This is a genomic window from Lederbergia panacisoli (assembly GCF_024626525.1).
GTDB lineage: Bacteria > Bacillota > Bacilli > Bacillales > Bacillaceae_C > Lederbergia > Lederbergia panacisoli.
Window position 1 is genome coordinate 1 of the sequence record NZ_JANJGU010000011.1, and the last position, 57671, is coordinate 57671.

General features: G+C 36.3%; 50 protein-coding genes, 1 pseudogene and 2 other annotated features (1 of these 53 running past the window's edge). Of the genes and pseudogenes, 45 read left to right on the plus strand and 6 right to left on the minus strand.

The window, feature by feature from the left end; genetic code table 11:
* Positions 1 to 507: 507 nt before the first annotated feature.
* From NQ185_RS14215 to NQ185_RS14230, 4 genes are all read left to right on the plus strand, one after another.
* Positions 508 to 828, plus strand: a complete 321-nt coding sequence (locus NQ185_RS14215) for a PadR family transcriptional regulator (protein WP_257582603.1) — start codon at positions 508 to 510, stop codon at positions 826 to 828.
* Positions 829 to 850: 22 nt separating this feature from the next.
* Positions 851 to 1189 (plus strand): DUF1048 domain-containing protein, encoded by a 339-nt coding sequence (locus tag NQ185_RS14220; RefSeq protein ID WP_257582605.1) that lies wholly within the window; start codon positions 851 to 853, stop codon positions 1187 to 1189.
* A 595-nt stretch (positions 1190 to 1784) separates the two neighbouring features.
* On the plus strand, positions 1785 to 4955 hold the full coding sequence (locus NQ185_RS14225; RefSeq protein WP_257582606.1) for an ATP-binding cassette domain-containing protein: 3171 nt from the start codon (positions 1785 to 1787) through the stop codon (positions 4953 to 4955).
* Positions 4956 to 5024: 69 nt separating this feature from the next.
* On the plus strand, positions 5025 to 5249 hold the full coding sequence (locus NQ185_RS14230) for a hexameric tyrosine-coordinated heme protein (protein WP_257582607.1): 225 nt from the start codon (positions 5025 to 5027) through the stop codon (positions 5247 to 5249).
* Positions 5250 to 5401: 152 nt separating this feature from the next.
* Here NQ185_RS14230 and NQ185_RS14235 read toward each other — a convergent pair whose 3' ends face one another.
* Together NQ185_RS14235 and NQ185_RS14240 are read right to left on the minus strand one after the other, a co-directional pair.
* A complete protein-coding gene (locus NQ185_RS14235) occupies positions 5402 to 5824 on the minus strand; it encodes a VOC family protein (protein ID WP_257582608.1) in 423 nt (140 codons plus the stop codon).
* Positions 5825 to 5972: 148 nt separating this feature from the next.
* Entirely contained in the window at positions 5973 to 7364 is a 1392-nt protein-coding gene (locus tag NQ185_RS14240) for an MATE family efflux transporter (protein ID WP_257582609.1), read from the minus strand.
* A 403-nt stretch (positions 7365 to 7767) separates the two neighbouring features.
* Here NQ185_RS14240 and NQ185_RS14245 point away from each other — a divergent pair, with 403 nt between their 5' ends.
* Positions 7768 to 8280, plus strand: coding sequence for a hypothetical protein (locus NQ185_RS14245; protein WP_257582610.1), 513 nt, complete (start codon positions 7768 to 7770; stop codon positions 8278 to 8280).
* Between the two features lie 411 nt (positions 8281 to 8691).
* Here the strand turns inward: NQ185_RS14245 and NQ185_RS14250 are convergent, their stop codons facing one another.
* Positions 8692 to 11577 carry a leucine-rich repeat protein gene (locus NQ185_RS14250; RefSeq protein WP_257582612.1) on the minus strand — a complete coding sequence of 962 codons (2886 nt, stop codon included), beginning with the start codon at positions 11575 to 11577 and terminating at the stop codon, positions 8692 to 8694.
* Positions 11578 to 12510: 933 nt separating this feature from the next.
* The gene (locus NQ185_RS14255) at positions 12511 to 12891 is read right to left on the minus strand and encodes a VOC family protein (RefSeq protein WP_257582613.1); all 381 of its coding nucleotides are present in this window, start codon (positions 12889 to 12891) and stop codon (positions 12511 to 12513) included.
* A gap of 143 nt (positions 12892 to 13034) precedes the next feature.
* Here NQ185_RS14255 and NQ185_RS20365 point away from each other — a divergent pair, with 143 nt between their 5' ends.
* Positions 13035 to 13160 carry a putative holin-like toxin gene (locus NQ185_RS20365; RefSeq protein WP_373370811.1) on the plus strand — a complete coding sequence of 42 codons (126 nt, stop codon included), beginning with the start codon at positions 13035 to 13037 and terminating at the stop codon, positions 13158 to 13160.
* Positions 13161 to 13329: 169 nt separating this feature from the next.
* On the opposite strand, the gene NQ185_RS14260 is transcribed toward NQ185_RS20365, so the two are convergent.
* Both NQ185_RS14260 and tnpB read right to left on the minus strand, forming a co-directional pair.
* Positions 13330 to 14709 carry an amidase gene (locus NQ185_RS14260; RefSeq protein WP_257582614.1) on the minus strand — a complete coding sequence of 460 codons (1380 nt, stop codon included), beginning with the start codon at positions 14707 to 14709 and terminating at the stop codon, positions 13330 to 13332.
* Between the two features lie 178 nt (positions 14710 to 14887).
* The gene (tnpB, locus tag NQ185_RS14265) at positions 14888 to 16051 is read right to left on the minus strand and encodes an IS200/IS605 family element RNA-guided endonuclease TnpB (RefSeq protein WP_257582615.1); all 1164 of its coding nucleotides are present in this window, start codon (positions 16049 to 16051) and stop codon (positions 14888 to 14890) included.
* 136 nt (positions 16052 to 16187) lie between these two features.
* On the opposite strand from tnpB, the gene NQ185_RS14270 reads away from it, so the two are divergent.
* The 39 genes and pseudogenes from NQ185_RS14270 to NQ185_RS14460 all read left to right on the plus strand — a co-directional run.
* Complete coding sequence (locus NQ185_RS14270; protein ID WP_257582616.1) at positions 16188 to 16799, plus strand: DedA family protein; 612 nt, start codon at positions 16188 to 16190, stop codon at positions 16797 to 16799.
* A gap of 9 nt (positions 16800 to 16808) precedes the next feature.
* Positions 16809 to 17090, plus strand: coding sequence for a DUF6509 family protein (locus NQ185_RS14275; protein ID WP_257582617.1), 282 nt, complete (start codon positions 16809 to 16811; stop codon positions 17088 to 17090).
* Positions 17091 to 17134: 44 nt separating this feature from the next.
* Positions 17135 to 17348, plus strand: a binding site (T-box leader).
* A 60-nt stretch (positions 17349 to 17408) separates the two neighbouring features.
* On the plus strand, positions 17409 to 18509 hold the full coding sequence (gene proB, locus NQ185_RS14280) for a glutamate 5-kinase (protein WP_257582618.1): 1101 nt from the start codon (positions 17409 to 17411) through the stop codon (positions 18507 to 18509).
* Between the two features lie 18 nt (positions 18510 to 18527).
* The gene (locus tag NQ185_RS14285; RefSeq protein ID WP_257582619.1) at positions 18528 to 19775 is read left to right on the plus strand and encodes a glutamate-5-semialdehyde dehydrogenase; all 1248 of its coding nucleotides are present in this window, start codon (positions 18528 to 18530) and stop codon (positions 19773 to 19775) included.
* 33 nt (positions 19776 to 19808) lie between these two features.
* Positions 19809 to 20882: a branched-chain amino acid aminotransferase gene (locus NQ185_RS14290; protein ID WP_257582620.1), complete on the plus strand. Its 1074-nt coding sequence runs from the start codon at positions 19809 to 19811 to the stop codon at positions 20880 to 20882.
* 123 nt (positions 20883 to 21005) lie between these two features.
* Positions 21006 to 21224, plus strand: a complete 219-nt coding sequence (locus tag NQ185_RS14295) for a cation:dicarboxylate symporter family transporter (protein ID WP_257582622.1) — start codon at positions 21006 to 21008, stop codon at positions 21222 to 21224.
* A gap of 11 nt (positions 21225 to 21235) precedes the next feature.
* The gene (locus NQ185_RS14300; protein WP_257582623.1) at positions 21236 to 22189 is read left to right on the plus strand and encodes a dicarboxylate/amino acid:cation symporter; all 954 of its coding nucleotides are present in this window, start codon (positions 21236 to 21238) and stop codon (positions 22187 to 22189) included.
* Positions 22182 to 22880, plus strand: coding sequence for a cysteate racemase (cuyB, locus tag NQ185_RS14305; protein ID WP_257582625.1), 699 nt, complete (start codon positions 22182 to 22184; stop codon positions 22878 to 22880). The genes NQ185_RS14300 and cuyB overlap by 8 nt, the downstream gene beginning before the upstream one ends.
* 26 nt (positions 22881 to 22906) lie before the next feature.
* Positions 22907 to 23446 (plus strand): DUF1572 family protein, encoded by a 540-nt coding sequence (locus NQ185_RS14310; protein ID WP_257582627.1) that lies wholly within the window; start codon positions 22907 to 22909, stop codon positions 23444 to 23446.
* A 124-nt stretch (positions 23447 to 23570) separates the two neighbouring features.
* Positions 23571 to 24593 carry an ROK family transcriptional regulator gene (locus NQ185_RS14315; protein ID WP_373370812.1) on the plus strand — a complete coding sequence of 341 codons (1023 nt, stop codon included), beginning with the start codon at positions 23571 to 23573 and terminating at the stop codon, positions 24591 to 24593.
* 14 nt (positions 24594 to 24607) lie between these two features.
* Positions 24608 to 25837, plus strand: coding sequence for an MFS transporter (locus NQ185_RS14320; RefSeq protein ID WP_257582628.1), 1230 nt, complete (start codon positions 24608 to 24610; stop codon positions 25835 to 25837).
* Between the two features lie 200 nt (positions 25838 to 26037).
* A pseudogene (gene lepB, locus NQ185_RS14325) lies at positions 26038 to 26568 on the plus strand (signal peptidase I).
* A gap of 121 nt (positions 26569 to 26689) precedes the next feature.
* Positions 26690 to 27550 carry a GNAT family N-acetyltransferase gene (locus NQ185_RS14330; protein WP_257582629.1) on the plus strand — a complete coding sequence of 287 codons (861 nt, stop codon included), beginning with the start codon at positions 26690 to 26692 and terminating at the stop codon, positions 27548 to 27550.
* A gap of 44 nt (positions 27551 to 27594) precedes the next feature.
* Positions 27595 to 28128 carry a hypothetical protein gene (locus tag NQ185_RS14335; RefSeq protein ID WP_257582630.1) on the plus strand — a complete coding sequence of 178 codons (534 nt, stop codon included), beginning with the start codon at positions 27595 to 27597 and terminating at the stop codon, positions 28126 to 28128.
* Between the two features lie 162 nt (positions 28129 to 28290).
* Positions 28291 to 29151 carry a dimethylarginine dimethylaminohydrolase family protein gene (locus tag NQ185_RS14340; protein WP_257582631.1) on the plus strand — a complete coding sequence of 287 codons (861 nt, stop codon included), beginning with the start codon at positions 28291 to 28293 and terminating at the stop codon, positions 29149 to 29151.
* Positions 29152 to 29433: 282 nt separating this feature from the next.
* Positions 29434 to 30816, plus strand: coding sequence for a sulfatase family protein (locus NQ185_RS14345; protein WP_257582632.1), 1383 nt, complete (start codon positions 29434 to 29436; stop codon positions 30814 to 30816).
* Between the two features lie 159 nt (positions 30817 to 30975).
* Positions 30976 to 31812: a sugar phosphate isomerase/epimerase family protein gene (locus tag NQ185_RS14350; protein WP_257582633.1), complete on the plus strand. Its 837-nt coding sequence runs from the start codon at positions 30976 to 30978 to the stop codon at positions 31810 to 31812.
* A gap of 296 nt (positions 31813 to 32108) precedes the next feature.
* Positions 32109 to 32474, plus strand: a complete 366-nt coding sequence (locus NQ185_RS14355; protein ID WP_257582634.1) for a sensory rhodopsin transducer — start codon at positions 32109 to 32111, stop codon at positions 32472 to 32474.
* A 19-nt stretch (positions 32475 to 32493) separates the two neighbouring features.
* Positions 32494 to 33516, plus strand: a complete 1023-nt coding sequence (locus NQ185_RS14360; protein WP_257582635.1) for a Gfo/Idh/MocA family protein — start codon at positions 32494 to 32496, stop codon at positions 33514 to 33516.
* Positions 33513 to 34337, plus strand: a complete 825-nt coding sequence (locus NQ185_RS14365) for a sugar phosphate isomerase/epimerase family protein (RefSeq protein WP_257582636.1) — start codon at positions 33513 to 33515, stop codon at positions 34335 to 34337. Before NQ185_RS14360 ends, NQ185_RS14365 begins: the two co-directional genes overlap by 4 nt.
* Before the next feature lie 5 nt (positions 34338 to 34342).
* A complete protein-coding gene (locus NQ185_RS14370) occupies positions 34343 to 35740 on the plus strand; it encodes a sulfatase family protein (RefSeq protein WP_257582637.1) in 1398 nt (465 codons plus the stop codon).
* An 88-nt stretch (positions 35741 to 35828) separates the two neighbouring features.
* The gene (locus NQ185_RS14375; protein ID WP_257582638.1) at positions 35829 to 36854 is read left to right on the plus strand and encodes a Gfo/Idh/MocA family protein; all 1026 of its coding nucleotides are present in this window, start codon (positions 35829 to 35831) and stop codon (positions 36852 to 36854) included.
* 102 nt (positions 36855 to 36956) lie between these two features.
* Positions 36957 to 37862, plus strand: a complete 906-nt coding sequence (locus NQ185_RS14380; RefSeq protein WP_257582639.1) for an AraC family transcriptional regulator — start codon at positions 36957 to 36959, stop codon at positions 37860 to 37862.
* Between the two features lie 22 nt (positions 37863 to 37884).
* Positions 37885 to 39075, plus strand: coding sequence for a sulfate adenylyltransferase (sat, locus tag NQ185_RS14385; protein ID WP_257582641.1), 1191 nt, complete (start codon positions 37885 to 37887; stop codon positions 39073 to 39075).
* Positions 39076 to 39108: 33 nt separating this feature from the next.
* Positions 39109 to 39714: an adenylyl-sulfate kinase gene (gene cysC / locus NQ185_RS14390; RefSeq protein ID WP_257582642.1), complete on the plus strand. Its 606-nt coding sequence runs from the start codon at positions 39109 to 39111 to the stop codon at positions 39712 to 39714.
* A gap of 217 nt (positions 39715 to 39931) precedes the next feature.
* Positions 39932 to 40444 carry a G/U mismatch-specific DNA glycosylase gene (mug, locus tag NQ185_RS14395; protein WP_257582643.1) on the plus strand — a complete coding sequence of 171 codons (513 nt, stop codon included), beginning with the start codon at positions 39932 to 39934 and terminating at the stop codon, positions 40442 to 40444.
* A gap of 109 nt (positions 40445 to 40553) precedes the next feature.
* Positions 40554 to 41588: a Delta(5) desaturase DesA gene (gene desA / locus NQ185_RS14400; RefSeq protein WP_257582644.1), complete on the plus strand. Its 1035-nt coding sequence runs from the start codon at positions 40554 to 40556 to the stop codon at positions 41586 to 41588.
* A gap of 68 nt (positions 41589 to 41656) precedes the next feature.
* Positions 41657 to 42772, plus strand: a complete 1116-nt coding sequence (locus tag NQ185_RS14405; protein ID WP_257582645.1) for a sensor histidine kinase — start codon at positions 41657 to 41659, stop codon at positions 42770 to 42772.
* A 13-nt stretch (positions 42773 to 42785) separates the two neighbouring features.
* Complete coding sequence (locus NQ185_RS14410; protein ID WP_257582646.1) at positions 42786 to 43385, plus strand: response regulator; 600 nt, start codon at positions 42786 to 42788, stop codon at positions 43383 to 43385.
* Positions 43386 to 43556: 171 nt separating this feature from the next.
* Positions 43557 to 45626, plus strand: a complete 2070-nt coding sequence (locus NQ185_RS14415) for a bifunctional aldolase/short-chain dehydrogenase (protein ID WP_257582647.1) — start codon at positions 43557 to 43559, stop codon at positions 45624 to 45626.
* Between the two features lie 19 nt (positions 45627 to 45645).
* Positions 45646 to 47106, plus strand: a complete 1461-nt coding sequence (rhaB, locus tag NQ185_RS14420; protein WP_257582648.1) for a rhamnulokinase — start codon at positions 45646 to 45648, stop codon at positions 47104 to 47106.
* Positions 47107 to 47591: 485 nt separating this feature from the next.
* Positions 47592 to 48842 carry an L-rhamnose isomerase gene (gene rhaA / locus NQ185_RS14425; RefSeq protein WP_257582649.1) on the plus strand — a complete coding sequence of 417 codons (1251 nt, stop codon included), beginning with the start codon at positions 47592 to 47594 and terminating at the stop codon, positions 48840 to 48842.
* 89 nt (positions 48843 to 48931) lie between these two features.
* The gene (locus tag NQ185_RS14430; RefSeq protein ID WP_257582650.1) at positions 48932 to 49735 is read left to right on the plus strand and encodes a DeoR/GlpR family DNA-binding transcription regulator; all 804 of its coding nucleotides are present in this window, start codon (positions 48932 to 48934) and stop codon (positions 49733 to 49735) included.
* A gap of 95 nt (positions 49736 to 49830) precedes the next feature.
* Positions 49831 to 50035: a binding site (T-box leader), on the plus strand.
* Between the two features lie 46 nt (positions 50036 to 50081).
* On the plus strand, positions 50082 to 51773 hold the full coding sequence (gene argS, locus NQ185_RS14435) for an arginine--tRNA ligase (protein WP_257582651.1): 1692 nt from the start codon (positions 50082 to 50084) through the stop codon (positions 51771 to 51773).
* Between the two features lie 159 nt (positions 51774 to 51932).
* Positions 51933 to 52850, plus strand: a complete 918-nt coding sequence (murB, locus tag NQ185_RS14440) for a UDP-N-acetylmuramate dehydrogenase (RefSeq protein ID WP_257582652.1) — start codon at positions 51933 to 51935, stop codon at positions 52848 to 52850.
* A 140-nt stretch (positions 52851 to 52990) separates the two neighbouring features.
* Positions 52991 to 54772: a hypothetical protein gene (locus NQ185_RS14445; protein WP_257582653.1), complete on the plus strand. Its 1782-nt coding sequence runs from the start codon at positions 52991 to 52993 to the stop codon at positions 54770 to 54772.
* A 63-nt stretch (positions 54773 to 54835) separates the two neighbouring features.
* Positions 54836 to 56116 (plus strand): hypothetical protein, encoded by a 1281-nt coding sequence (locus NQ185_RS14450; protein ID WP_257582654.1) that lies wholly within the window; start codon positions 54836 to 54838, stop codon positions 56114 to 56116.
* Positions 56117 to 56136: 20 nt separating this feature from the next.
* On the plus strand, positions 56137 to 57213 hold the full coding sequence (gene msrB, locus NQ185_RS14455; protein ID WP_257582655.1) for a peptide-methionine (R)-S-oxide reductase MsrB: 1077 nt from the start codon (positions 56137 to 56139) through the stop codon (positions 57211 to 57213).
* 143 nt (positions 57214 to 57356) lie between these two features.
* Positions 57357 to 57671, plus strand: partial view of a DUF7847 domain-containing protein gene (locus NQ185_RS14460; protein WP_257582656.1) — the start only. Its footprint extends 594 nt past the window's final position; the window shows 315 of its 909 coding nt (coding positions 1-315); its start codon is at positions 57357 to 57359; the stop codon falls past the right edge of the window.

Sequence of the window (57671 nt, forward strand, 5' to 3'; positions counted from 1 at the left end):
TATTGGCATGCACACTAATTATATAGAAGGTTTAGGTTGGTAAATAGTTTGGCAAACGGTGGTAAGTTTCTTGTCATTCGGTGGTAAATAATATGGCAGAGGTGGTAAATTCAAGTGGCAGTAATCAATTAGCCTAAAAGTTTCATCAATTCCAATCTGATTTTCTCCAATCCCAGCTTAAGTTCTCATCAATTCTAATATGAATTTCCACAATCACAATTAAACTTTCACCAATTCTAATCAAGCTTGCATTAATTTCTTCCAGACATCTCACTAAAACGTGCTGGTGGGCAGGCACAAAATTTCCAATTACATACTATCAAATTTGATGAAAATGCCTATTAAGCGCGTAATAATTGGGCTTTTTTGATGAATCTTTAATCTTGACAATCGACACTACTATGCGATACTATATACCGGTAATGAGTAGTACTAAATACTGGTATCACCAAATACTAGTAATACAGAGTACCGAAAATATTGTGAAATACAAATGAGGGAGTAAATTTGGAAAATATCACGGAAATGCTGAAAGGGGTTCTTGAAGGTTGTGTGCTTGAGATCATCGGCCGTGGCGAAACTTACGGCTATGAAATCACACAGCAGCTGAGGGAACTTGGCTTCACTGATGTAGTTGAAGGGACCGTTTATACGATTACAATAAGGCTAGAGAAAAACAATCTGGTGGAAATTGAGAAAAAGCCATCCACTATGGGACCGCCAAGAAAATTTTACAGACTAAACGCAGCGGGTAAAGAGCAACTTGAAGTTTTTTGGAAGAAGTGGGAATTTGTTTCAAGCAAAATTAACGAGCTCAAAACTAAATAAAATCAAAAGGAGGAGAAGTAATATGAGTATTTTTGATAAAATTATAGGAAGTCTGGATGACAAAAGGGAATGGAAAGCGATGGAGGCGCGTGTGATTGCACTTCCAAATGAGTACAGGAATGCTTACAACGCTATCAAAAAATATATGTGGATCTCTGGTGGTCTCTCCGACTGGAAGGACATCAGCCGTATCTTTGGCGGCATTCTTGACCTTTTCGAGGAAGGTGCAGCAAAAGGCAAGAAAGTTATTGACCTCACGGGTGAGGACGTAGCCGCTTTCTGCGACGAACTAGTGAAGGACTCGATAACTTGGAGGGACAAATATCGCTCGAAATTAAACGATACGATAGGTCGCGGCTAACGGCGAAATCCTGGTGGATTTTGGCCTAGCGCTGACAAGTAAATTTAATAGATAATTCCTACTGAATAGCTGGTAGCAAATAGGAATGCACCTTCACTATTCAGTTATATTTTCAACTTAGTAATAAGTACTGATTACCAGCAAGGCTAAGGAGTGAGAAATATTCAATTAAGCTCTGCTTGGCGCTCTACTTGATTAATATTCCGCTTAGTCTGAAGGCGGGCATCCTGCTCGCTTATCAGACTAAGCCTTCTAATTTCTGAATTACTCAAGCGACCTTGCTGTGCAGTTAATAAGGAGGAAAATGATGCTAACTGACAAACCGAAGAGATTTAAATAAAGTGTTTTGTTAATCAAAGAAAGATTTTTTAAGATCACGAATCATTTAACGAATTTCAGAAAGCGGAACCTTAGTTTTTTCTTAGTTTGCTAGTCTGATCTCCGTTTAGAAGATAATTATAACCATATTCATTGGAATAGGTGTGGTAGAATAAAACAAACAGCATTATGGAAAAAATAACAATTGACTTGGTATGTTTTATGTCTTTCCAGAACTCGAAAATCGTCATTTTAAAAGATTTGAAAGGATATCACAATGAAAATTAATCAATTAATAGCAAACAATATCAACAAATTATATGCTGAGCTTCCTGAAAATCAGTCGCTCGGAATTGCAGGTCTGTCTGGATCTGGTAAAACCACTTTTTGTCAAACAATTGGGGAAGAATCCAAGAAGCGGCTCGTTTCTTTATTGCCAAAGGCTGAATATCAGTATTTATTTTCAAATATTATGGAAACCAATTTCAGTGCAATCAAGATGGAAGAGATGCCTTTAGTACTTTTTCTTGGAAGATCATCCATTTCTTCCAATCCACGTTCAACTATTGGTACGCATACTGGCGTTTTTACAGAGATTCGTACAACACTCGCTGAAAAATACAATCTTTCTCCAGAAGTGTTTTCATTTAATAATGAATTAGGCTGGTGCCCAAAGTGTAAAGGCCGAGGTAGTAATAGTAATGTTGAATGTCCTAAGTGTAATGGAAGGCGTTATAACGAAGAAGTTGAACAATATACAATTGATTTACTTGGCAAGCTGCATAATATATCAGATATAAACAACTTAAGTATCGAAACGATTCTTTCACTTTCAGAAGAATTAAATATAAGCGAAGAAAAACAGCATATACTTAAAAACAATATCAATATGAATATCGGTTACTTAACATTAAATAGAATTATGGGTACATTGTCTGGGGGAGAACTAACCCGACTTTATCTAGCGGAATTCATGGCTGTAAGTGAAAATACTGTCATTATTATTGATGAGATATCAGTGGGTATTGATCACACAACCTTACATAAAATTTTGGAACAAGTAAAACAATTAGGCTATAAGAATCAAATTTGGCTTATTGATCATTCTGATACAGTGCTTGATACAACAGATACCCATGTATACTTTGGACCTGGGAGTGGTAAATATGGCGGAAAAATCGTAGATGAATCCCCGCGTCCAAAACCAGTATACTCAGAACATAATGAGGAAAAACCAACAGAATACTATCATTTTTATGATTTATATTGCCGTAACATTCAAATGGCCGAATTTAACATACCAAAAAATAGGCTTGTAACAATTACGGGAGAGTCTGGAAGTGGTAAATCAACACTTGTCAATGAATGTATAGCAAAAGATTTTCATAAGCGATACAAAAAAGATAAACTCGTTATGGTTGGACAGGATAGAAACCAATCCATTACGAGTCGGTCAACCGTTGCGACTTTTCTTGATATTAAAAAGAAAATCACAAAATATAGTGAGGAAATTGAAGATATTTTCGATCGTTCAATTGAAGATATTATTGATGAATTGCCAAATGAAGACATTGCTCATAAACGCTTGAGCCTCTTGATCAAACTTGGATTAGGGTATTTGACATTAAATAGAAAGACGCAAACCTTATCGACTGGTGAATTTCAATGTGTGCATTTAGTCTCGGAACTATTTGCAAATTCTAGAAATCCTCATACATTATTTATTTTTGACGAACCTTCAAAGGGTTTATCACAAAATATTTTAAATCAATTCATTGATAGTATTAGAGGTATTCTAAAAGATGAATCGGTTTCAATTTTGATGATTGAACATAATGCTTATATGATGGAGAGCTCCGATTTTATCATTGATTTTGGTGAAAGAAAGAATGAACCTGTCACGCAGCTTGATGTTGTCAGTCAATATGATTATTATGAGACTAAAAATAGTGAAGATATCGCACCGCCACCGCCTATAACGTCCACACTCAAATCACTAAATGGCATTACGTATTTAAAGGAAAATCATATCGACTATTTTAAAAACGCAGAAAATATCTATAAAGGCGGTATTTTAAAAAGCTTATCATCAATGGCCCGTTTAATTTATGGTGAATACGATTCTAAAAAAATTGCCCCTGTCATTGCCATTGATCTTGAAAGACATTTGTATAGTCAATATAGTTTTCTCTATGAGTTAGGTGGATTGATCAACCATATTGTGGCTGCACATCCTACTAATAAAGATACAAGAAGCTTCGATTTTTATAATCAAGAAAATCATTGTCCTTATTGTTCTGGTCGCCGGGTTATTGAAAAATTTGATATTGATGTTGTCATTCAAGACAAAACCGTGCCATTCTGGGATGGGCTGTTGCATCCAGATGTGATGGAGGTTTTAAAATACTATCAATATCCAAAATTGCAATTCCTGTTTGATGAGATTAAGAATGAGCTCGGTCAAGATATTAGTAAAAGCTATAATGAGTTGTCAGAAGCAGAAAGACATACATTTTTATACGGATTTTGGGAAACATCATTCTATGATAAAGAGGGTAAGACAAGAAGGACATGGCAAGGCTTTAATAACATAATTAAGATGTATATGTCCATTTCAAAATCGAGTATTAAAGAAAAGATAAAAGAATCAAAAGAGATGATCACATGTCCGATTTGTGAGGGATCAGTGCTTAACCACCATAAAAAGCTAATATTTGGTGATATGGATATTCGAGGGATTATACATCAGCCACTTGATCAAGTGATGAAAACAGTAGGGATGTTACCAGAACTTGTAAAACTGGAATCTATTGTCGGCGGCGATATGGTCTTAACGGAAGATGTCTCCCTGTTACCTAGGGAAACTCAAGTTGCACTGAAGATGTTTGAATTAGAACAAGCAAGTTTTACGGGATATGAAATGGTATTACAAAATGTCTTGCCATTCTGGGATAAAATTAAAAGCAATATTGAATCCATTAGCGTAAATAATCAAGTTACCATCTGTGATTTTCCAAATATCAATGAAACAAGAGAAGCGATTATAGATAAATATTTCACAAATGGGAAATACAAAAAACTAACATATGTTTACGAAGCATTTGGTTACAAAAAATTGGTTACGCAAATCAATAAAATTAGAAAGAGCCTTCCATGTCCGTTCTGTAAAGGAAAGAAAGTTATTACCGAAGATAATTTACATGATGGAGTTTTTAAATTAACGATACCTTGTGTAAGTTGTAATGAAACAGGCATCAATGATGAAGGCCTTAAGGAAATTGTTGAAGGCGTAAAAGTAAAAACATGGTTAACTGGAACAGCAAGTAATGTTGTTGATGAAAGCTTATATACAGATGCTGTGGCTGATATTCCTATATTCAATCGTATTCGAGAGTTGAATAAACAGGATATGATGGCGGTTTATCAATGTCTTGAGCAGAATAATTAAATATATTTGCCAGTTTATTGAAGGTTGGTATACATTGGAAGAAACAGTAAACTAAAGGAGATGTGTTTAATGAGCGATTGGCTTCCAAGCTTAAAGACGGAAACACCCCAACAAGGATTTGAACTAGCTCTTTTACTAGCTCGAAAAGGAGTCGCATATACTCAGCCTTCAGCAGATGTAAGAAAAAAATTAAGACCAGAATATGAGGAAAATGCGGACAGCCTGACGCTCGCCTCTCAGGTGGTAGCAATTCATTTTCAAACAGTGGCCGCAGCAAATGACTACTGGAAATAAAGAATATACATTTATATTGTAAGTGGTGAAGATCAAAAGCTTAGGCACTATTTATTTTTCAGTTAAAAATCCCTTGGGAATTTGGAAACCCTAATCATTAGGGTTTCCAAATCTTTTTTCAACTAACATCACGGGTGAAGATGAAAATACACTTATTCTGCAAATTCCCAGGCTGGATTCCAAACTACTTCCCACAGATGTCCGTCTGGGTCTTGGAAGTATCCAGAATATCCTCCCCAGAAGGTATCTTGTGCTGGAACTGCAATAATGGCACCAGCCATCCTTGCCTGCTCTATTACCTTATCAACTTCTTCTTTACTTCCAACATTATGGCCAATCGTAAATTCTGTTGGACTTTTTGGTGTCAGGTTTATGCTTGTATCATGTGCTATATCCTTACGATTCCAGATTGCGAGTTTTAAGCCTGACTGTAAATCAAAAAATGCAACAGCACCATGCTCAAATTCCTGTCCTACTATACCTTGTGTTGGCAGCCCAAGTCCATCCTTGTAGAATTTCAAAGACCTTTCCAAATCATCTACACCTAATGTTAAAACAGAAATTCTTGGTTTCATCTAATGCCTCCTGACAAGTTTATCCCATATATTTTATTATACTGGGACTATCAAATCGAGTGAAATGATTAAAAGTTAGCTAAATAGGAACTGCTAATAAAATTTTGAGCTAAAAGAAGGGATGATTCTATTCGAATCATCCCTTTTGCTAGTTTGCCTTTAGAATTGTTTCTTCCGTTTCATCCTCTACTGAATCAAACGACCTAATCCACCTAAATCGATTAACCTTCACAATCGCAACAAAACACTTCAAGATTTGATCTGATTTTAGGCAAATAAACGTAATCAATGGTGACAGTTCAAATACAAATGCACAAAGGGCTGAAGCAGGGAGGACGATCATCCACATGAAAATGGTATCATTGATCAATACAAATTTCGTATCTCCACCGCTTCGAACTATTCCAGTTAATGCAGGCATTTGGTATGCGGTTCCACATACTGTAATCGCTAGAACGGTCATGAATTGCAGAGAAAGTGCTTTCGCTTCATCAGATATAGTATAAAAGCCTAAGACAAAGTCTTTTGTAAAAAATAGAAGAACTCCAGTACATAATCCAATAAAGAGATACAATATTTGCAAAGTTTTTGCGTACGATTTAATTTTATTTACGTTGCCCTCGCCAATTGTTTTTCCAATAAGTACGGTCGTGGCACTAGCTGAAGCAAAAACTGCAACGGCCACAATTCCGAAAACGGTTGTCGCAATACTGTTTGCTGCAATCGCCGCAGCTCCCATATGTCCGAGAATAGCAGTCTGGACAGCCATAGCAAGACCCCAAATAAAGTTGGACATAATTATTGGAGAGCCGAGATTAATATATTGCTTAAATAGGGCGACCTCAAATTTGAAGAAATCATGCAGTTTTAAATAAATCTTTTGGTCAAAACGCTTCACGAAAATAATGATAATAACAAATTCAATGATTCTAGATGTTAAAGTAGCAATCGCAGCACCTTCCACCCCAAGACTTGGAAAGCCAAAATGTCCGTAGATCAGGATGTAATTCAAGCATACATTAATGATTAGCGTTGAAGAGGATAAAATAAATCCAATTTTTACAGTTTCTACACTTCGTAATATTGCAATGAGCATGCTAGTAATCGAAAAGAATAGATAAGAAAAGCAGATGATCTGCAAGTATTTTTTTCCTTCCGCTATGACGTTTGCATCTTTTGTAAACAATGAGAGAACGGCTTCAGGGAAGAAAAAAATAACAGCCCACATGATCAATCCAACCGAAATAGCAAGACTCATCCCAATGCTGGATATCTTCTTTATCGAAATGATGTTTTTAGCTCCCCAGTATCTCGAAGCCATTATGACAACACCTTCACCGACGCCCATGACGAGCATTTGCAGAACGAATTGAATCTGGTTGGCAAGAGCAACTCCAGATAGTGCGTATTCGCTATATCCTCCAATCATAAGATTGTCTGATAGGTTGATTCCGAACGTAATAATGTTTTGTAAACCAATAATGACTGTTAAGGTAAAGAATGTTTTGTAAAATGACTTTTCACGGACAAATAAGCTCATCAGATGGCAACCTTCTTCGTAATAAAATTATGTAAATTTGAGTCTCTGATTATTCTCAAAGCCAAAGGTTAGTAAATTCATACAATATTGAAATTTTAACAGATTCCTTCTAGAATACAATACTTATGGGTGGAAAAATAACCTTAACTGTCATAATAAGTAATTTATTTCGAATAAACAGGAATTTCTTGTAATACATAGAATTAATTTTAGTTGGTCATGAGGAAAAGTATCACGATTGGGGTTTTATTTACTCAGTCTTAATATGGGGAATATTCTTATAACCAATAGCAAAAAGGAGAGCAAATCACTTATAACTTTTAATTGTTTTCTCCATAATTGAGGAGAGAACTAATTAAAGTTATTCATGTTACGTAGCAAGATATTATACTTGGAGGCCATTATGTACGATCCAACTGTGTTTGATAATTTAAAAGTAGCTTTTGAAAATTATGTCTACGATCTTGATAATATCGATGGTATTATAACCATTCTAAACCGCGTCGATCGAATGGATTTTTCTGTTCTTGATAGGGAATTTTCTATTCAATTTTCCTTGGTTGACCAACCTGAAGTTACTGCAGAAATTGTTTTAAATGCTTGCTTACAGGATTTGGCAAGTGAGATATTGGAATGGGCAGGGGCGAATCCGGGGTGTTTCATTACATTGCGATATTATAAACGTATCAGTAATGTAGCGATTCAATGTAAAAACGTTAAGCAAGTAATAAAATCAATTTGGGAACATGACATCGAGTTAACCCAAACATTGAGTTTTGTATATGAAGAAGAATTAGGTTACTTGAATACAATAGAGGCTAGATTTAGACATAAAATTAACGAAGAAAATATGAATGAAATAGGGGAGTTTCTTGATCACGTGTTAAAAACGTTGGAGGAATTATCTGGGATTTGAAGTTTATCCAAGACGGAATGCTATATGAAATATGCATCTGATCCTCAAAATGGGCACTAATCGAACACCCGGAAAGAATAAACCCCCCCTAATTTTCAGGCTTTTATTAAATATAAATAATAAAAGTCTAAATAATAGGGGGATTTTGATGTACCAACAACTATATTGATAGTGTTGATTAATGTGAAAAATACTAATGAATTTTATAGTGTAATTGGGAAAAATATACTATTCAAGGTGAAGTAAATGAAAAATGCCTTACAACTTTCAACGAAATCTGAGGTATGACTTTTACTATTGTTATACTAATTATATATTTAGCCATAAATAAACACCCCAGAGGTTAGATTCTTCCTCTAACTTTTGGGGTGCAGTGCACGAAGTGTGGTTTTCTGTTCTCTAATGTCCCTTTTAAAAACTATCGATTTTAATCCATTCACCATTTACTAAATGATAAGTCCCTGCTCCTCCTAATTCATATGCATCTCTAAAAGCATTGTTTCTAGAACTTATTAAATCTTTCCCTATGGTTACACCTTCACCTATTGTGATACTTGTAAGTGGGTTATTTGAAAATGCACTATCTTCAATTGTTTTTACACCCTTCGGAATGGTGATACTCTGTAATTTATTACTTCCATAAGCATATGAACCAATACTTACAAGTTTGGTAGGTAACTTAATATTAGTTAGTTTATTCCCATAGAATGCTCTAGGATCTATTCTTTCAACGTTTGAAGAAATAATTACATTCGATAATTCATTCTTGTAAAATGCAGAATAACCAATGCTCTTTACAGAATCCGGGATCACAATATGTGTTAAATAGTTTTGGTAAAATACATAATCTTCTATTCTCGTTACTTCCTTTGGAATATTAACTGATACAAGCTCATTATTTTCAAATGCACCATCGTCGATTGTATTAACTGTTTCTGGAATTTCAACGCTAGTTAATCGATTATTGTTAAAGCTATTCTTACCAATTTTTTGGAGTCCAACAGCTAATTTTAAACTCCTAATATCATTACTTACAAATGCGCTATCGCCAATACTTTTAATATTATTGGGAATTTCTAAGTTTTGAATTGCATTATTAGCGAATACACCGTACTTAATCTCCGTTAAACCATTACCAATCTTAAGATTACTAATCTGATTCCTACTAAATGCACTACTACCAATTGATTTCACATGATTAGGAATCTCTAAAGACTTAATATTATTGTTATAAAACACGCTGTCCTCGATTACAGAAATTTGAACAGGAAATTCAAATTTTTCTATTGAATTATGGGCAAATGCATATTGCTCTATGCTTGTAATATTGGATGGCAGAGTTAACTCCGTTAAAAGATTATTTCGGAATGCAAACTCAGGGATTGCAGTTAAGCCTTTCCCTATCTGTAATTTATTTAACTGGTTATTTTCAAATGCGTAGGACCCTAAATACTCGACGTTATCTGGTAATTTTATTTCTGTAAGCCTATTTGACTTGAAAGCATTTCTGCCGATTAATTGCACAGTATCTGGTATTGTAACACTTTCAAGATTTTTATCATTAAATACATTGCCTGAAATAGCTGTTACTTTTCCGATGCCCTTTGACACCAAGTTACTATCAAATAGGATTCCATTGTAAGAACCATCCGCTAATTGATCTTTTTGAAAAACTATTGTTGGAATATCTATTTTAGAATTTGTACCAATATATCCGTTAATCCTTAAAAAGTCCGATATTACCAGGGTTTTTGATGCTGTTTTTAAAGAACCATCTGTCGTTTTGGCCATTACTTTCACGGTCCCTGCACTTTTAGCATACAAATACCCGTCTCTTCGATCGATAGAAGCTTTACCTGTAATGTTTTCAACAGACCATTCGATTTCTTTGTTGGTAGCATTACTAGGGGAAATGCCCGCAACCATTTGTATGACTTCATCCTTTTCAATAATATCATCAGGAGTTGGTGATTGAATTTTCAAACTTGTAATATGTTTTATGACAGTTACACTTCTAGATGCATAGCCTTCATTTCCAAAGTTATCATATACACGATATTGAAGGAAATATACTCCTGTTTTGTTACTATCAACCTTACCTTCTACAAGAATTTTGGACGTTAAATTTCCGGCTTGCTTATCATATGCTGTAACACCCGCTAAAACATTAAACTTGGTTCCTAATTCGATTGTAATATTCCTAACACCAGAAATTACGGGAGCTTCCGTATCTGGTTTTACCGTAATTTTTCGTTTGACCGTTGCTTTATTCTTCGCCTGATCTTCAACTGTATAGGTTAAAGTATAAGTTCCTGGTATGTATGTGTTTACTGTATTGATTATTTTTACTTTTCTCGTCAGGTCGCCACTTACATTATCTTTTGCTGTTACCCCTGCTCTTGCATTGAACGTCTGCCCAGCGTAAATCGTTTTATTGGCTACACCTGAAAATACAGGCTTAACCGTATCTTTCTTTACTGTAATTGTGCGAACAACAGTCGCTTTATTTTTTGCTTTGTCCGAAACTGTATAAGTAAGTTTGTATTTACCTACCTTTTTCATATTGACAGATCCAGTAACTTTAATGTTCTTTGTGATATTGCCATTAACGTTATCTTTAGCAGTTACACCAGATTTAGGGTTGAAAGAAGTGCCGATATAAACGGTTTTATTACTAGTACCGGAAATTGTAGGTTTAACCGTATCTTTCTTTACTGTAATCGTGCGAACTACAGTCGCTTTATTTCTCGCTTTGTCCGAAACCGTATAAGTAAGTTTGTATTTACCTGCCTTTTTCATATTGACAGATCCAGTGACTTTAATGTTCTTTGTGATATTGCCATCAACGTTATCTTTAGCAGTTACACCAGATTTAGGGTTGAAAGAAGTGCCGATATAAACGGTTTTATTACTAGTACCGGAAATTGTAGGTTTAACCGTATCTTTCTTTACTGTAATCGTGCGAACAACAGTCGCTTTATTTTTCGCTTTGTCCGAAACCGTATAAGTGAGTTTATATTTACCTGCCTTTTTCATGTTGACAGAGCCAGTGACTTTGATGCTCTTTGTGATATTGCCATCAACGTTATCTTTAGCGGTCACTCCAGATAAAGGGTTGAAAGAAGTGCCTATATAAACGGTTTTATTAGTAGCATTAGAAATAGTCGGTTTGATAGTGTCTGAATCTGCAGCTGTTATACTAGGTACAGAAAAACAACAAATCAATAAGAAACAAACAGCATTTAAATAGTTTTTTAGTTTCACTAAAATAATTCCTCCTAATTGAGTTAATTTCATCTTTCCAATTCCTTTTGAAACAGATTCAAAAAAAATCGAGTTCCTCCCCAATTTTAATATTATGTTAGTAATACAACAAACCAAAAAAAAGAATAAAAGGAATAGATGCCTTATGATTATTGTAAAATAAATAAGCCTATTTTACACATTGAATTATATTTAATAATCGACAGATAGATCTTGTTTTCGTACTCCATCCCGATTCAAACGAAACGTATTTGAACAAGAAACAAGGTAAGAGTGGGTAAGACAATTAAAAGACAACATTCCTAATTAACAATTTCAATAAACAAGCGTTTTCGTTGAAGAACATTGGTAGGGAGTATTCAAGTTTATTCCATAATAATATTACTCTGTATAACGGAAAAATGACATAGCGGTAAACTACAAAAAGTAATCGCCTCCATACAACAACTAAAGATAAGAAAGGCACTTATTAATCCTGTAAACTTCACCAGCACTCCATGTGTTGCCACATACAGTCCGCACATTTCGTCTGCGGAAAAAAATACACTCTACCGCCATCAAAATTTTTGAAGAAGACTGCACTAAAATTGCACAGATTTTCTAGAAATAATGGAAATAACAGAATCAATTTGCATAAAAATCGTTTTAGGGAATTGAAAGGGTTGTCCAATTAGGTTTCAGTCCTGATTTGGTTCGAATCAAAACTGAAAATCAGTTTTCTCATGGTTTCAGTCTTGATGGGACTCGAATCAAGACATAAAATTAGTTTTCCCGTGGTTTCGAATACGGGGCAAGGATAACCCAAATGCGCAGAGGCCCAAGAATCTTCACGTTACGCCAGCAGAAAGCAAACATCTGAATCGGTAATCAACAGTACAGGTTAGCAGAGCCAAATAAAATAAAAAAAGAAGGACTGCCTAGTAAATACTAATTGGTCAGCCCCTTTCCATATTTCTTTTTTCAGTTTTACTTTTTCTCCATCACTGCAAAATAATTATCTTCACGATCAGCAAAATTGAATACTCTTCCAGATGGCATATTTACAATTTCTCCTACGGTAATCCCTTTATCTGAAAGATTCTGATATAATTTATCAAGATCTTCAGTGAAAAACATTAAAGAAGGGGTGCCCAGGTTTAATTCTGGCTGCATTTTGGCTATTAAATCTTTGTTATGCAGGATAATACTTGTTTGTGCTTCCTTCGAAGGTGCTACCTCAATCCACTTCATGCCTTGACCATTATCTGCCTCGGAAATGATAACAAATCCTACTTGTTCTGTCCAAAATTTTACTGACTCATCTTGATTATGTACATATAACATGATTTGCCCGACTTGATTAATCATTTAAATTCCTCCTAATTATGGATGAAAGATAACCATAATTATACCATTATATTTGTCGCTGAAAAACATTAGATAAACGAGTTGTGCGAAAATTCTAACGGAAAATAATACAATAGACTTGCAATAGAAAAGGTTTCTCTCGGGTGGTCGGCACATGTTCCTCCAAGAAGGAGGGATGTGATGTCGCATCAGTAGATGAAGCGATAACAATCATGATTTCTTTCGGTTTGTTGATTGTGGCCGTGCCGTCATTTAAAAATAAAGACTAAAACCGCCCTTGAGTAGCAGCTCGGCGGTTTTAGACGTTGAAATATATCTTGCCAAAAAGGGACCTGCTATTGCATCGCCATTTCGGTGTTACAGCATCGAAGCATTTTTTACCATTTGTTATTCTTACAATTATTATATCCTAACTTTCTACTTGCGAAAACATTCAAATTATTTTTTAATAGCTAAATCGACTATACTATCTCTTTTTGCGTAAAAAGATTTCAAAAATGCTTGTTCATAAGAATAGCCGGAATGAATCAAAACTCGTTCATTATTTTGTGCAGCAGCAAGTTGTAATCCAACAGGAAGTCCATTTTCTGCTAAACCGCATGGAATCGATAATGCAGGGTGTCCCGTTACATTAAATATAGCCGGAAGGCGAATCATTGTATGATATACACTATCTTGATTACCATTAATCTCCAACATTTCTTCACCAATTTTTTGAGGAGTGATTGGCGTGGTAGGAGTAGCGATTATATCTACCTTTTCAAATAGCTGCTCAATTCCTAAATTTAGTTGAACTTTTCTCTTTAAGGCTTTTATATAGTCAATTGCTGGAATCGCATGGCTATTTTCAAGAGATGCTTTTACGTCTAAACCGAACGAATCCATCGCTGATAAAATAGTTTCTTCATGAACAAATCCTGCTTCTGATAATCCAATTGCAAAAGACATAGCAAGATCATCTAAAGAATATGGGATATCGATTTCAATTAGAATTGCTCCGAGACTCTCTAAATCTTTCAAGACCTTCTCAAAGAGTGCAAAGGTATTTCCATCTATTCCTTCATTAAAATAGTTTTTTGGTACTCCAATTCTTAATCCGCGAATATCTTCTGTAAGGCAGGCTGTATAATTTGTTCCTGTCATTGCTTCCATCATGATGGCCAAATCATCCATATTTTTCGTTAAAGGACCAATATGATCAAGCGTCCAAGAAATATGTTTTACACCTGTAGCATCAACTAAATCGTGTGTGGGTTTTAATCCGATGACCCCACAAGATGCTGCGGGAATACGAATGGAGCCGGCAGTATCTGTTCCAATCGACGCAACACTTAGCGAAGCGGCAACAGCTGCACCTGATCCTCCACTAGATCCTCCTGGTGTATATTCTTTATTCCAGGGATTTTTCACCGGTCCGTAGAACGGATTATTCGATGTAATCCCAAATGCAAATTCATGCATATTTACTTTCCCGAGATTAATAGCTCCTTCTCTTTGAAGGGTGCGAACTACACCTGCATCTTCATTCGGGATGAAGTTTTCATCCACCTTTGAACCGCTCGTAGTTCGAATACCTTTCGTATTAAGATTATCTTTATAAGAGAGGGGAATTCCTTCTAAAATTCCAGTTTGGCCCGCCAAATATTTTTTCTCGGCAATTTTAGCTTGCTGAAGTGCTATGTCTTCTGTCACTGTTATGTATGCATTTAAATCTTGTAAATGATGAATTCTATCTAAATACATCTTAGTAATTTCAACAGGGGAAAATTGTTTTTTCTGATAGCCTTCTTTCAGCGAACGAATCGACAAATTATGCATACCATCGAACCTCCACAAAATATTATACTATCACCATATCATATAAACAGATTTAGTAGTTGCTTTTGAATCTGGTCTTGAACTACTCGTCACTAAAATAACGAGATTCCTGTGAACAACGCCCTATCGGACAGTTTATTAGCAGGCTAACCCCGTAGTTCCTACGGTTCTGAATAGGTTAAGCAGGTTGAATTGACAGCCTCTTGCCTTCGTTAAGGATATTTTTGCTTGCGTTTACATCTCGGTCATGATGCATGTAACAGTTGGGACATATCCATTCTCGCAGGCTTAGATTTTTCACTAATTTATTTTGGTAGCCACAGCCAGAGCACAGTTGACTGCTTGGGAAGTGTTTTGCTACCTTCACCAGTTGTTTACCATACCAGTTTGTTTTATAGGTTAGCATGGAGGCAAATTCTGACCATGATACATCGCTAATACTTTTGGCTACCTTACGATTTTTTAATAAATTGACTACCTGTAAATCTTCGATGCAGACAACATCGTGGTTTTTGATAATGTCTGTTGAGATTTTGTGCAAGTAGTCTTTTCTTTTGTTGGCAATAGATTCATGGATGCGGGCAACTATCATGCGTTGCTTATTCCAATTGGAAGAGCCCTCTACCCGGCGGGAAAGAGTGCGTTGTTCTTTGGTTAATTTCGTTTCCATTTTTCGCAACGAATGACGGGTACGATACACTGTTCCATCGGAACATATAGCAAAATTCGTTAAGCCTAGGTCAATGCCGACTTCTTTGTTGGTTTTCTGAAGATGTTGAATGTTTACTTCTGCTACGATTGACATGAAAAATTTGCCCGAAGGATTACGTCTAATAGTGGCATTCAAAATGCGACTTTCGACATCTCGGCTTTTAGCAAAACGAACCCATCCAAGCTTCGGCAATTTAACTTTATTGCCGTCAATCGTAATATTTCCGTTCGTGTATTTTGTAGTATACGACTGGGCAGGGTTCTTTTTGCTTTTAAATCGTGGCGGACCATTCTGCTTCTTGTAGTAGCGAGTGTAGGCATCGTTCAGATTTTCTACTGATTTCTGCAAAGCAATGCTGTCCACTTCCTTCAAAAAAGGGTGGTGTTGTTTTAATGCCTTGACTGCCTTGATTGTTTCATATTTGTTGAAGAATTCACCCTTCCAATTGTTTCGAGGCAATTGACCATTTTGAACCATTTCCTGTACGATAAACCAATAGGCATCTTTGTCCCTTTGTTTTCCTAGGAAATGGTTAAAGACAAATCGAGTACATCCCATTGTTTTATTGATTAATATTGCTTGCTTTTTGTTTGGATAGATACGAAACTTGTAGGCTTTATGCTGATTCAAAACAGTACACCTCCTTGAAAGTATCTACCATCACTATAGAACATATGTACTTATTAAGCAATGAAAAAAGGTTCCATTCATAAAGCTGGGACAAGTTTTATAATATAAAGTAATGATTATATTGGGAGTGGACTAGATGGAAGCTTGGATAATAGAGATCATGGAGAAATTTGGCTATATTGGAATCCTATTTTTAATCGCAATTGAAAACATTTTTCCTCCCATTCCTTCTGAAGTAATCTTAACGTTTGGCGGCGTTATGACGACTAAAACAAATCTTACCGTTTCTGGGGTTGTATGGTTTGCTACTTTAGGTTCAGTTATTGGGGCTGTCATTTTATATGGAATTGGTCATCTTATTAATATTGATAGACTGGAAAAAATGGTTGTAAAATACGGTCATATTTTAAGATTAACGAAAGACGATTTACATAAGGCGGATTCGTGGTTTGCCAAATACGGAATATGGACTGTATTTTTCTGTAGGTTTATTCCTTTAATTCGCAGCTTAATTTCTGTTCCCGCTGGCATGGCTCAAATGAATTTCGGTTTATTTCTTTTATTGACAGCAGTTGGAACATTTATTTGGAACATAATATTAGTCAAATTAGGTGCTGCTGTAGGGGAATCTTGGGAAGATATCGTTCAAATAATGGATGTTTATTCAAATATCATATATATTGTTTTAGTAGTATTAGTCGTAATAGCAGCCATACTATTTATGAAAAAAAGATTGTCAAGGAAGTAGGTATTTTTAATGGAAATTACAGGACATAGTGTAGAGCAACTGCTTGATCCAACAGGGATTCTTGAAGGTAATCGATATGAATTTTTTCTAGATCTTGATGTACCCGAGGATGATGAACTTTTTTCCGAACAGGGAATTCAATTACGAGTCCTTTTTTCGGTTATTGGTGAGGAAAAACGAATCGCAAATTATGATTTTATTGAACAAGTGACAAATCAAATTCTTGAATTTGCTTTAGATGAAGATGAGGAGAAAATGGTGGTCGAGTATTGTGCTCAGCATCTTGTTTGAAACTCTTGACTTTTCTGATTTTTTTCGTCATAATATTGTAAAATCAATGAACGTTGAAGAAGGATTAGTATGCAGGTGTTGATGTGAAAGAGAGCGAGATTTATGAGCTGAAAGATTTCGCCACAATCAATCTGCAGAACCTGCCTTCAGAGTCTTATGAAAAAACATAGGCGCCCGCCTCGCGTTATGAGGAAAAGTGAGATGTTTATGCATCTAATTATGGTGGTACCGCGGAAGTAACAGTCTTTCGTCCTTAAATTTAAGGATGGAGGGCTTTTTTTATTTCCATAAAATGTAAAGGGCAAGGGGATAGAAAGAATGAGGAAGCAACGGATTGTTGTGAAAATTGGCAGTAGTTCTTTGACTAACGATAAAGGGGAGATTGATCAAGAGAAGCTAAATGATCATGTCCAAGCGGTCGCCAAGCTTCGGGACGCTCGCCATGAAGTTATATTAGTTTCATCTGGCGCTGTTGCAGCTGGATTTGCTAGACTTGGTTATCCTTCTAGACCCGTTACGATTAAAGGAAGGCAAGCGGCGGCGGCTGTCGGGCAAAGTGTATTGATCCAGTCGTATATAGAAAAGTTTAGTGAGTTCGGAATTATCCCCGCTCAAATTCTGTTAACGAGGAATGATTTTTCGAATCGTGAAAGATATAGAAATGCTTATGCAACGATGATGGAATTAATTGAGCGAGGAATTTTGCCAATAATCAATGAAAACGATTCGGTTTCTGTTGAGGAATTGACATTTGGCGATAATGATATGCTCTCCGCCTTAGTAAGTGGATTCATCCATGCCGACCAACTCATTATATTAACGGATATTAATGGATTATATGATTCGAATCCTCGCCAAAATCCTTTGGCTAAGAAATTGGATTATTTAAATGCGATTACAGATGAAATGCTGGCTGCAACAAATGAAGTTGGCTCAAAAGTCGGAACCGGTGGAATGAGGTCCAAATTATTAGCTGCGAAAACAGCGACTTCACTTGGCGTTCCAGTTTTCATCGGAAAAGGGGAGGGCCCTGGTAAATTAATGGAGATCCTGCGTGGGAATGGCGATGGTACATACATTTCCAGCTCCGACTTTTCACCAATTAATACGAGTAGACAATGGATTGCCTTCCATTCAGAATCTACTGGAAAAATTTATGTCGACCAAGGTGCAGAAGAAGCGATTCTTTACAATGGAAGAAGTCTATTACCTGCTGGTGTATTTAAAATTAACGGCACTTTTGAAAAAGGGGACGTTGTTGAAGTCTTCGGTATAAATGGTTTAATCGGAAAAGGCGAGGTCAGCTATTCTTCTGATGCACTAAAAAAAGAAATTAAAAGAAGAAACGATGAAAAAGGTATGGAAGCTCTTGCACCATCTATTGAAGTTATTCATCGAAATCGTTGGGTTCAAGTATAACTTATTGGAGGGTTAGAAATGAGTGAAGTTAAAAGTAAAGGTCGGGCAGCGAAAATAGCGAGTTATGCACTCGTAACGCTAACTACAGAAGAGAAAAACACAGCTTTAGCAATGATTGCTAATCAATTGCGGGAAGATAAAGCAGCTATTCTTACGGAGAATGAAAAGGATTTAGTTGAAGGGAAAAGAAATGGTCTAACAGAAGCTGTTCTTGATCGGATCATGTTGAATGAAAAACGAATCGATGATATGGCACATGCTATTCATCAATTAATCGAACTGCAAGATCCGATTGGCGAAACGCTTGAAACAATTGAAAAAGACAATGGATTACTAATTCGGAAAAAACGTGTTCCTATCGGTGTCATTGGTATGATTTACGAAGCAAGGCCAAATGTTACGATTGATGCTGCAACTCTTGCGCTTAAAACTGGCAACTCCGTCATATTAAGAGGGAGTTCTTCAGCAAAATATTCGAATATGACGCTCATAAAATCAATACATTCAGCTCTTGAAAAAAGTGCTGTTCCTGTTGACTCGATTCAACTTATTGAAGATACAAGCCGTGAAACTGCGAAAGAGCTTTTCCAATTAAATGACTACTTAGACGTCCTCATCCCAAGGGGCGGGAAAAATTTAATCGATACTGTTGTTCGTGAATCCACTGTACCCGTTATTGAAACGGGAGCTGGCAATTGTCATATATTTATTGACGAAAGTGCGAATAAGGCAATGGCACAAGAAATCGTATTAAATGCAAAATTACAACGTCCTTCTGTATGTAATGCCATAGAAACAATCCTCATTCATGAAAAATGGCTTGACCAATATGGCGAAAATCTTTTAGCAAAACTAGTAGAAAATAACGTAGAGATTCATGGGGATGAAAAAGTTTTACAAGTTTTACCTTCTGCAAAACTGGCATCTGAAGAAGATTGGGAAACAGAATACTTAGGATTAACTGTAAGTGTTAAAACTGTGACGTCTTTGGAAGAAGCAATCGATCATATTAATAAATACGGAACACAGCATTCTGAATCGATTATAACGGAAGAGGAAAAGAATGCGGCCATCTTTTTAAATAGTGTAGATGCTGCAGCTGTATACCATAACGCTTCAACACGCTTTACGGACGGTTTTGAATTTGGGTATGGTGCTGAAATTGGCATTAGTACGCAAAAACTTCACGCTAGGGGTCCGATGGGATTGCACGCACTTACGTCTAGCAAATTTTTTATTTATGGTAATGGGCAAGTACGTATATAATTAAGAGGAAAGAATTAAAGGGAGATGGCATTTTTGAAAGATTATCAAATTGATGTACAACTTAGTACGACAAAAAAAGAAAAACCTGCATTTAAGCAACTTTCCTTCGGTACTGTATTTACAGACCATATGTTTGTAATGGATTATACGAAAGGAATAGGGTGGCATGATGCGAAGATTATTCCTTATCAGCCTATTATGTTGGATCCCGCTGCAATTATTTTTCATTATGGGCAGACTGTTTTTGAAGGACTTAAAGCATATAAAACGAAAGAAGATGAAGTCGTATTATTTAGACCCGATGAAAATATGAAACGATTAAATCGCTCAAATGAAAGGCTATGCATCCCTGAGATTGATGAGGAATTCGCTTTATTTGCCTTGAAAAAGCTGATATCCATCGATAAAGATTGGGTTCCGAATGTTGAAGGCACGTCACTTTATGTACGTCCATTTATTTTTGCGGATGAACCTTATTTAGGCGTATCCCCTTCTGATACGTATAAATTTATGATCATCCTATCGCCTGTTGGAGCTTATTATAAGGAAGGAATCAATCCTGTTAAAATATCGGTTGAAAGTGATTTTGTCCGCGCGGTAAAAGGTGGAACAGGGAATGCTAAAACAGCTGGAAACTATGCGGGCTCATTAAAAGCACAAGAAGAGGCGGAGGCAGAAGGCTTTTCACAAGTTCTATGGTTGGATGGCAGAGAACATAAATACATTGAAGAAGTCGGCAGTATGAACGTGTTCTTTAAAATTAACGGAGAAGTCGTGACCCCAGAATTAAATGGCAGCATTTTAGAAGGAATAACGAGAAAATCCGTCCTTGAGCTTTTACATCATTGGGAAATTCCAGTCGTCGAAAGAAAAATATCGATAGATGAAATTTTCCAAGCCTACCATTCAGGAGAATTAGAAGAAGCATTCGGAACTGGCACTGCTGCTGTTATTTCACCAATCGGGGAGTTGTTCTGGCAAGGTGAAAAAATCATTATTAACGATGGAAAAACAGGCGAATTATCGAAAAAAGTATATGATTCATTGACTGGAATTCAAACTGGAACTGAAGAAGATCCGTTTGGGTGGAGAGTGAAAGTGGTTTAAATTTTATGATTCCATATTTGCCATAGCAAGTGGAAGATACCACAAGCTATGGCTTGTTTTGTTTTGAGCTTTCTTAATATTCCTTTTACATAATAAATTATAACAAGTGAGGTAATTCAATCTATGAAACTATCATTAGCAACAAAAACATTAATAGGAATGATTCTTGGTGCAATCATCGGCTTTTTTGTAGGACCGAAAATAGAAGCTATTAATTTTGTCGGAACTATATTTTTAAGAGCCCTACAAATGGCCGTTGTGCCACTAATCTTTTTTAGCGTCGTTACAGCCATTATTAGTATGGGGGATATAAAGAGGCTTGGAGTTATTGAAATAAGCTAATTATTTTATTTATGTCGACGACCTTAATAGCGGCAGCAATCGGAATTATCGTCGGAAATATTATAAAACCCGGTAAAGGTCTAGTTTTAAATGACTTGCCAGAAGTGGACAAGGTCGATCAAGCACCTACATTTAGTAGTGTGGTCACCGAAATGTTTCCTACAAATATTATTCAATCGATGTCAGAAGGCAATATCCTTCAGGTAATCGTACTCGCTCTTTTTTCAGGTGTTGCGATTTTAATGCTGAAGGAACATGACAGAAATAGAATCCATAGTATTTTTCAAACTTTAAACAATTATATTATGAAAGTATTAAATATCGTCTTACTGCTTTCTCCTTACGGTGTATTTGCATTGATGGCTGTAACAGCTGGTAAATATGGTACATCTGTTATTGGACCTTTAACGAAATTTATCGGTTCGATTTACTTGGGATTATTTTTGCAATTATTAATTGTTTATTTTATTCTTTATTTTATTTTTACTAGGAAAAATCCGTTTCTATTTTTCAAGAAAATCAGTCCAGTTTGGATTACTAGTTTTACAACATGTAGTACAAAAGCAACGATGCCAGTATCCATTAAAACATCAGAGGATGAACTTAAATTACCAAAGGATGTAGTTGGTTTGACAATTCCTTTAGGCGCATCGATGAATATGGATGGAAATGCTCTTTGGTTCGGCGTTGTTGCGATATTTGTTACTCAGTTAACAGGTATAGAAATGTCTATTAGTGAACAAGTTATTGCCGTACTATTGGGTGTACTTATGACATTAGGAAGCCCAGGAATTCCTGGTGGTATTTTCGTTGCAACGACCATTTTCTTAACGTCTCTTAATTTACCGATTGAAATCATCGGTTTACTTGCAGGGATTTTCAGAATTATGGATATGGGAATTACAACGATTAACGTTGTTGGTTCTGTAGTTGTTGCTGCGATTGTAGGAAATAAAAATGAGTAGCCGTAAGGAGAAGGTTGTAGGATTATTGGGTGGAATGGGTCCTGAAGCGACCATTGATATTTACCAAAAAATCACTGAATACACCTTTGCTAAAAAAGACGAAGATCATTTACGGATTATTATTGATAGTAATCCGAAAATGCCAAGTAGACAGGATGCTATTCTGCTTGGCTCTGAAAATCCTGGTCCAGCCATGGCCGAAACAGCACAGAATTTAGAAAGGGCGGGAGCAGATTTTATCGTCATCTGCGCGAATACTGCTCATTTCTATTATGATTTTGTTAAGGATGCAGTGAATATTGAAGTACTTCATATCATTGATGAAACAGTGAAAAGCATACTTGAAGCGGGTACTAAAAAGGTTGGGGTACTTGCTACATCTGGGGCGATTAAGACAGGGATTTTCCAAAAAGCATTAGAAAAAGAAAGCTTGGATGTTGTATTGCTTCCTGATGATTTACAAAATGGAATTCAGGATGCCATCTTTTCATATAAATATAATGGAAAAAATGATGACAATATCAGGAGCTTAAAGGTGGCAGCTGACTATTTAGTTGAAAATGGAGCAGAAACAGTCATTATGGGCTGTACTGAAATTCCAATTATTTTATCTGAGGTTGAAACGAATGTGCCATTCATTGACCCAAATGAAATCATTGCCAAACGTATTGTTCAATTTGCGAAACCGTAGCTTTCCGAAAATGGAGGAGGAGTCCAATGTGTATCGGAACTGAGTATATTAGAGTTGTAATTGAGAGATTTAAAAGCATAAAAAGTCTTGGAGATAAGACTATCGAACAATTATCAGAAGGCGATATTCATTGGAGATTAAATGAAGATTCCAATAGTATTTCTATTATTGCTAAGCATTTAAGCGGCAATATGATTTCTAGATGGACAGATTTTTTTAGTTCGGATGGCGAGAAGCCAGATAGGAATCGCGAACAAGAATTTGAAGATGAAACAATATCCAAAAGGGAAATGATCGAAATCTTGGAAAAAGGTTGGAATACTCTTTTTGAAACTCTTGAAAGCTTAAAAGAAGGCGATTTGTTAAAAGATGTTTATATTCGTGGCGAAAGACATTTGGTAATAGATGCAATTGAAAGACAAGTAGCTCATTATTCATATCATATTGGGCAGATGGTTTACATTGGGAAACAAATAAAAAGTGAAAATTGGGAGAGTTTGAGTATTCCTAAAGGAAAGTCAGAAGTATTTTTACAAGAAATGTTGAAAAGACATCAGAAAAAATAAATCCAATGAAAACGTTCAGAAACTGAGCGTTTTCATTTTTTTATTGAATTTTAAAAAAGGCTATGCTATATTACTACTTATTAAAGAAGTTTAATAAGTTTATTGTATTGCGAGGCGGTTCTTTTTGCACGAAAATCTCACTACTCCAAAAACAATGAAAACTGTTATTCATCGCAGGATTCGTTCAACTTTTTTAGAAAAAGGCAGTGCAACAAAAGTTGAATTGAGTGATTCATTAGGGATTAGTTTTCCGACAATCAGTAAGTTTTTGTCAAAGATGGAGAAGGACGGAGAACTATTATTAATTGGTCTTGATGAGTCTACCGGGGGAAGAAAAGCGCAAAGGTATGCTTATAATCCTGAGCATCTATTAGGTCTAGCGATTTTTTTAGAAAGAACAGAGACAAATTTTATTGTATTTAATTGTTTAGGAGACATGAAGGAGCAGGGAAATATCGAAAGTGTAATAAATGATGATGTTAAAAAACTGATTAAATATATTGAAGGTATCATTAACAAATATCCAAAAATCAGTTCGATCGCAATTGGAGTTCCCGGATCTGTTGACAATGGGCGGATTTTTTTTATACCGGGTTATGACCATTTTAATAATTTTGACTTAAAAAAGTACATAGAGGATTATTTTTCATTACCTGTCGTAGTGGAGAATGATATGAATGCTGCAGTGCTCGGATACCACAAAAGTAAAGTAGATATTGTAAATCCGTCACTTGTATATTTATCTTCTGGACAAAATGGCCCGGGAGCTGGAATTATGGTTAACGGAGATTTAGTGCGTGGAAGCACTTTTTTTTCAGGAGAGGTATCATTTGTTCCTTTATATGATGATCGAAATTTTTCACAAGTAGTAGGAGGTAAAAGTAAAACTTATTTTCAAGAAAATGAGATAGATGCGATTGGAAGGTTAATTGCTTCTTTTACAGCTATCATTAACCCTCATATATTTATTTTTTGTCATGATGAAGTGAACAAATCTATTATAGAAAAAATTATATTAGCAAGTTCAACATATATACCCGTAAATCATTTACCTAAGATTACTATGAGTAACTGGAAACAAGATTATTTAAATGGGTTAGAAAGTCTTGGACTTAATTTAATGATTTCAAATACAAGCATTCAATAAAAGGCGGTTACAAAATGGCAACATTCTTTTTAATACTTATTTATTTAGCATTTATTAGTTTAGGTTTGCCAGACTCATTGTTAGGGGTAGCTTGGCCAGCCATGCAACCTGAATTCGGGGCAAGACTTGACACTGCTGGAGTACTATTCATGGTCATAGCAGGAGGCACAATTATTTCTAGTCTTTCAAGTGGCTTTGTCATTGGAAAATTAGGAACCGGAAAAGTCACATTTATTAGTGTATTGATGACAGCAGCAGCATTACTTGGTTTTTCCTATGCACCATCTCTTATTTGGCTAGTTATATGTGCTATTCCACTTGGCTTGGGAGCAGGTTCGGTTGATGCTGCATTAAACAATTACGTTGCCACACATTACAAAGCACATCATATGAGCTGGTTACATTGTTTCTGGGGAGTCGGTGCTACACTTGGTCCAATCATCATCGCACAATTTATTTCCGAGCAAAATGCTTGGAGAAGTGGATATTTTACGATTGCAGGAATACAGTTTGCCCTTGTGATCATTCTGTTTTTCAGCTTGCCATTATGGAATAAAGTTGGGAATCGAAGTAATAATGCTGAAAATGAAGAACTATTAAATAAAAATGCTAACGTTGATGAAAGTGTTAAAAATACAAAACCTTTAAAAATCAGGGGAGTTAAATTGGCGCTGGTCGCATTTTTATTCTATTGTGGCGTTGAATCAACAATGGGACTCTGGGGAAGTAGTTTTTTGGTAAACGTTAAAGAATTGCCAATAGAGGTTGCAGCAAGATGGATTTCTTTATATTACGGTGGAATTACGGTAGGAAGATTGATAACAGGTTTTATTACAATGAAAGTAAGTAACAAAATACTAATTCGGGCGGGACAAATAATTGCGTTAATTGGAGCGTTATGCCTATTCTTGCCGCTACCATCAGGATTTTCATTAGTAGGCTTTATTTTGGTAGGTTTAGGATTAGCACCTATTTTTCCAAGTATGTTACATGAAACACCGACACGTTTCGGTAAAGAACATTCCCAAACAATTATGGGTTATCAAATGGCAGTTGCCTATACAGGTGCTACATTCTTACCACCGTTATTTGGCTTCATCGCATCCCATACAACGATAAAACTTTTCCCGTTATTTATCGTTATTTTTGCGGCAGTAATGCTTTTAGGGTCGGAGAAATTAAATGACCTGCTGTTAAAGAAGCCTCTTTTAGCGGAAAAGATAACAAAGACGACGGCAAGCTGAGTTGAATTAAATTGAGAGAAAAGAAACTGGCGTTAATCGAAGAAGGATTAACGCTTTTTTTATTGAAGTTATTAAAGGGCAGTTTAAGCGAAAAAGGAATTTTGTAATTTCCATTGTAATAATTATGTAGAGATTAAAAATTTGACCAGTTTTAAAAACAGATAGAAAAATTTTATTTTATTGTGAGAGGATGAAAGTAAATGTCAACGATAAAAAATAAAAATGAAATTCGTGAGTGGGTTAAGGCACTTCTTATTGCAATTCTATTAGCTTTTGTTATTCGCGCTTTTTTCTTCACACCAATTGTAGTTGATGGTTCTTCAATGGAACCTACTTTACAAGACCAAGACCGCATGATTGTAACAAAAATAGGAGAACCGAAAAGATTTGATATTATTGTTTTTCATGCCCCAGATGGTAGAGATTACATTAAACGTGTAATTGGATTGCCTGGTGACCGTATTGAGTATAAAGGACGATATACTTTATATAAATGATGAACCTTACGATGAACCGTATTTAAACAAATTTAAACAAAAGCTAATGGATAGCCCATATAGACACCAGTAGGAAGTGAAGTGGTTCCAGAAGGGCATTTATTCGTTTTGGGTGACAATAGAAGAGGGAGCTCGGACAGTCGCCATATCGGAGCTATCCCAATTGAAAAGGTAGTAGGAACAACAAGAATTATTTATTTTCCAATAAAAGATATTAAAGTGATAGGAAAATAAAACTATTATGTAAAGTACCAATCTAAATGATTTAGGTATTATTTTTAAAAAATGCACTTATATATTTAAAACTAACCAAAAGTAATTGGGCTCTACGCAATCCAGTGAAGGGGGAATCTAGGTGTCGCTGGAAGTACGTCCATATAGCGTTGGCAAATTTGAAAAAAGTGTCATGGAATTAAACAAAAAAGCATGGGTGCTCTTTAAATACAATAAAGATTATGAGCATCAGAAAATGAGCTGTGTCCTCAATGAGGATGGAAATTTAATTGCTGTGGGGTATTTGCGTCATGGATTGTCGGAAGATCACAATGTAATGGAAGTTGTGATTGAAGTTAATCAAGAGGCTTTTGAGCGATTTTCTGAAGTGAGAAAGGTTTTGTATCCTTCTTTAATTAATATCTGCTACGCACTTCGTAATCCAGAAAAGAAAACAAAAATGGTAGTGTGGAATGATTTTGATGGTGATAGGGCATTTTATGAAGAAAATGGTTTTAACGATTACCAAACGTATTACTTTGCAAATCGAATGATTAACCGAAAATCGCTTGCCGAAATAGAAGCACCGATCGGTGTTAAAGTTCGTCATCATCTAATGAAGACAGAAGATGAACGAATGAGTTACGTCAGTCTAGAAAATCAATATTATAATGGGGTCGTCTATTGGAGCCTAAATATGCTGGAATGGATGATCGCTGGTCCTGAATTACAAACTATATCAGCATTTGAAGGTGATGAGATGGTAGGTAGTGTTACATGTTGGCAAACAGGGGCAATTGATCGGTTATTTGTTATTCCGCGTTGGCGTAATAAAGGGCTAGGTAAATACCTCATTGCTAAGGCATTTGATTATCACTTAGCAAACGGCCGAACGAACGTTCAAACTTTGGTGAATGACTTGAATATAGAGGGCAAACAGTTGTTGGAGTCTATGGGGTATCGCTTTCCTGACAAAATGGAACTATTAGCCCGGGACATTTAGCTATGAACGAGGATAGATTCCGTTAAGTACAAAATAAGGATAGATTGAGTAGAAGTTTCTATGCTCAACTATCCTTTTTAATTTATTCCATATATTTTCTAACAATGATTCGTCCTGAAATCAAGATTTGCTCTGATTACAGATCGAATCCGATGATGATTCGTCTTGAAATCAATATTCGCTCTGATTACAGATCGAATCCGGCGATGATTCGTCCTGAAATCAAGATTTGTCCTGATTACAGATCGAATCCGGCGATGATTCGTCCTGAAATCAAGATTTGTCCTGATTACAGATCGAATCCGTTGCCGATTCGTCCTGAAATCAATATTTACTTTGATTACAGATCGAATCCGATGATGATTCGTCCTGTAATCAAGATTTGTCCTGATTACAGATCGAATCCGTTGCCGATTCGTCCTGAAATCAAGATTTTCTTTGATTACAGATCGAATTCGGTGCTGATTCGTACTGTAATCAAGATTTTCTTTGATTACAGATCGAATCTTCTATGGATTTGGACTGAATTCACAAAAAGCATGGATTTTATTCTCGAATCTCAATCTATCGACATTTAAATCAAATTTTACAGCAGTTATCGAACATTAAATATCAATTAGCTCCTAATATGCAGTCCTATTTTAAAAATCGTCTAGTCTTTTTGTTTAGACAATACATAAGAAGGGGAATATGTGATACGTGTCGGGACAACATAAAAAAAACTGACTGGAGGATCTTGCATGGCAACAACTTCGCAAAAACAGTTAAAGATTTTTTGTAATACCGAATACGATACTTTACATAAGGTAATTTTATGTGAACCAAAGAATATGGAGATAAAAGAAGTTATTAATGAAACACAAAAACAATACGAAAAAGAAAACATTGATTCAGAACTCGCTACTAATCAGCATAGAGAATTTATTAAAGCACTGGAAAATCAAGGCATCGAGGTTATCTTTATACCTCCATCAAAAAAATTTCCAGAACAAGTTTTCACTCGTGATATTGGATTTACGATAGGGAGTGACTTGTTTGTAGCTGAAATGGCAAATGATATTAGATTAGGTGAAGAACGAGTTTTGAAAGATCTTTTGAAGGAGAAAAGCATCCCTTTCCTGGATTTAACTGAAGGAAATATTGAAGGTGGGGACGTAATAATAAATAAAAATACAGTCTTTATTGGTATTAGCAGCCGGACAAATAGTAAAGCAATCGAGCAAATGAAAAAGCTCTTGCCCAATTACGAAATTGTCCCAATCCCATTTGACGAAAAATATCTTCATTTAGACTGTGTTTTTAATATTATTTCCTCCAACGAGGCTTTGTATTTTCCTAGAGCATTTGATTCCGAAACCATTAAATTTTTAAAAACACGATTTGAATTAATAGAAGTGTCGGAAGATGAACAATTTACGCTAGGCACAAATGTACTATCAATTGGGAATAAGAGAGTGTTTAGCTTACCTATTAATAAAAATGTTAATAGAAAATTGCAAGAATTAGGTTATAACGTAATGGAAGTAGATATATCAGAGATTATAAAATCTGGAGGCTCATTTCGCTGCTGTACTTTGCCAGTTTTAAGAGCAGGGCAATAACTTCAGTAATATCGTTTGACAGAGAAATATAATTAGCCGTAACTAATATATATAAAGTAATCAAAAAAATGAGGTAATGTCATTTTGACATCGCCTTTTTTCATTTAATTTTACTTTGCATTTGAAAAACATTCACAAATAAAGAAAATCGGAAGTATATCCAATCTATGGCCAGATACACCTTTAAAATGTCCTTTTTGACCATGAATTATGATTTTTTTGAACGTAAAATGATACTTGACTTACTTGATTGAGTCTCTATCACTTCCTTAGGGGGCAGAAATGAAAATTATTTTTATCTCATTAGATACACTAAGAGCGAATAGGCTTGGTTGTTACGGATATCATCTTCCAACCAGCCCTTATATCGATAAAATCGCAGAGCAGGGTGTACTTTTCGAAAGCGCCTTCGCATCAGATATACCTACCGAAGTGGCACATACGAGTATTTTTACTGGAAAAGTTGGTTTAACCACTGGTGTTATATCACATGGTTCTTCGTTGACTTACTTGCCTAAAGAGGTCAAATGGCTGCCTACCATTTTACGAAACGCAGGATACACAACTGCAGCTGTAGACAATTTATACAATTTAAAAGAATGGTTTGCAAGAGGATATCAATATTATATTAATACAGTCGGAAAAACAAGATGGATTGATGGGAAGACGATCAATAGTCTTGCGAAACCATGGCTTAAAGAACATAAAGACAAGGATTTCTTTTTATTTCTTCACTATTGGGATCCTCATACTCCGTACTTACCACCTAAGGAATATATCCCAGCATTTTATGATTCCGGCAAGGACCAATATGACCCAACTAATAAAAGTATGGATCCCGCTTTTAATCATCCTGCTTACCCATTTTTCAAATATCACCATTATGATTTACTTGGGAATATTACTGATACAAATTATGTCAATGCATTATATGATGCGGAAATTCGCTATTTAGATGATTTATTAAAGGATTTGGATAATCATCTTATCAAGTTGGGCATTAAAGATGAAACCATGCTTGTCCTATTCGGCGACCATGGAGAAAGCTTAACAGAACATGATATTTACTGGGACCACTGTGGTTTATATGATCAAACTGTTCATATTCCGCTAATTATAAGATGGCCAAATTTCATCTCTCCTGGTAAAAGGGTCGCAGGTTTAGTACAGCATGCTGATCTTATGCCGACTATACTTGAAGCTTTGAATCTTGAAATCCCTCAAGATTTAGATGGAAAAAGTCTTTTTCCACTCATAAATGGAATTGAAAATGTAAATCATTCTGAAATCTATTTAAGTGAATGTGCATGGCAGGCGGCAAGAGGGATTCGCACAGAGAAATACAAATATATAGAAACGTATGATTCCGGACCATTTACGAGACCGCCGGCAGAACTTTATGACTTACATGAAGATCCGAGTGAGGAGAATAATCTTATTGAAACCCATCCAGACCAAGCAAATAGATTTCATAAACAATTATCCAATTGGGTAAATAATAAACTTCAATCTAGTGAAGATCCTATGGAGTATGTGTTAAAAAAACAGGGTTTACCATTTAAGCTAAGGATAGAAAAAGTTCTAGAAGAATACGGTCTATCTTGGGATGCATGGAAGGCGAATCCAAGAAGGGAAAGAATTGATTTAGCAACAAGGAAGACATAAATGAAAAAATCGATTAAAAAATGTTTCCTTTTGAGGAACATCAAATAGCCGTATTTCACTGATTTTTCATCAGATATACGGCTATTTCATTTTAGAAAGTAAAAAGAAAAGACAATAAGGTCATGGTCAAATTTTAAAGAAGAAAGTAGGTTTTCAATTATGGATGTTGGTGCCGTATCAAGAAGTTTTCCTCAATTAAGTAATCAAGAGACTGCAGAACTTTTATCCAAAAATGGTTTCAAATGGACGGAGCTTTGCTTTTCCCAAACGGATTCAAATTATTGGGTGTACAACGGTCGATCGGATATGAATGAATTAACAAATGAAGAAAGCATAAAAATTGTAGAAACTTATCGAAATATTGGGATTGAGGTAAGCGCTATAGGGGCTTTCACGAATTTATTAGAAACAGATGAAAAAGAAGAGGAGAAGAATCTTTCATATTTTGAGAGATTAATCGAAATCGCAAGTATAAATAAGATTCCATATGTATCGACTGAATGTGGTTTTATTCCTGGGAAAAGGGGAGTGAATGCAGATACGTACGAAGCCAATTTTCATAGAATTCTTGAGAATGTGAAACACTTATCTATAAAGGCTGAGCAATATAATGTTTCGATTGCGATTGAGCCGTGTGTATTAGATATCATTCCAAGCGCCAAGAGAATGGTTGATTTTATCAATCAGGTAGGTTCCGATCGGGTAAAAGTATTGTTGGATCCCGCCAATTTAATTGCTAATAACTCCGAGGTTGATATGTTTTCGTATTTATCCAATCATATTGCTTATTTTCATGGAAAGGATCGTAAGGTAAATGATACATATGGCAGGGCAATAGGTGATGGTGATATCAATTGGCCATTGTTTTTACATTTGTATCATAAATATACAGAGAATGTCCCTTTTATTATGGAATATGTAAATATCGATAATTTTTGTGAAATACGTGATCGTGTTATTCACTTTGATGAAATGGCTTTATTTCAATTTAAATAAAGGGACATCCCTTTATATGATTGAATCAGAAGTGCAAAAACCGTTGAAGATATTTCTATGAAACTTTGATATACAATCATTCATTATTTTTGCAGAAACTATAAATCCATTACACTTTTAACAAACGACGGATTTAAATTACAACGTTTAGCGCTTTACCCCTATAGCTTTAAATCAACATGGCCGAATTGACCATAAAATTGGCAGGATGAACAATGATGATTTAATGAGGGACAGATAAAATTTAATTATTACAGAAAGCGTTTTCAAATTTAAGTGAAACGGGGGAGTTATATTTGATTGGAAAACTGACTTGGATTATTCCCGATGGCTTTTTACAACCAAAGAGTACAGGGGATCAAATAAGTCATGAAGCTGTTTGTGTGTTGAATTTGACCGATGAGCCCGCCGATATTCATCTTACTTTATATTTTGAAGATCGTGAGCCAATGAATCAATTTTTTTCGGAATGTGGACCTAACAGAACCCATCATATTAGGTTAGATAAAATTAGGGACAAAAATGGAAATGAAATACCTAGAGGTGTTCCATACGCAATTAAGGTCGATAGCAATGTACCAATCATTGTCCAACATAGTAGATTAGATACTTCACAGGAAGCTCTTGCGTTATTTACGACAATGGGTTATGCAGCAAATTAACGTTGAGGAGGACGAATAAATGGCGTTAAAAGTAGGGATTGTAGGAGTTGGAAACATTGGGAGCATTCATGCATCGGTTTACAAGGAAAATCCCGATACTGAAATTGTAGCCGTCTGTGACATTATAAAAGAGAAAGCAGATGAAGCTGCCGTCAAATTTGGAGGAACTGCATTTTACAGTGTGAAAGACATGCTTGCAAGTAATGTTCAATTGGATCTTGTCAGTGTTTGTACAAAGGGAGAAGAAAATGGAAGTGAGCATTTTGCTCCAACAATGGAATTATTAAATGCGGGTATACCAGTCCTAGGTGAAAAACCGATATCCAATAATATCGAAGAAGGAAAACAGATGGTTGATCTTGCCAGGAAGAATAAGTTGCCTTATGCAGTCAATTTAAACCATCGCTTTACACCTGCTGCAGAAAGAGCAAAGTCGTGGCTGGAAAGTGGAAGATTAGGAAAGATTCATATGATCAATATGAGAATGTGGATCAATAATCCAGTGGAAAGTTCTCCATGGTTCCACTTGCGTGCATTGCACCCTCATTCCTTTGACGTCATTCGGTATTTTTGCGGAGATGTGAAGCGGGTAGCGGCTTTTATGATGAAAGGTGAGGGTCGTGCGATTTGGTCCAATGCTCAAATCATTTTAGAATTTGAAAATGGTGCGATTGGAAATCTTGTCGGAAGTTATGACGCGGGTGCAAGCTATGGTTTAGAACTTTGTGAAGTAGTCGGTTCAAAAGGTCGTTTTGTATTAGAAGATGCTTGCGAACATTTAACTTTTTACCCAAGAGCTGGCATCGAAACAGAGAAGTACAGCCATCTCGGCGGAATGCGTGCCTTCCCGGAAACATTTAAAAGTCGCATCAATTCTTTTGTTGATCAACTTATTACTGGTGTTACATATGACCGGGTAGATGGATCTGGTGAAGATGCACTAAAAGCTCAACTCATTATTGAAGCCGCCATTAAATCATGGGAAACTGGAACGATCGTTGACGTAAAGGAAGTAGGACTTATTCCTGGAGGGGTAAAATGATTAAGCTTGGGGTAAACTCAGTCTTATTTAAAGACTTCGATTTTTCAACTGCAGCAAGGCAAATAGCGGCTTGTGGTTATGATGGAGTGGAAATATCAGCGATTAAAGGGATGTGTGAGCACCTCGAGTTAGATCGTTGGAAAGAACAAGCGGAGGAAATATGCTCTATCGCCGATGCAAATGGTTTAGAGTTTTTATCAATGGAAGTAGCATCACTAGATGAAGAGCGTCTTACATTAGCGTTTGAAGCTGCCGCTGCGATTGGCATTCCAGTTATCAATGTCGGGCCGGGAGGAAAATCAGGCGTAGCAACAGATTTACAACATTCAATCGAAACACTTTACCATTTAGCGAAAAAAGCTGAAAGTTATGGTGTAACACTTTGCGTAAAGGCCCATGTTGGAAACGCGATCTACAATACAGAAACTACCCTAAAAGCAATGAATGAAATTCCTTCTTCTGCCTTTGGAATTGACATGGATCCTAGCCATATTTATCGTGGCAATGAAAATCCGGAAGAGGAACTTCCAAAAGTGTTAAGTCGAGTAAAACATATTCATATTCGTGATTGTAATGGCCGAACTGCTGGGCCGGGATCGATTCAAAATCAAGCGTGCGGACGAGGGGATATAGACTTATTTGCTTATTGTCAGGCAATGGTTGATGGGAATTACTCCGGTCCTGTCGTTCTTGAAGTGATTGGTGCAAGCAATCATTCACTCGCTGATGTTTCCATTGTCGCTGCTGAAAGCTATGGATATTTAAATGCTTGCTTGAAAGCACTTGGTGCAAGAGAAGCAAATATTGTTCAGAAAGGGTAGGTCCAATGAAAAAGAAGCCTAATATCATTCTTTTTGGCATTGATAGTTTAAGAAGAGATCGGATGAGTTCTTATGGGTATGAACGTTTAACAACTCCACATATTGATAAATTTGCAGATGGTGGAGTATTATTCGAAAATCATTTTAGCCCTAGCATTCCAACCACACCAGGCTATGCCTCAATGTTAACGGGTATGGATTGCTTTAGCACAGATGTGGTTGCTCTCCGTCATAAAGGACCCTTAGGTGATCACGTGAAAACCTTGCCTGAGATTCTGGGGGAGAATGGCTATAATACTACATGTGTAGGGTTTACCGGTAATCCATCTTCTAGAGGATTTCAAAAATATATCGACTATCCAGGTTGGGGAGCGGATGAATCAGGTCGTAGTCCGAAGGCAGAGAATTTAAATAAAGTCGCCATTCCTGAACTAAAAAGGCTTTCGGAAGAAAAACAACCATTTTTCCTATTTCTAAGGCATATGGATCCTCATTCGCCGTATTTGCCGCCAAAACCGTATGAGAGAATGTTTTACGACGGAAATGAATGTGATCCAAACAATGATTCTTTAAATAAATTAAAAGAGTTTAAACCGTTTTCCGATTATATTACTTCTTGGCTTCCGGAAGGTTGCACGGATTCGCAATATGTTGATGCACAATACGATGGTGCGGTTGCGTATATGGATGCCTGCATTCAAAACATTTTTACAACCGTTGAAGCTTTAGGGATAGAGGAAGAAACATTAATTATTATAACTTCCGATCACGGCGAAACATTAAATGAGCATGAATGTTATTACGATCATCACGGTCTCTATGAAAATACTTTAATTGTACCATTAATTATGAAATTTCCTGGAAAACTTCCAGAAGGAAAAAGAATTTCAGACTTTTCATTCATTAAGGATATTACTCCGACAGTATTGGAACTTCTTGGGTTGGAAAGCAATATTTCTTTTGACGGTCGTAATCTGTTGGACCTTGTGTACGATCGGAAAAACATTGTTTCACCAGTTTCAGAGTTTTATATAACCGAATGTACATGGATGAGAAAACACGGTTGGCGTACTCCAGAATGGAAATTAATATGTTCTCTTGAGCCCGACTTCCACTTTAAACCGGAAATTGAACTTTATAATATCTTCAACGATCCAAAGGAAATGACGAACGTAGCAACCGAAGAGCCGGAAATCGTTAATATGCTGTTAGGAAGAATGAACAAGTATATTGCAAAAAGGGAAGGTGAAACGGGAAGGACCAATCCAATGTATACTAATTTAAGCTGGCACGGTCGTGATCACGGTCCATTCAAAACTTCACAAGAAGCATATGATTCATTGTATATCGGTTCTATTAGCACCGCGCAGAAGCTACAAGAAAAAGATAAAGAGAAAGTATAACAATTCATAGAATACTTCAAAAGTCATACTTTTGAAGTATTCTAATTAATCTTAAAAAACGCTAGCATTATGGAAAGGAGAGGAATACTTGATTAAAGTTGCGGTAGTTGGTGTAAATCATATCGGTAAACTTCATTGTCGTTTTTATAATGAAAATCCCGATGCTCAATTAGTTGCTATTTGTGATTTAAATAAAGAACTAGTGGAGAAAGTTGCAGCAAATTATGGAGTTCCCTCTTATTCAGATTTAACCGTCATGCTTAAGTCTGAAGAAATTGATGTTGTAAGTGTGGCAACGGGCGGTTTTGAAAACGGTTCCCATCATTATGGACCTGCTATGCTTGCGATGAAATATGGAAAAGATGTCTTAGTTGAAAAGCCAATATCAAATAATATTTCGGAAGCAAAAGAAATGGTAGATTACGCTAGAAAACAGAAGATTAGACTGGCATGTAATCTTAACCATCGATTCGTTCCTACTGCTTATATAGCGAAGGAATGGATTGAAAAGGGAGATCTAGGTACATTACTCTTTATTAATATGAAACTTACGATTGAAAATCCGAATGAAACTAGTCCGTGGATTCATATGCGAGCATTACACCCACACTCGATTGATGTCATGCGTTATTTTTGTGGAGACGTACGGAGAGTTCAAGCTTTTATGACAAAAGCTCCTGGGAGAACTGTTTGGTCAACTGCCTCTATTAATATGGAATTTGAATCCGGTGCTGTTGGCCATTTAACTGGCAGCTATGATATGGATAATAGACATCCGATTGAATTTTGCGAGGTGGCCGGGACAAAAGGCAGATTCACTATCAATGATGTATACAATGAATTAACTTTTTATCCACACAAAAGCCAGGAATTGAAAATGTATAAAAATTCAGTCCTATCCGGGATAAATGGTTTTAACGAAACCTTTAAACATCGGCTTGATACATTTATTCAAGAGATTAAAAAAGGCGTATCACCTAAAAACATTACTGGTTCTGGTGTAGATGCATTAGCTGCTCAGGAAGTCATTGAAGCTATTATTTACTCGCAAATAGAGAATGGAAAGGTTATTGATTTAAAGGATATAAGTGAAATAGGGAAACAATTGCAGTAAATTAATTGAATCCTAGTAATATTCACCTACTATTATATTTAAGATATGCACTGCAAAAGCATGTCGATTCAATATTTCAATTATTCCATAGGAGGAGTAAGGATGAGCACGGCAAGATACCAGAGTAGTGAATACATGAAAACAAAAGATTTTCCTTTCTGGATTCAACGGTTTCTACATGACTCAGCAAACGTCCCTCCAGCCCACTCACATGAATTCATTGAATTAGTATTCGTTATCCAAGGTAATGCAAATCACGTTTTCGAAGGACAATCGTATACCATTAAGACGAATGATGTTTTTATCATCAATCCAGGTGAAGTTCATACATTTGAAGTTGAAAATAATAAAAGTCTCGAAATCATCAATTGTTTATTTTTACCTAGCCTGATTAAAGATTCTTGGTTAAAAGAATTGGGTGTATCGCAGTCAATGGATTATTTTTATATTCAGCCATTTTTAGATCGGAATGAAAGATTTCATCACCTCCTAAATTTAGACGGAAATTATTCTTCGAGATTTCTTTCGTTATTGGAAGGTATGATGCATGAATACCATAAGAAAAATTCATGTTACTCTACATTAATACGTCTGCAAATGGTTGAATTATTGATTTTGCTTTCGCGAATATATAATGAAAGAAATTCTACTGCTGAAAAGCCTTATATGACTGAAAATAGTAATAGTGTATTAGTGCAACGTATTTGTGGTTACTTATCAAGGAATTATGATCAAAAAATATCTATTTTAGATCTTTGCCATATTTTTAATATTAGTCCTAGACATCTTAATAGACTTTTTAAACAAGAAACGAAGAAAACAGTTATTGAAATGTTACATAGTATTAGAATTGAAAAAGCAAAACAATTCTTAATGGAAACAGACGATAAGGTGATTGATGTAGCTATTAGAGTCGGGTATGACGATTCTGCATTTTTTAGTAAGCTTTTTCGTAAATTTGTCGGTTGTTCTCCGGGGAAATATAAAGGAAATTCGAAAGTTAGCTAATGAAAGTGAAGGGAGATTATAAATGAGTGTCCATGCACTTCAATATTACAAGAACATCAAGCCACATGGTGGAATTTTAATAAATAGAGAAGTTAATGATAATGAACGGGAAAAATTATTAAAAAGAGCGGCGCAACTACCATCTTTAACCATTTCGGAATGGACGATATCCGATTTAGAATTAGTGGCAATTGGCGGTTTCAGTCCTTTGATAGGGTTTATGAATCAATCAGACTATCTTTCTGTCATTAATAAAATGCGACTTGAGAATGGTCTCGTTTGGAGCATCCCTATTACTTTGCCTGTTTCATTTGAAGAAGCATCTCTGTTTTCGATTGGGCAAGAAATTGCTCTAACAGGAGAAGACGATATCATATACGGAACTTTAAAGCTTGAGGAAAAATTCATATATGACAAAAAAGAGGAAGCTCATCTAGTATACGGAACGACTGATGAAGCACATCCGGGTGTGAAAAAATTATATGAACAAGGTGAGATGTATTTCGCAGGACCAATCACCTTGCTTAATAGGCCGAATCATGGAGAATTTGCTGCATATTATAAAGATCCTGTCCAAACAAGAGAGATGTTCGCAAACCTTGGTTGGAAAACGATCGTTGGTTTTCAAACACGAAATCCCGTCCACCGTGCACATGAATATATACAAAAAATCGCCATGGAAAATGTCGATGGTTTATTATTAAACCCCTTGGTCGGAAAAACAAAATCTGATGATATTCCAGCTGCAATTCGTATGAAGAGCTACGAAGTTTTATTAGATCATTACTATCCTAAGGATCGAGTTCGATTAGTTATATATCCTGCTGCCATGCGTTACGCTGGTCCGCGAGAAGCGATTTTACATGCATTGGTACGGAAAAATTACGGGTGTACACATTTTATTGTCGGGCGTGATCATGCTGGAGTTGGCGACTACTATGGTACGTACGAGGCCCAGGAATTGATTAGTCTTTATGAAAGAGAAATCGGAATGACTATTCTTAAATTCGAACATTCATTTTATTGTAAGCTATGCGAAAGTATGGCAACTGCGAAAACATGCCCACATAGTAAAGAACACCATCTCCATTTAAGTGGATCAAAAGTACGAGCGTTGCTAAAAAGCGGAATAAAACCACCAAAAGAATTTTCTCGGCCTGAAGTAGCAGAAATTTTAATTAAAGGACTTAGCGAAGTGGACAATTGTGATTAGGTTCCGTCCACCGCATGTAAGAGGAGATTGTTAATGAAATCTACGAATATTACTTGGCATGAACAGCAGGTAAGTAAAAAAGAAAGACAAAATTTACATGGACATAGAAGTGCCATTTTATGGTTTACAGGTTTATCGGCTTCGGGCAAATCAACGCTTTGTGTAGAAATTGAAAAGAGATTATACGCTTTAGGAATGAGCACGTACGTACTGGATGGCGATAATATTAGACATGGGCTTAATAAAAACCTCGGATTTAAGCCAGAAGATCGTTCGGAAAATATACGTAGAATTGGTGAAGTATCTAAATTATTTGTAGAAGCAGGAATTATTGTGCTGACGGCTTTCATTTCTCCCTATCGAAACGACCGTGATATTGTTCGAAAATTGGTTGACGCCCGTGAATTTATAGAGGTATATGTAAAATGCAGTGTGGAAGAATGTGAGAGACGGGACCCAAAAGGGTTATATAAAAAGGCTAGATTAGGGGAAATCCCAGATTTTACGGGAGTTAATGCCCCTTACGAAGAACCTGGTAATCCTGAAATTATTATTGATAGTGAAATACTAACTGTCGAAGAATCTGCTGACCTTGTGATAAAATATTTAAAGGATCATCAGTACTTAGAGCTAAGATAAAATTGCTTTAAAAATATCCTTTTTTATGGAAACTAATTCATAATAAAGGGTATTTTTTATATTAGAGGTCCTATCTGTAAAATTGGTGTACATAAGATGCATTCTAGTAGATAAAGCCTGGAAGGACGTTTGTATTTATCAAGTTCAAATTTGCTTGGAGTATAGTAGTGGACAAGCCCATGCAATCAAAGTCAAAACAATAGAAGGAGCCATTTAAATGAAGCCTATTTCTGATCATATTAAAGAAAATTTAGATGTGCTGTTCGTAGGATTTAATCCAAGTATTATGTCCAGTGAAACAGGACACCATTTTGCCAATCCAACGAACCGATTTTGGTCCATATTATATAAAGCAGGTATTACTGATAGAAAATATATGCCTACAGAGGACTATAAGTTGCTTGAAATTGGTTATGGTTTCACCAATATTGTTGCAAGACCTACCAAAAGTGCACAGGAAATTACTTCTGATGAGTATCGGAGTGGAAAAGAACAATTAAAAGCTAAAATAACCAAATACCGCCCAAAAATAGTTTGCTTTGTAGGAAAAGGAGTATACCAAGAATATAGCGGCAGAAAAAATGTTCGATGGGGAAAGCAATCAGATTCACTTATTCCAGATGTTGTTGATTTTGTTGCCCCTTCATCGAGCGGGCTTGTCAGAATGAGTATCGATGAAATTTCAAACATCTATTCCGAGTTGCCAAAATTACTAGGCAAAGTAAAATAAAAATACAGACCATGATATTTATCACGATTTATCCATGACATTTATGCCTTCAATTATTGTTATATTATGTATATGCTTGTACATAATGAATACGGAAGGAGATGCTTAAATGTCTAAACATGATCCGAAACAATTGAGAAAACAAATTGCCCCTTATGAGAAATCAAATACTAAAAACAGTGTAAGACAAGTAATAAATACGCTTGTGCCATTCTTTTCACTCTGGGTTTTAGCGTATTTCACCCTTTCCTTTTCCTATTTATTGACGCTAGGGATATGTATTATTGCAGCCGGTTTCCTCGTTCGAATATTCATCATTTTTCATGACTGTTGTCATGGCTCCTTTTTTAAAAACCGACATGCGAATAATATTCTTGGAACTGTAACTGGTATTCTTACTTTTTGCCCATATGAGCAATGGAAGCATAGCCATTCCATTCACCATGCTACTAGCAGCAACTTGAATAAAAGAGGTACTGGTGATGTTTGGGTCCTTACAGTCGATGAATACATGGAAGCATCACAAATGAAAAAATTAGCGTACCGACTATATCGAAATCCTTTTGTCATGTTTGTCCTAGGTCCTATTTATATATTTTTAATCGCATACCGATTTAATGTTAAAAATGCTCGACCTAGAGAACGTCGGAACACACATATTACAAATATTGCTATCGTTGCTATTACAGCCTTGTTATGTTGGGCGATCGGATGGCAAGCGTTTCTTCTGATTCAAGGACCAATTTTCTTCATATCAGGTTCATTAGGTATTTGGCTTTTTTACGTGCAACATCAATTTGAGGATTCTTATTTTGAAAATCAAGATGAATGGGATTATGTAAAAGCCGCTTTGGACGGCAGTTCGTATTATAAATTGCCGAAAATTCTGCAATGGCTTACTGGGAATATTGGGTTCCACCATGTGCATCATTTAAGCCCAAGGGTTCCTAACTATTACCTTGAGGAAGTTCATAATAATCATGAGCGCTTACAAGAAGTCCAAACAATAACTCTAAAAACAAGCCTACGTTCACTTAAGTTTCGCCTTTGGGATGAACACGGGAAAAGATTTATCGGTTTTAAAGAAGTGAAAAGTCTTTCTGAAAAGAAAAAAAGTACAAGCATGCCTGCAGAAGTGAAATAAAAACCGTTAGCTCCTTTGTGATATGATAACAAAGGAGCTACATTTTTAAATTGAAGAGGTATTTTGATATGAAAAAGAAGCCATTAACATTCCTTAAAAGTTCAGGGATTAATCCTTATTTATGGAGTATTTTTACCATTTTGCCTTTCTACTTTATTTTTCAGTCCTCGTCTACGAGAGAAATTATAGTGGGAATCATATTAACAATTTTCTTTTTCATCGTTTATCGACTAGCATTTGTTTCAAAAAAGTGGCCAGTGTATCTTTGGACAAGTATTTTAATTGTGATTTCTATTACAATGACAATAATTTTTCAATTCGTTTATTTTGCATTTTATATTGCTTATTATAATGGAAACATAAAAAATAGAATTGCCTTTTTGACTTTATATATTGTCCATTTAGTATGTACGACTGTTTCGATTAACTATAGTTTTGTCATTCAAAATGGATTATTTTTAAAACAACTGCCCTTTGTCATTATCATATGGATTAGTGTAATCCTACTTCCGTTCAATTTATATAACCGAAAAAAGCAGGAACAGCTTGAACAACAACTCAAATACGCAAACAAAAGAATTGCTGACCTTGTCAAACAAGAGGAACGACAAAGAATTGCGAGAGATCTACACGATACGCTAGGACAAAGACTTTCACTTATTGGCTTAAAAAGTGATTTGGCAAGAAAATTAATATATAAAAATCCCGAAGAGGCGCGAAATGAGTTAAAAGATGTCCAGCAAACTGCAAGAACTGCGTTGAATGAAGTAAGAAATATGGTTTCGCAAATGCGCGGAATTCGTTTAAAGGAAGAATTGGTTCGTGTTAAGCAAATACTGAAAGCCGCTGGGATTGATTTAATCATTGAAGACCATAAATTATCTAATGTCTCTTTATTCCTAGAAAACATTCTAAGTATGTGTATGAAAGAAGCTGTGACCAATGTTGTGAAACATAGTAATGCGACCTATTGCAAAATTTCGATTGAGCAAACTCAGAATGATATTTGCATTAACATTGAGGATAATGGTGTAGGTATACAGGACCAAGATTTTTCAAAAGGGAACGGATTACTCGGAATGAAAGAACGATTAGAGTTTGTTAATGGGAATTTAGAAATAAATAGCAGTAATGGAACTATGATTACAATGACAGTACCAAGAGCCATTAAAGCTAACGGATAAGGAGGAGTGGAAAGTGATTCGAATTGTCATAGCAGAGGACCAGCGAATGATGTTAGGAGCTTTAGGCTCACTGCTTAATTTAGAAGATGATATGGAAGTAGTGGGAAAAGCCAATAACGGTGTAGAGGCAATCGCTCTTGTCCACAAATATGATCCTGATATATGCATCATGGATATTGAAATGCCTGAAAAAACAGGACTTGAGGCAGCTGAAGAACTAAAGGAATCTAGGTGTAAAGTCATCATATTAACTACTTTTGCTCGAACCGGTTATTTTCAACGTGCTATTAAGGCCGGGGTTAAAGGCTACTTATTAAAGGATAGTCCGAGTGAAGAGCTTGCAGACACAATCAGAAGTGTCATGGCGGGAAAACGAATCTATGCTCCTGAACTAATGGATGATGTATATAGTGAAGAAAACCCCCTTACAATTAGGGAAAAAGCTGTACTTGAACTCGTTGCTGACGGAAAAAACACAAAAGAAATTGCGGACCAGCTAAGTATAAAAGCGGCCACTGTCCGGAATTATATATCACAAATTTTAGATAAACTTGAAGTTACAAACAGAATAGAAGCCATTACCCATTCAAGGAAAAAAGGATGGTTTAAATAAAACAACACAAAAGACAGAAAGCAGTTAAGTGCTGAGCTGTCTTTTTTTTATATTTTAAACAAAACTAAATTTTGTTTTATAAAAGCAAAAAAAGATAAATAAATATATTCAAAGGTAAACAAATATCATATATAATTAAACAAACAAATCAAAAAGTTTGGAGGATATTGAATGGTTAAATGTTTATGGAATCATGATGATGCTGCCCAGATAACGGAAGGTGTAGAGGAACTTGTTTACCGTTCAAATTTAATCGGTTCAGACCGTTCTATATGTAACTGGGGCGGGGGCAATACATCAATGAAAACGTTCGAAAAGGACTTTCGTGGACGTGAAATTGAAGTCATGTGGGTGAAGGGGAGCGGGTCCGATCTTGCTACAATGAAAGCTAATAACTTCACCGGATTAAAAATGGAGGACATTCGACCTTTAATTGAACGAGCAGAAATGCCAGATGAAGAAATGGTCGCCTATCTCGCTCATTGTATGATCGATAGCGGTCATCCCCGGGCATCAATTGAGACATTGCTCCACGCCTTCTTACCATTCAAACATGTGGACCATACCCACCCAGACGCGATTATTAGCATTTGCTGTGCGGATAACGGAAAAGAAATTGCAAAAGAAATTTATGGAGATCGTTTCGTATGGGTTCCCTATATTCGTCCGGGTTTTACACTTTCAAAGATGATTGCTGAAGGAGTCCGAAACAATCCAAGAGCTGAGCTAGTTTTAATGGAAAAGCATGGTCTTGTCACGTGGGGAGAAACGTCTAAAGAGTCATATGAAAAAACACTTTCAATCATCAACGAAGCGGAAGATTATATTCAGCGTATGATTAATGAAGATACGATATTCGGCGGACAAAAATACATACCCCTACCTGAAAGTGATCGCCTTAACGTTTTATCAGAAGTGATGCCAATCATTAGAGGTGCTGTAAGCAAGGAAAATAAAATGATTCTTTCGTATGATGATTCAACTAGTGTTCACCAGTTTGTAAATAGTGAGAATGCTAGAAATTTGTCACAAATAGGCGCCGCTTGTCCCGACCATTTGGTGCATACGAAACGCACCCCTCTTTATATTGATTGGGATCCTCAAATGGACAATATAGAAACGTTGAAAACGAGAATAGTAGAAGGAATTAATGATTTTAAAGAAGAATATACAAAGTATTTCAACAGAAACAAAAATAAAGACGACCAAATGTTTGAGGCAGCACCCCGCGTCATTCTCATTCCAGGAATCGGGATGGTCAATACAGGTAAAACATTAGTTATGGCAAAAGTAAGTGGTGCGCTTTATCACCGTGCCATTGCTGTTATGAAAGGCGCAACATCTCTTGGTGCTTTCGTTTCATTAAGTGAAAATGAATCCTATAACGTGGAATATTGGCCGCTCGAATTATATAAATTAACGCTTGCTCCTCCAGAACTGGAATTTTCGCGTAAAGTCGCATTTATTACAGGCGGTGCCGGTGGAATCGGCAGTAAAACGGCTCGTCGTCTTGTATCAGAAGGGGCACATGTCGTCATCGCAGATTTAAATATGGAAGGTGCCCAAAAAATTGCATCAGAACTAAATGAAGCGGTTGGCGAAGGAAGAGCACATGCTATTAAAATGGATGTAACAAGTGAGTCGCAAGTGAAAGCAGCATTTGAAAAATCGGCATTAACATACGGTGGAATAGATATTATTGTGAATAATGCCGGACTTGCCACTTCAAGTCCATTCGATGAAACGAGTATAGATGAGTGGAACTTAAATATAAATGTTCTTGGAACAGGATATTTTCTTGTCGCTCGCGAAGCTTTTAAACAAATGAAGAAACAAGGCATTGGAGGAAATATGGTTTTCGTCGGTTCCAAAAACTCTTTATATGCCGGCAAAAATGTAACTGCGTATAGTTCAGCAAAAGCGCTTGAGACACATTTAGCACGTTGCATTGCTACTGAAGGTGGAGAGTATGGCATTCGAGTTAATTCTGTTTTGCCAGACGCGGTTTTACAAGGATCTGCCATTTGGGATTCGAGTTGGCGTGAAGAACGAGCAGCAGCTTATGGAATTAAGGCAGATGAATTAGAGGAGCACTACAGGAAGCGAACGACTTTACAAGTGAATATTTTTCCTGAAGATATTGCAGAAGCAATTGCATTTTTTGCATCATCTAAAGCCGAAAAAACGACGGGTTGTATGTTGACAGTTGATGGTGGTGTTCCAGCAGCATTTACAAGATAATTTGGAGGTGAAATCAATAATGCTCCATATTGCAATCGATATTGGTGCCTCAAGCGGTTGCTTAGTGGCTGGGAAAATCAATAATGAAAAACTGGATATTCAAGAGATTCATAGATTTTCAAATGGATTTTCAGAAAAAAATGGGACTTACTTTTGGGATATCGATCATCTTTTAACAGAAATTTTACAAGGGTTATCAATAGTGAAATCGCTGGGGTATGAAGATTGCACAGTAGGGATCGAGACGTGGGCAGTGGACTATGCTTTAGTTGGTAAAGATGGGAAACGACTTCAAGATGTCATTTCTTATCGGGACCATCGTACAGATAATTCGATTGAAAAGTTTGCGGAGATTATTTCAAAGGAAAAAATCTATGACAAAACGGGAATTCAATTTTTACCATTTAATACAATCTATCAACTATACGAAGAAAATGAAAACTTATTAAGCGAAACAGACAAAATTTTAATGGTACCCAATTATTTAGGATATAGATTGACAGGAAAAGCAGTCACCGAGGTGACAAATGCATCGACCATGCAGTTGATGAATGTAAAAGAAAGAACATTCGATCTAGAGTTGCTTGAGGCGATTTCGGTAAAGAAGGAACAGTTTGCTAATCTTGTAGAACCTGGGACAATTCTTGGAACATTACGAAATGATTGGTTTCCTGAGTTTATTCTGCCTAACTGCACAATTATCAATATAGCATCGCATGATACAGCATCCGCTATCATTGGGACGCCAGGAGAGGGCGAAAACTGGGCTTATTTAAGCAGCGGCACTTGGTCTCTTCTCGGAATGGAACTTAAGTCGCCAGTTATTAATGAAGCATCTTTTAATGAAAATTATACAAATGAATGGGGAGCTTTCGAGACATTTAGATTTTTGAAAAACATTATGGGATTATGGATTTTACAAGAAGTACAGCGGAATTTGCAAGATGCCTTTAGCTTCGAGCAGCTTGTACTGGAAGCAAAACAGGTGCCGCCATTTCAGCAATTTATTCATTTTGACGATCAACGCTTTTTAAATCCGGAGAACATGATTGGCGAGATTCAAGCATACTGTCAGGAAACAAACCAAACTATTCCGAGAACTGTGGGAGAGCTGGCCGCTGCAGTATTTTACAATTTAGCAATAATGTATGCGGTTGCAATAGAAGAATTGGAGATAATAGTCGGTGAAAAAATTGAGCGTCTTCATATCGTAGGTGGAGGATCACAAAATGAGTTTTTAAACCAATTAACAGCTGATTTAAGCAAGAAAATCGTATATAGCGGACCAATCGAAGCAACAGCAATAGGAAATTTATTAATGCAGCTTATTTCCTCAGGTGTAATTGATAGTTTAGAAGCTGGAAGATTACTTGTATTGGAGTCATTTAAGATTAAAGAATACCAACCTAATGCCTATTACAATCATGAGGTAACACAGCGTTTTAAGGAAGTAGTTTCAAAGAATAAAGCAATACTTTGAACCATTAAATGTGACCTTGTTTGGGAAAATTAGCGGTGGCAAGGGCACACTGAAACGTTCATCGTGGCCTTGTTCGAGGAAAAAGTCGCGGCAAGGGCACATTGAAACGTCCATCGTGACCGTGTTCGGGGAAAATGTCGCGGCAAGGGCACATTGAAACGTCCATCGTGACCGTGTTCGGGGAAAATGTCGCGGCAAGGGCACATTGAAACGTCCATCGTGACCGTGTTCGGGGAAAATGTCGCGGTAAGGGCACATTGAAACGTTCATCGTGACCGTGTTCGGGTAAAAAGCTGTGGCAAGGGCACATTGAACCATTCATCGTGACCATATTCAAGGAAAAAGCTGTGGCAAGGGCACACTGAACCATTCATCGTGGCCTTGTCCGAGGAAAAAGTCGCGGCAAGGGCACATTGAACCGATCCACGGAATGCAATTGGCCCTTAAAGATACAGCAAACATAAATATGAGGGGAGATTTAGTAAATGATCCATGAAAACTTCGAAATGGCGAAAAAAGCATATGAAAAATGGGGAATTAATGTAGATGAAGCGTTTGAAAAGCTAAAAAGGGTTCCGATTTCTATCCATTGTTGGCAAGGTGATGATATTGCGGGATTTGAAGTGAACCAACGCGAACTGTCCGGTGGGATTGATGTGACTGGTAATTATCCAGGGAAAGCAACAAATCCAGAGGAGCTTCGCATGGATCTAGAAAAGGCGCTTTCTTTAATACCAGGGAACCATCGTGTTAATTTACACGCCATCTACGCTGAAACAGATGGAATTGTAGTTGATCGAAACGAAATCGAACCAAAGCATTTTGAAAACTGGGTAAACTGGGCAAAGGAAAGAGGCATTGGTCTTGATTTTAATCCAACTTTATTTTCGCATGAAAAGGCTGAAGATGGACTTACTTTATCACATCCTGATAAAGAAATCCGTCAATTTTGGATCGATCATTGTATTGCGAGTAGAAAAATTGGTGAATATTTTGGTATGGAACTAGGCTCGCCTTGTTTAACGAATATATGGATTCCCGATGGTTACAAGGATATGCCGAGTGATCGTTTGACGCCGAGAAAAAGGTTGAAAGAATCTCTCGACCAAATTTTTGCGGCTGACGTCGATGAATCTCTTAATATTGATGCAGTAGAAAGTAAATTATTCGGAATTGGCTCAGAAGCCTTCGTCGTCGGATCACATGAGTTTTATCTTGGCTATGCACTGAAGAATAACAAACTATGTTTATTGGATACAGGGCATTTCCATCCTACCGAAACGGTATCAAATAAAATCTCATCCATGCTGCTTTTTAGTGATCAATTAGCTTTGCATGTTTCTCGTCCTGTCAGATGGGATAGTGATCATGTTGTTGTGCTTGATGATGAGCTTCGAGAAATTGCACTTGAAATTGTAAGAAATAATGCACTAAACCGAGTCATGATTGGACTGGATTTTTTCGATGCAAGTATTAACCGTGTTGCAGCCTGGACAATTGGTACTCGAAATATGATAAAAGCATTGCTCTATGCATTGCTTACACCAAATGAATATATGAAAAAACTGCAAGAAGATGGCAACTATACGGAAAGATTGGCCATGATGGAAGAATTTAAAACATATCCATTTGGTTCCATCTGGGATTATTATTGCGAGATGATGAATGTCCCTGTTAAAGAATCATGGTTAAATGAAGTTAAAACCTATGAAGAATCAATCTTATCAAAACGATAAAAACATCTTAAACCAGTATTTGAATAACTGTGTTATAATTTCATCATCACAGACAAACAAAAACAAACAAAAGTCAGGAGCGTTTGGCTATGCTCGTCGCGGAGAGACATAAAAAAATTGTGGAAATCGTGAATAGCCGCTTAAGTATTCGCGTTTCCGAATTAAGTGACATATTTTCGGTAACAGAAGAAACGATTCGCCGTGATCTTGAAAAGTTAGAAAGTGAAGGTAAGCTTGAACGAAGTCATGGCGGGGCCGTCAGTATACAAGAAACTGAATCAGAAATACATTTCTCAGAGAGGGTCATTACAAATGTGTCTGAGAAAAAAGCCATTGCAAAGGTTGCAGCTGATCAAGTGTATAGTGGTGACAGAATTATCCTAGACGCCAGTACCACAGCATGGTATATGGCAAAGGAATTGCCTAACATTCCACTTACAGTTTTGACAAATTCAATTAAAGTCGTAATGGAGCTTAGTAAGAAGGAAAAAATTGAGGTAATCTCAACAGGTGGAAAGTTACTGTCGAGATCGTTATCTTATGTAGGTCCGTTGGCAGAACAGTCAGTTGCAAATTATCATGTCGATAAAGCATTTATATCCTGCACAGGCGTGCATTTGCAAGATGGTCTTAGCGACTCCAATGAGCTTCAGGCACTGCTTAAAAAGCAAATGATGATTAGATCTGAAAATGTTTACTTAATGGCAGATTCAAGTAAATTTGGTAAAAGGGCATTTTCTCAAATTCTTCCTTTACATGATGTGAATGTCGTCATTACAGATAAAAAAATTGATTCACATTCTAAACAAACATTGGAAAAACATAATATATCTGTCGTAACCGCTCAATTTTCAACTTCAGGAGTTTCTGGAACAAAAATTCACCAAACATAAAACATAAAAAATAAAAATCAAAAACTAAGGCTTCAGAGGTAATTCATCACTTGATTTTTACTATTTTATCTTCTATACTAGCAAAAATAAATATCGTCATGTCAATGATAAAGAGAGTAATTATGATGTAATCTAAAGCGAGTTAGGGATGGTGAAAGCCTAATAGAGGAATCATAATGAAGCGCACTTTTGAGAAATAAGCCTGAAATAATGTAGGGTCTATCGGGGAAAACCCGTTATCAATAGAAGAAGGTTCTTTTGAACAATCAGAGTGGTACCGCGGGTAATCTCGTCTCTAATTTGAGACGGGATTTTTTTATTTTTATAAATAGGGAGGTTATGTAAGATGGATTTCTTAACAATATATGCCGAACAAATTACAGATTCATTAAATGCCGTACTATCAGCTGAAGATGTGATACAGTTAATTGAAAAGCCGAAATATGATGATCAAGGTGATTTAGCTTTTCCATGCTTCACTCTTGCCAAACAATTTAGAAAATCTCCAGCACAAATAGCGAAAGAAGTAGCTGAAAAAATTGAACATCCTTTTTTTGAGAAAGTGGAGGCAAATGGACCATATGTGAATGGCTTCCTTAATAAAGCTTTAGTGAGTAGAGAAATATTGCAAATGATCCTAAAAGCTGGAGGCAATTATGGCTCTCTAGCCATTGGGGAAGGAAAAACAATCACCATTGATTTTTCATCACCGAATATTGCGAAACCATTTTCAATGGGACATCTTAGATCAACTGTAATCGGAAATGCCCTAGCGCATATTGCCGAAAAATGCGGCTATAAAACCATTAAAATCAATCATTTAGGTGATTGGGGAACCCAATTTGGTAAATTAATTACAGCTTATAAACTATGGGGCAAAGAAGAAAAAGTGAAAGAGCAACCAATCAAAGAATTACTTAGCCTTTACGTTAAATTTCACGAAGAGGCAGAAGCCGACCAAAGTTTAGAGGATGAAGCTAGGAAGTGGTTTAAACGGTTAGAGGATGGCGACAGTGAAGCACAAGCACTCTGGAAATGGTTTAGAGATGAGTCTTTACAAGAATTCACAAAGATTTATTCCTTATTAAATGTACAATTTGATTCATATAATGGCGAGGCTTTTTATAATGATAAAATGAAAAAGACAATACAGTTGATCAATAAAATGGGATTTCTCACTCAATCAGATGGTGCTCAAGTGGTTGAGCTAAAGGAATTTGATTTGCCCCCATGTTTAATCATGAAAAAAGATGGGGCAACCCTTTATGCGACAAGAGATCTAACTGCAGCTCTTTATAGAAATGAAACATATCAATTTGAAAAAGCGTTGTATGTCGTCGGGCAGGAGCAAAGTCTCCACTTCAAACAAGTATTTCTTGTACTTGAAAAAATGGGTTATGACTGGGCCAAGGGCATGATTCATATTCCATTCGGGTTTATTTTAAAGGATGGCAAAAAGATGTCGACGAGAAAAGGGAAGGTTGTTTTATTGGAAGAAGTGATCGAAGAAGCCATTCAAATGGCCAAAAAGAGTATCGAGGACAAAAATCCCGACCTTCTCAATAAAGAAGAAGTGGCCCATATGGTTGGTGTTGGAGCGATTATTTTCCACGACTTAAAAAACGAAAGACAAAACAATATCGAGTTTTCCCTAGAAGATATGTTAAAATTCGAAGGGACGACTGGGCCATATGTGCAATATACTCATGCGAGAGCCTGCTCCATATTAAGAAAGACAAAACATGATGGTCATTACACAGACATTTCAGGGTTAAATGATGATTATTCATGGTCAGTAATTAAACTTTTGATGGATTTTCCTACTGTTATCGAAAAGAGCTTCATCCATTATGAACCATCACAAATTGCAAAATATTTACTTGATGTATCAAAAGAATTCAATAAATATTATAGCCATGTGAAAATTTTATCTAATGAGGCAGGCTTGGAAAATCGGCTAGGGCTTATCCAATCGACAACCATAGTATTAAAAGAGGGTTTAAGATTATTAGGTTTAAAGGCACCAGATGAAATGTAGCCACGTGTAATCATTGTAGATTAGAAACATACAATAAGTTATTGAATATGATATTTATGGTACTTAGTTATTTCAAAAATTAGAATAGAACGTTGCTTATGAACCATAATTATTTTAATATCTTATATATACTTAAAATAAATTAAGAGGCAGAATAAAATGAAAGAAATATTAATGGTTTTTAAAGATTTGCAAAAAGTGGTTCCTAATGCAGAAATAGCAAAATCGGAACCTTTATCAAAACATACATTTATTAAAACAGGCGGCATTGGCGATGTTTTTATTAAGCCCTCCGAAGTGAATGAACTGCAAAAAATCGTAAAATACGCATTCGATCATGATATTGCCTTGACAGTATTAGGTAAAGGAACGAATGTCATTATTCGAGATGCAGGAATACGGGGCATTGTCGTTAGCCTTGATCATCTAAATAAAGTTTCGGTAACTGGCGAGACAATTACAGTAGGCAGCGGAGCGAATATCATTGATGTATCAAGAATTGCTTTGGATCATCAACTATCTGGATTAGAATTTGCCTGCGGGATTCCTGGGACTGTTGGCGGAGCATTAATCATGAATGCGGGGGCCTATGGCGGAGAGATTTCTGAGGTTTTAACGAGCGCTACAGTAATAACACAATCCGGAGAATTTCAAACGTTGAAAACGGGAGAATTCCAATTTGGGTATAGAAGCAGTGTATTTGCTAATGAACATCTTATTATAGTAGAAGCTATCTTCTCCTTAAAGAAAGCTGACCCGACAGTAATTAAAGGAAAAATGGACGAAAATACATTTCTGCGCGAGTCAAAGCAGCCATTGGAATACCCATCATGCGGCAGTGTTTTTAAAAGGCCGCCGGGCAATTTTGCAGGAAAACTAATTCAAGAGAGCGACCTTCAAGGAACAAGAATTGGGGGAGCAGAAGTTTCAACAAAACATGCTGGATTTATTGTCAATGTTGACAATGCCACTTCAACCGACTATATTCAATTAATTCATCATGTTCAAAAAACAGTGAAAGAAAAGTTTGGAATTGATCTTGAAACAGAAGTAAAAATAATCGGGGAAGAATCATAGAACATGCGGCAATTTGTCTTTACGGCAAATTGCTTTTTCTTTTCTTTACTTTCCTCAAGTAGTAGGATATAACTAAGTTGCCTGACTTTTCTTTTTTTATAATTTTGAAAGCGTTTTTATTGAAAGGGGGAATGGAAAATATGTCGTTAATAAAAGAAAGAGAACTCGAAGAAATGATTTCCGAGCTTGATGTAACATCGCTTGCTGACCGTGAGGCTGTCACATTTGCTAGGCAAGCATATTTAAGGTTAAGTGATGATCAAAAATCATCGATAGCAAATGTAGAACTTTTAGAAAAAGCAGAAGCTCAAATATTAAATTTATGGATTGATAGTATTGAAGAAGTGACGTCAAGCATCGGCGGACTTACATATGTAATACTGGAGCAATATCGAAGTATGAATGATGTTCAAAAATCGTTTGTTACGAATATTAATCGTCTTGAGGAAATACAGTCCGAGCTTAAAAACCTTCAATCTATTAAACAAGAAAACTTCATAAAAGCAAGGGAAGTTCAAAAGATAATTGATCGTATGCAGCTAGAGCAATCAGATGTAAGCAGGGCTAGGGTTGCTTATAATGAATTATCAAGTGATCAAAAAGCTCATGTGGGTAATTACCTTGAGTTAAAGAATGCAGAAATTAATCTTGGCATGTCTCAAAAATCTCCGAGTAAAATTGTATACGCAGGAACGCGTTCATCCATTTACGGTGTAAGAGGCGAATGGTTGGGGATAGAAGATTGGCAGCATATTACCGATAACATGGATGGATACTTTCCAGGTGCGGAGCCAACTTATGTTTGGATTATCGGAAAATTAGATACTAAGGTAGGGATAGGTGGTACACAGCTTGAGTTTGAAGCGCCAATTGACGGGATTGATTATGCGTCCCAAAATATTAGCTTTGGTGAACCGACAAAGGCTGGCCATCTTTCTCATGAAGACTATTTGAGTTATTTTGATGAGCATGGAATTAAGGTTTTTCTGCAAGTTGAATCTGGTTTTGCAGATATGAAAACATTGATGGATCTAATTTTTGCTAAATACGGCCACCATAAAAGTGTAATTGGTTTCGGTGTGGATGTTGAGTGGTACTACGGGATTACTGAAGATGCCGGAATTCCAGTAACGGATGAATTGGCTAAAGAATGGGACGACCATCTGAAATCAATTAATCCACAGTACCGTATGTTCTTAAAACATTATAACTATTGCTGGTTACCTCCAACATATCGCAGTGATCTACTATTCTGCAATGATAGTCAAGGCTTAGGAAGTATGGATGGCGAAGTACAATCCGGATTTCTCCCAGAGTTTAAGAATTGGGCAGATCATTTTTATCCAAATGATGTCCTTTATCAAATCGGCTATAGCCCAGATGCCACTTGGTACTATGCTGAAGACACACCCATAATCCAAAAGCTTGGCGAGAGTTTAGCTGAAGTAACGAGGCAAAATTTAGGAATTACATGGGTTGACTTTACAATTAAGGATCCGATGACATTCCCAAATTTATTTAAAGATGATTCTGAAGTGGCAGGTTCCGTTAATTCCGCCCTTCGTTATTTGCAAGATACTCCTTTTAGTAAGGTAGGCACCCGTTTTACTAACAATACTCAAACTTTGACGGATGCCTTGTACGTCGCAAGGCTTCGTGAAATAGTAAATTCTTTATCTAAAGAACAACGGGAGCAATTAAACGAAGAGTATGTTTCTATTCTTAAGCTGTATGAACCGAAAGCGATTGAAACACGGATTGAAAATTTATCTAGCGATCTTAAATTAAAAGATAAAGAGAAAGTCGATCAAGTTCTCTCAGCTTATACGGCACTTACGAACGAGCAAAAAGGACGAGTAACTAATATTGATACATTAAGATCGGTTGAAAAAGAGATATTAGCTTTAGAAACTGGTAATTAAACGTGATTATAGCACCGCATGAGTTTTGCTGCGGTGTTTATTCTCTAAAGGAGGTTATTTTCTATGAATGGAATTCATCTTCATCCTCACGATATTATTGACGAGGGGACGGATCAAATCTTCTCTTTGTTAAATATAATGGAAGATATTCATTATATTTTTCCGCAAGTAAATACGATATTTGAGCGGAATCCTTATCCGAAAGGGATATTGCCGCACAATCCCGTTCATGAATTCGTACAAGGAGAAGGAACTTGGCATGTACCGCTCGATGTAAAAGCGATATATGAAGACTTACATCAAAAGGTGGATGCCTCTGTTCAAAATGGTGAAGACTCGATACAACTGCTAAAAGAAGGTTCAACTAGTACTGAATTCAAAATTATTCCTTGGCTAAATTTACTTAATGGGAACTTTCAAGGAAATGTTGAAAATAATGGTGTTGTGGATTTCCAAGGAAGTGTTGTCGATCATTGGTTATGTCCTAACGGTCCTGATATTGTTCCGATGTGGTCAAAATTAATTACCGCGTTAACAGAAAAATACGGCTATACGACTTATTTAATTGATAGAATTCGTTTTCCTGATTGGGCTGGGAAACAAGTCAATCCCAAAGGAATATTCAGTTGTTTCTGTCCTCATTGTAAAAAAGGAATGGAATCACTTGGCATAGACATTTCAGAACTTAAAAATACAATGAATGAAGTTGCTGCTAACCTACGAAACGAGGATTTCCAATCTGCCGTTCATATTTTGCAGCATTCTAAACATATAAAACAATGGATTCAATATAGACAAGATAGTGTCTCGACTTTTGTTGAAAAACTTCTGCATGACGTACAGAGGGATAACCCGGACATTCAATTATGGCTTGACTTATGGCCGCCTTCGTACGCGTGGCTATTAGGTCAAGATTATAGCCGATTAACAAAAGCTTCAAACACATTAAAACATTTTCCATACCATAAACTAGGTGGAGGAGCAGATGTTCAAGGATTTATCGAATATTTTGCGGGGACACCTGTTAAACAAGAAGAAGCTTTCCAAGCTTTCCTTACCTTTTTTGACTTACGTTACAATATCTCTTATGAATCTTTTAAAGAAGAGGGATATCCCATCTCTTTTGTCAAAAACGAAAATGATAAAGTACGTGAACTTTCAGTACCAAATACACATATATTCAGCGGCATCCAAATGTGGAATATTGATGAAGAGCCTTTAATTGAAGCCCTCGAAGCAGCTGAAAAAAGTGAAGCAAATAATGTGTTATATTATTGCTACGGCTGGGCCGATGAACATTTATTTCATGCGGTTGGAAAATGGAATAAAAATATTAAAAAGTAAGTATGTAGGGAGGAGTTTGAATGAAGCAGTTCAAATATTGTATACCTATATTTCTATTCATCTTTTTAACTGCTTGTTCACATTTAGAAGAGGGACCTCGAGCTGCATTACCAATAAATCCGAATGAAAATGTAGATTTTTCATCTAGTGACCTTAAATCAATCTATTTTGCTGGTGGATGTTTTTGGGGAGTGGAAGCATATTTTGCGAGAATATATGGTGTGAAGAATGCATCTTCCGGATATGCGAATGGCAACGGAAAAGATCCCAAATACGAAGATGTTATAAAAGGTGATCGGAAATTCGCAGAAACGGTTCATGTTGAATACGACCCTGAAAAAGTTACCTTATCTGAGCTTCTTACTTATTTTTTTAAAGTGGTTGACCCCACAAGTATAAACCAGCAAGGGAATGATCGGGGAATCCAGTATAGATCTGGGATTTATTTTGAGGACAAAAATGACGAAGCCATTATTATAGCTTCAATAGAGAAAGAACAGGAAAAATACGATGAAAAGATTGTCACTGAGGCGCTGCCATTGGAAAACTTTTTCCTAGCCGAAGATTATCATCAAGATTACTTGGACAAAAATCCTGATGGGTATTGCCATATTGATTTAAGTATTTTGGATGAAGATGTAGATGTGGATGTTCAAAGTTATATAAGGCCAAGTGATGAAGAAATCAAGGAGAAATTAACACCCGAACAATATCAAGTAGCATTATTAGATGACACAGAACGAGCGTTCGCTAATGAATATTGGAATACTTATGAACCTGGAATTTATGTTGATATCGTTACAGGAGAACCCCTTTTTTCCAGCCGGGACAAATATGACTCCGATTGTGGTTGGCCAAGTTTTACTAAACCAATTTCGCGTAAAGTAGTAATATACAACGATGATAACAGATTTATGATGGATCGTACCGAAATTCGCAGTCGGATTGGTGATATTCATCTTGGCCATGTTTTTGATGATGGTCCCGAAGAAGAAGGCGGACTTAGATACTGTGTCAATAGTGCCTCACTGCGGTTTATTCCATTGGCAGAAATGAAAAAAGAAGGCTATGGGGATTTCATTAGCGAAGTTGAATGATGAAGGCAATATCAAAATGGGATATTGTCTTTTTTCTTTTTAGAAATTAATAAATATTTCCTTTGTTTTAAGCAAATTATTTCAAAATAATGATAAAATAGGCGTTATGATTGATTTATTTTACAAACAGGGGGAAATGAGAATTGGATACAAAGTTTAACCGACCGAAAGGATTTGGAGAGATTTTAGATTTAACATTTAGATTAAGTAAAAATAAATTTAGTGACTTTTTACTAATTAATCTTATTTTTATGGGGCCAATTTACTTATTGCAAATATTTATCCAACTTTTTTCTGGAGTAAGTTTTTTCAGGGAGCTAGGATCTGGTGATGTATGGTATGAACAAATACTCTCAAGCTTTGAAGAAACTGGATCTGCTAATTTAGGAGCAGACCTAGGTATCATAGCTGTTTCATTTTTTAGTATCTTTTTATTTCCAGTCGCTAGTGCAGCAATC

What these genes read in the sequence shown, in the direction of transcription:
- NQ185_RS14310 (WP_257582627.1), top strand. Translation starts at nt 22,907, where the DNA reads ATGTGTATCGGAACTGAGTATATTAGAGTTGTAATTGAGAGATTTAAA.
- msrB (WP_257582655.1), top strand. Translation starts at nt 56,137, where the DNA reads ATGAAGCAGTTCAAATATTGTATACCTATATTTCTATTCATCTTTTTA.
- rhaA (WP_257582649.1), top strand. Translation starts at nt 47,592, where the DNA reads ATGATCCATGAAAACTTCGAAATGGCGAAAAAAGCATATGAAAAATGG.
- NQ185_RS14365 (WP_257582636.1), top strand. Translation starts at nt 33,513, where the DNA reads ATGATTAAGCTTGGGGTAAACTCAGTCTTATTTAAAGACTTCGATTTT.
- NQ185_RS14430 (WP_257582650.1), top strand. Translation starts at nt 48,932, where the DNA reads ATGCTCGTCGCGGAGAGACATAAAAAAATTGTGGAAATCGTGAATAGC.
- sat (WP_257582641.1), top strand. Translation starts at nt 37,885, where the DNA reads ATGAGTGTCCATGCACTTCAATATTACAAGAACATCAAGCCACATGGT.
- NQ185_RS14270 (WP_257582616.1), top strand. Translation starts at nt 16,188, where the DNA reads ATGGAAGCTTGGATAATAGAGATCATGGAGAAATTTGGCTATATTGGA.
- NQ185_RS14345 (WP_257582632.1), top strand. Translation starts at nt 29,434, where the DNA reads ATGAAAATTATTTTTATCTCATTAGATACACTAAGAGCGAATAGGCTT.
- NQ185_RS14415 (WP_257582647.1), top strand. Translation starts at nt 43,557, where the DNA reads ATGGTTAAATGTTTATGGAATCATGATGATGCTGCCCAGATAACGGAA.
- NQ185_RS14360 (WP_257582635.1), top strand. Translation starts at nt 32,494, where the DNA reads ATGGCGTTAAAAGTAGGGATTGTAGGAGTTGGAAACATTGGGAGCATT.
- NQ185_RS14445 (WP_257582653.1), top strand. Translation starts at nt 52,991, where the DNA reads ATGTCGTTAATAAAAGAAAGAGAACTCGAAGAAATGATTTCCGAGCTT.
- mug (WP_257582643.1), top strand. Translation starts at nt 39,932, where the DNA reads ATGAAGCCTATTTCTGATCATATTAAAGAAAATTTAGATGTGCTGTTC.
- rhaB (WP_257582648.1), top strand. Translation starts at nt 45,646, where the DNA reads ATGCTCCATATTGCAATCGATATTGGTGCCTCAAGCGGTTGCTTAGTG.
- NQ185_RS14370 (WP_257582637.1), top strand. Translation starts at nt 34,343, where the DNA reads ATGAAAAAGAAGCCTAATATCATTCTTTTTGGCATTGATAGTTTAAGA.
- NQ185_RS14220 (WP_257582605.1), top strand. Translation starts at nt 851, where the DNA reads ATGAGTATTTTTGATAAAATTATAGGAAGTCTGGATGACAAAAGGGAA.
- NQ185_RS14240 (WP_257582609.1), bottom strand. Translation starts at nt 7,364, where the DNA reads ATGAGCTTATTTGTCCGTGAAAAGTCATTTTACAAAACATTCTTTACC.
- cuyB (WP_257582625.1), top strand. Translation starts at nt 22,182, where the DNA reads ATGAGTAGCCGTAAGGAGAAGGTTGTAGGATTATTGGGTGGAATGGGT.
- argS (WP_257582651.1), top strand. Translation starts at nt 50,082, where the DNA reads ATGGATTTCTTAACAATATATGCCGAACAAATTACAGATTCATTAAAT.
- NQ185_RS14285 (WP_257582619.1), top strand. Translation starts at nt 18,528, where the DNA reads ATGAGTGAAGTTAAAAGTAAAGGTCGGGCAGCGAAAATAGCGAGTTAT.
- NQ185_RS14255 (WP_257582613.1), bottom strand. Translation starts at nt 12,891, where the DNA reads ATGATTAATCAAGTCGGGCAAATCATGTTATATGTACATAATCAAGAT.
- NQ185_RS14225 (WP_257582606.1), top strand. Translation starts at nt 1,785, where the DNA reads ATGAAAATTAATCAATTAATAGCAAACAATATCAACAAATTATATGCT.
- NQ185_RS14275 (WP_257582617.1), top strand. Translation starts at nt 16,809, where the DNA reads ATGGAAATTACAGGACATAGTGTAGAGCAACTGCTTGATCCAACAGGG.
- NQ185_RS14230 (WP_257582607.1), top strand. Translation starts at nt 5,025, where the DNA reads ATGAGCGATTGGCTTCCAAGCTTAAAGACGGAAACACCCCAACAAGGA.
- NQ185_RS14260 (WP_257582614.1), bottom strand. Translation starts at nt 14,709, where the DNA reads ATGCATAATTTGTCGATTCGTTCGCTGAAAGAAGGCTATCAGAAAAAA.
- NQ185_RS14350 (WP_257582633.1), top strand. Translation starts at nt 30,976, where the DNA reads ATGGATGTTGGTGCCGTATCAAGAAGTTTTCCTCAATTAAGTAATCAA.
- NQ185_RS14320 (WP_257582628.1), top strand. Translation starts at nt 24,608, where the DNA reads ATGGCAACATTCTTTTTAATACTTATTTATTTAGCATTTATTAGTTTA.
- NQ185_RS14340 (WP_257582631.1), top strand. Translation starts at nt 28,291, where the DNA reads ATGGCAACAACTTCGCAAAAACAGTTAAAGATTTTTTGTAATACCGAA.
- NQ185_RS14250 (WP_257582612.1), bottom strand. Translation starts at nt 11,577, where the DNA reads ATGAAATTAACTCAATTAGGAGGAATTATTTTAGTGAAACTAAAAAAC.
- NQ185_RS14300 (WP_257582623.1), top strand. Translation starts at nt 21,236, where the DNA reads ATGTCGACGACCTTAATAGCGGCAGCAATCGGAATTATCGTCGGAAAT.
- NQ185_RS14295 (WP_257582622.1), top strand. Translation starts at nt 21,006, where the DNA reads ATGAAACTATCATTAGCAACAAAAACATTAATAGGAATGATTCTTGGT.
- NQ185_RS14380 (WP_257582639.1), top strand. Translation starts at nt 36,957, where the DNA reads ATGAGCACGGCAAGATACCAGAGTAGTGAATACATGAAAACAAAAGAT.
- cysC (WP_257582642.1), top strand. Translation starts at nt 39,109, where the DNA reads ATGAAATCTACGAATATTACTTGGCATGAACAGCAGGTAAGTAAAAAA.
- desA (WP_257582644.1), top strand. Translation starts at nt 40,554, where the DNA reads ATGTCTAAACATGATCCGAAACAATTGAGAAAACAAATTGCCCCTTAT.
- murB (WP_257582652.1), top strand. Translation starts at nt 51,933, where the DNA reads ATGAAAGAAATATTAATGGTTTTTAAAGATTTGCAAAAAGTGGTTCCT.
- proB (WP_257582618.1), top strand. Translation starts at nt 17,409, where the DNA reads ATGAGGAAGCAACGGATTGTTGTGAAAATTGGCAGTAGTTCTTTGACT.
- NQ185_RS14235 (WP_257582608.1), bottom strand. Translation starts at nt 5,824, where the DNA reads ATGAAACCAAGAATTTCTGTTTTAACATTAGGTGTAGATGATTTGGAA.
- NQ185_RS14245 (WP_257582610.1), top strand. Translation starts at nt 7,768, where the DNA reads ATGTACGATCCAACTGTGTTTGATAATTTAAAAGTAGCTTTTGAAAAT.
- NQ185_RS14450 (WP_257582654.1), top strand. Translation starts at nt 54,836, where the DNA reads ATGAATGGAATTCATCTTCATCCTCACGATATTATTGACGAGGGGACG.
- NQ185_RS14405 (WP_257582645.1), top strand. Translation starts at nt 41,657, where the DNA reads ATGAAAAAGAAGCCATTAACATTCCTTAAAAGTTCAGGGATTAATCCT.